Raw genomic sequence first — 57401 nt, forward strand, 5'->3', positions numbered from 1 at the left:
GTTTTGCCAAAGCCTTTTTCAGGTGGTGGGAATTTCCTTGATTATAAGTTGGGTCCTTGCCGTTACCGTTACCCCTGTAGCCGGTGTGCGTTTTTTAAAAACTTCAGCAAAAGCAGAGATTCCCTACGATACAAAACTTTATAGGATGTATAGAAGATTTCTCAAGGCGTGTATTCGTAAGAGAAAGGTAACAATATTGGTCATGGTTTGTTTGCTTGGTTCTGCTCTCATAGGCTTTACGTTTGTGGATCAATCTTTTTTCCCAAGCTCCACGAGCCCTCTTTTTACAGTGGAATTTTGGCGTCCTCGAGGTGCTTATATAGAAGAGACCCAGAGAGGGGTAGAAAAAGTTGAAGCTTTTGTTTTGAAACAGCCAGAGACAGTTTCTGTAGCAAGCTACGTGGGACAGGGAGCCCTTCGTTTTATTCTCACCTATACGCCAAGTGATTCTTCTGATAGTTATGGACACTTGATAGTGGAAGCTAAGGGTTTGAAATCAGCAGAGTCTTTACGTCGTAAACTGGAAAATTTCATGAATATAGAAATGCCAGATATCGACCCCAGGATTCGTTCCTTTAGTAAAGGAACAGGGGGAGGTGCAAAAATACAGGCGAGGTTTACAGGGGGCGATCCTCGTGTTTTACGACGTCTAGGAGAAGAAGCTTTTTATATGATGAGGAACGATCCCGATTCGATGAACATCCGGAGCGACTGGGGAGAAAGGGTCAAGGTTATTCGTCCCGTACTTGATGAGGTGCGAACCCGACAAACTGGTTTAACACGACAAGATGTAGCATTGGCCCTTGAGATGTCCTTTTCGGGTATACAAGCAGGCTTATACAGAGAGAGGGATAAACTCCTCCCTATTATAGCTAGATTGCCTAAAGCGGATAGGGCGAGACTGGGGGCACTTCCAGAAGTAGAAGTGTGGAGCCCCCTTATGAGAAAATATATAGCCTTAACTCAGATTACAAAAAGCATTGATACCATAGCTGAAGACCCCGTTATTTATAGGCGAAATCGTATGAGGACTTTCTCTGTAGAGTGTGATTCCCGTTCTGGGAAAACAGGTCTTTTATTTGCTCGTATAAAGCCCGAACTGGAAAATATTTCTCTTCCTTTAGGATATAGCCTCAGTTGGGGAGGCGAGTATGAAAGTTCTCAAAAAGCTCAAGGTGGACTTATGGGGATGATTCCTATTGCTTTTTTAGCCATGGTCGCTATATTAGTTGTCCTTTTTAACGGGTTTAAACAACCCATTATGATCCTTCTTTGTCTCCCCTTGTCCATTGTTGGTGTAACGGCGGGATTACTTCTTTTTCATAAATCTTTTGACTTTATGGCTCTCCTGGGATTCTTAAGCCTTGCTGGCATGCTCATAAAAAATGCCATTGTGCTTATTGATCAGATCGATCTCGAAATACGGGAAGGAAAAGAGGGCTTTTTAGCTATAGTGGATTCGGCTATGAGTCGTGCACGTCCTGTTCTTATGGCAGCTATGACCACGGTTTTAGGTATGATCCCTCTCTATTTTGATATCCTCTTTTCTGCTCTGGCAGTTACTATTATGTTTGGCTTGGCTTTTGCCACGGCTTTGACGTTAATTATCGTACCAGTTCTTTACTCTGTTTTTTTTAAAATCCCTGTTTTTAAAGACGAAAATGTTAGGTAGATCTGTCTTTCTGAACTTGACAAATATACCCATGTTCCGTATATTATTAATGAATACATTAAGTTTAGCGACTCGGTAGGGTATAGCTGTGGTAATAATGTTGTAATCAAAAAGAATTCTACTGAAAAGGTATACAGTTTTTATTATCTCAAACACAAAAATCATACAAGAGGAGGAATGACGATGACGAAGAGGTTAGAAGTATATAAGTGTGATTTATGTGGCAATGTTGTGGAAGTACTTCACGCCGGAGCAGGACAACTTGTTTGCTGCAATCAGCCTATGAAACTTCTAGAGGAACAAACAGCTGATGCTTCGACGGAGAAACATGTGCCAGTTATTGAAGGATCAAAAGTTAAGGTAGGAAGTGTTCCCCATCCTATGAAACCAGAGCATTACATTGAATGGATTGAAGTTATTTCAGGGGATAAAATTTACCGTCAATTCTTGAATCCAGGAGATGCTCCTGAAGCTGAATTTCATGAAATTACGCCAGAATTAAGCAGAGAATATTGCAATATACACGGACTATGGAAGGCAGGGAAATAAAGATGATATCGAAAAAAATGCAAGATGCTGTGAATGATCAGATCAATGCCGAGCTGTACTCTTCTTATCTTTATCTATCTATGGCAGCATATTTTGAGGAGAAAAATTTAAGGGGTATGGCTACGTGGATGACGATTCAGGCGTTAGAGGAAAAGGATCATGCAATGAAGTTTTATAACTATATAGTAGAACGCGGCGGGAGAGTTAAGCTACAGGCCATAGCGGAGCCTCCTTTTGAGTGGAAGTCATGCCTTGATGTTTTTAAGGCGGCTCTGGATCACGAGCGTTACGTAACTCGTCGTATTAATGACCTTACAGAGCTGGCTATGGAAGAAAAAGATCACGCAAGCCAGATCTTCCTTCAGTGGTTCGTTACAGAACAGGTAGAGGAGGAGGCAAACGCGGAAGAAATTATTAACAAACTTGAGTTCCTCTCTGAATCGAAGCACGGTGTCTATATGCTCGACAAAGAACTTGGGGCCAGAGTGTATCCTGCCGAGGAAGAGTAATCCGGAAGAATAATTTGAAAGAAAAAAGGGCTGGGCAGATACTGCTCATGCCCTTTTGTGTTAAATAGAGGGGGGCAATAAGCATGGCTGAAAGTATAGATCCGAGGGCGCTGTTTACGGTAAGCTACGGTGTGTATATTTTGAGCACAGAGTGGGAAGAGAAAAAGAACGGACAGATTATCAACGCTTTTATGCAACTGACAGGAGATCCAATTTGTGTTGCGGCATGTCTTCATAAAGACAATTACACTACGGAGTTGTTAGAGAAAAGTCGGCGTTTTTCCCTTTCAGTGCTGGAAGATGCTACTCCCCTTAAATTTATTGGAGTTTTCGGATTCCGTTGCGGCAGAGATTTTGATAAATTTAATGCCTGTTCATACACAATCAGTGAATCTGGACTCCCTGTTGTTACAGATTATGCTTTGGCCTCTATAGAAGGGGAGGTCCTTTCTGTAACAGATATTTTCACGCACAAACTATTTATTGCACAAGTGCGAGCGGCAACAGTGTTGAAAGAGGGGAAACCACTTTTGTACTCAGATTACCATACTATTAAAAAGGGGAAATCCCCTGAGAAAGCTCCTTCTGCTGTTTTTAACGTTATAAAATAATGTGTATATATTAAAGCTATTCCAAAGAATAGAGAGGAGGACATAATGATGGCTCCATTAGAAATTAAATCTGGAGTGTTTTGGGTAGGGGTGCTCGACTGGACGCTCCGGGATTTTCATGGTTATTCTACGGAGAAAGGATCCACGTATAATGCCTATGTTGTTAAAGGGAGCGAAAAAAACGTTCTTTTCGATACGGTCAAGACAACCCATTATGACGAATTTGTACAGCGACTTCGTGAAGTTATAGATCCTGAAAAAATTAATTACATTGTAGTGAGCCATGCGGAGATGGATCATTCGGGGAGTCTTCCTATGGTTGTGGATCTCGTAAAGCCAGAGAAAATTTTTCTTTCAAAACCCTGCAAGGAAGCTTTAGAAGAGCATTTTGGAGAGCAAGTGCGCCAATGGCCCCTGCAGATTGTCGGAACAGGAGACGAGGTTTCTTTAGGTGGGAAAACAATCTCTTTCTTAGAGGCACGGATGCTCCATTGGCCTGATAGCATGTTCTCTTACATAAAAGAAGATAGGCTTTTGATCTCTAATGACGGTTTTGGGCAGCACTATTCGTCGAGTGAGCGATTTGATGATGAAGCTGATTGGGGCGAACTGATGCATCAGACGGCGAAATATTACGCTAATATATTATTACCGTACTCGCCTATTATGATCAAAAAACTTGATGAAATAGCTGCTATGAATATAGAAATTGATATGATTGCACCAGATCATGGCGTTATCTGGAGAAAACATGTTCCGGAGGTAGTATCCGCATATCGACGATGGGCTGAAGGAATGTGCCAAGATAAGGCGGTAGTAGCTTATGACACTATGTGGCATAGTACGGAGACCATGGCGCGCCATGTTGCGGAAGGGCTTATGAGCCGGGGAGTATCAACAGAAGTTATGGATCTTCGAGTGAGTCATCATAGTGATGTAATAACTGAAATGTTGGAGGCAAGAGGAATAGCTTTAGGATCTCCCACCCTTAATACGGGATATTTACCTCGCATGGCAGATCTTGTCTGCTATGTGAAGGGACTTCGTCCTATAAAGAAGGTTGGGGCGGCTTTTGGTTCCTACGGTTGGGGCTGCGAATCGGTTAAGCTTTTAAATCAAGAACTGGAAGCTATGAAAGTTAAAATTGTCCATCCTGGCGTAAAGATTAGGTATGTTCCCAGGGAAGGGGAGCTACAGCCATGTTTCGAGATGGGAATAGCGATTGCTGGCGCTATATATGAAGCCAATACAAAGCAAAAGTAATAAATGTGCATTCTTTAGCAAGGGCAGATTTCCTAAAGAGTGCCGTTCAGTGTTGGAAGCTATTTATACTTCATATACGAAAGAGGAATTAATTCATCCAGATCCTGTAGAATTCCCCCGTCGTTATGAAAATTTGGCAGATCGCGAAGTAACAGCTCTTATTGCCTCCTCGTTGGCTTATGGCAGGGTGCAACAAATATTAAAGAGCGTAACAAAAGTGCTTGTACCTCTCGGGGATAGTCCAGCGGCTTTTCTTCGTGCTGCCAATAAGGAGCAGCTTACCTCTTTATACGGTTCTTTTAAACACCGTTTTACTACAGGGGAAGAATTAGTAACTTTTCTTAATGGCATTGGAAAACTATTGCGGTGTTACGAGCGCCTGGAATTTTGTTTGGAAGAAGCTCTTCTTGAAGGAAAGGATCCTTTACGTGGTATTATAAACTTTGCTGAAAAACTTAAGAGCGCAGCGGGGCATGGATCACTTCTCGCTTCGCCTGTTCAAGGCAGTGCATGTAAGCGTTTTTTCCTTTTTTTGAAATGGATGACGAGAAAAGACGAGGTGGATCCCGGCGGATGGCAGGTTCTCTCCCCTGCAGATCTCTTCGTTCCTGTAGATACCCATATGCATCGAATTGCTCTTTCGTTGGGACTCACTCGAAGAAAGCAGGCAGATTTCAAGACAGTTTTAGAGATTACAGATGCTTTCCGGACCATAGCTCCAGATGATCCTGTTCGTTATGATTTTGCCTTGACTCGCTTTGGGATCCGAGCAGAGCTCGATATTTCAGAACTTGTCGAGCTCTGCCAAGGATCGCCACTTAAGGAAGAGTAATTTCATCGCAGAAGTTTGTATGAAGCCATTTTTCAACATTGTAAGGTTCTACGTAGGGCAATAGGAGCATAAGCTTTGTGATGATGGCCTCTCGGGTCATGTCTTTCCCCGAAATGACTCCCATTTTAAGAGTCTTTCTCCCTACTTCATATACATTGAGATCTACTCCGCCGTAAACACATTGAGTGGTTATTACTACAGGTATCCCCAGGTCTTGAGAAAGTTTAAGCGGTGGAAGAAGGCTCTCTCCAAGATGTGGAACGCCACCCAAGCCCAATGCCTCTATGACAATGGCTTTAGGCTCCATGTTGACAATATACTCAAGGTACCTGGCACGAAACCCCGGGAAAAGAGTGAGGAGAAAAACCGATGTTTCAAGCTCAAATGTCTCATATTCTTTCTGATGAAATAATGGGGTAAGAAGGCTTGGGCGATGAGTTAAAATGGCCTCCCCTTTTTCTATATGGCCTAGATGAGGATAATTAATACTCGTAAAGGCAGTATAGTCGTGGCTTAGGATTTTTTGGGAACGAGGTCCGTGTATAAGCTGGCCGCCAAAAGCTATGGTAATCCCTCGTTGCCGTAGCCGTATCATCTCTGCTGCGAAGAGGAAGGACGAATAAATATTATCAATAGCATCTGTATTTGGCTGAGTAATGGGTTGCATGGAACCTGTTATTACTACGGGCTTGGTGAAATTAGCAATCATAAAAGAGAGAGCAGATGCTGTATATGCCATAGTGTCGGTGCCGTGAAGAATAATAAAAGCGTCATATCTTTTTTCTTGAGCAATGAGGAACATAGCGATACGTTTCCAGTCGAGGGGAGACATATTTGAACTGTCTTTAAATAAAAGGTCATGAACGTCTATCTCTCCTAACTGGGAGAGAGATGGGACATACTTCAATAAATCATGTCCTGTCATAGTGGGAGTAAGACCTTCTCTTCCTTCTCCTGAAGCAATAGTTCCTCCCGTAGAGACAACAAGAAAATGTAACAGATTTGACACCCCCTTCTTTTCTGAGATATGTGTAGCGTTATTGTAGAGAAGCGTTGTGAATTCCTCTCATAACATTTACTTTCCGCAAGATTATGGCTCCAGCTACGAAAGTTAAGGCTAAAATAGCGATCCCAATTCTGCTTGAATGAGTTATCTGCGTAATAAAACCAAATAAAAAGGGGCCGAGGACTCCAGCAAATTTGCTGGAAATATCGTAAAAACCAAAAAATTCGGCACTTTTGGAAGGGGGCAGCATGCGGGCATAAAGACTGCGGCTCATAGCTTGCGTTCCACCTTGTACAGTTCCCACTGCAAAGGCGAGGAGCCAAAAATGCCATGGCGTAGCAAGAAAAATAGCTCCCACAGATATGAGCGTATATCCGAAAAGTCCAACGAGAATAGCCTCCTTGCTTCCTATGCGAGATGCGAGTCTTCCAAAAAAAATGGAGAAAGGCACGCCAACAAATTGGGTTAAAAGAAGAGCGCCTACGAGATGGATCATGGAAATTCCTACTTGAGCCCCATAAATAGCAGCCATGTGTATCATTGTTCCAATGCCATCATTATAGAGCCAGAACGCTATCAAGAATCTAAAAAGATCAGGGTATTTCCGAATCCCTACAAATGTTTTTCCCAGCCGCAGAATAGCCTCTTTTGCCATGTTTTGGGAGTAAGAAATAGTATGGTGCCTTGTGAGCGGTTCTGGTACGTGAAGAAAAAGAGGAAGGGTAAAAAGAGCCCACCATATGGCTACTGACAAGAAAGAAAGTCGCGGGCCGAAAGTACCGGGCCAAATGTAGATCATAACAATATTGAGTGCCAGTAAAATGCCACCACCCAAGTACCCTAAAGCATATCCTAGAGACGAAACCATATCAATGTAATGATGAGGAATGAGGTGGGGAAGGAGTGCATCATAAAAGATGATGGCGGAGGAAAAACCTATCGTTCCAATTGCCATGAAGACAAGAGTGAGGAACCAATCACCATAATCTGTAAAAAACAGAGCACAGGAGGCGAGAATGCCAAGGAGGGTAAAAAAAAGAAGCATTTTCTTTTTCATTTGGCCAATATCCCCTAAAGCTCCGAGAAAGGGAGCTGCAAGGGCACTGCAAAGAAGGGCGATGGCTGATGTATACCCCCAATAAATAGTGGGCAGGTTTCCAGAGAGAAATGGCGTGGCGATTTCTTTGAAATAGACAGGAAGAATTGCGGCCATAATGGTAGTCGCGAAAGCTGAGTTTCCTACATCATAAAGGCACCATGAAAGGACGCGACGATCTTTGAGAATATGAAGACTGTTATTTATCACAAGTTCACCTCTTTGCCATCGAATTTATATTAATATGATAGTACCATAGTGACTGATACCCGTGGGTATATATTCGCAATGATATAATGTCGATCAAGAATAAAGATTTTAAACAAACCGTGGAGGATATGATGACGTATTTTCGTCCAGACTGGGATTCTTATTTTATGATGATTGCTGCTGTAGCTGCAACGCGAGGGACTTGTCTGCGTCGTAAAGTAGGAGCTGTGATTGTAAAAGATCTTCAGATTATAAGTACTGGCTATAATGGGGCTCCTAAAGGTGTTCCTCACTGTTCTGAGGTGGGATGTCTTCGTGAGCAGCTCGGCATTCCTTCGGGAGAGCGCCATGAGATCTGCCGTGGCTCTCATGCAGAGATTAATGCTATTGCTCAGGCGGCGGCAGTAGGAACGAGTACGGATGGGGCCGTGCTTTACTGTACTCACGAACCTTGCTCTTTTTGTACAAAAGCAATAATTAATGCTGGCATCAAGCGAATCGTGTTTGTCTACCCCTATCCCGATGCTTTAGCGGTGCAATTACGATCCGAGGCTTCAATGGAAGTATGCCAGCTCTCTGAAGATGTTTTCCAGGAGATGGATGTCGCTCTTAAGGCTTTTTTGCGACAGAGAGCTTAGGAGTGACTTATGTAAATATGAAAAAGAGAATATGGGGAGGTATGCATTGTGTCTGTAAGTCGTGAAGAGGCCATGAATGTGTTGCGAGAATATAATAAGGATGAAAGCCATATCAAACACGCCTTAGCTGTTGAAGCTGCAATGCGACATTTTGCGAGAAAGGCAGACAATGATATGGAAAAATGGGGGGTCGTTGGGCTGCTCCATGATATAGATTGGGAAAGAACTCAGGATACACCGGAAAGGCATACCCACGAAGGAGCTCTTTGGCTTGAAGCAAAAGGGTACCCAGAAGATATTGTGAGAGCGGTGAAGGCACATGGCTGGGGAATGGTATCAGATGTGAAACCTGTATCTCTTATGGAAAAAACCTTATACGCTGTTGATGAGCTCACTGGCCTTGTTATAGCGGCAGCTCTCGTTCGCCCATCTAAATCTTTGCAAGACCTCACCGTGAAATCAGTGAAGAAAAAATGGAAGGACAAGGCTTTTGCTCGAGGCGTGAATCGGGATGTTATTCTCAAAGGTGCTGAAATGCTGGATGTAGCTATAGATGAGCTTATTGACGGAGTGATCCGTGCGTTGCAACCTATAGAAGAGGAACTTGGGTTGGGCTCCCTAGAGGTGTAAAAGTCGTATAGAGAGTTCAGCTACTTCACCGATTGCCAAAAAGGGTCATTTCGCTATGATAAAAAAATGAGATATATTGACCTTGGAGGGACTATATTATGTCTATACGTGTGGTTTTAGCGGACGATCATCCGCTCACTCGGGCCGGGCTCTCTGCTTATCTTCAACAGGAAAAATCCATAGAGCTAGTGGGAGAGGCAAAAGATGGCATAGAAGCTTGGGAGCTTATCTCTCAGCTTAAACCCGATGTAGCGCTTCTCGATATACGAATGCCTGGAGAGGACGGAGTTTCTATAGCTCGCCGTATTAAGGAAGAAAAACTTCCAGTATTTTCTATCATGCTTACATCCTATGATGCACATCAGTATGTAGTAGCCTCACTTCGAGCTGGGGCTAGAGGGTTCGTGTTAAAAACGGCTACTCCCCAGGAATTAATACGAGCTATACAAACAGTGGTACAGGGAGGATTGTACCTTGATTCCGAAGTAGCTACAGTTGTAGGGGATAGAGAGTTAGTACCTGAATCCCTATCTTCCCGAGAACGAGAGGTGTTAGTCCTCGCCTCGAAAGGCCTTTCAAGTAAAGAGGTGGCTTCTGAACTTTTTATTAGCGAGCGGACGGTACAAACTCACCTGGCTTCAATTTACGATAAGCTAGGAGCGAGGAATAAGACGGAAGCTTTACTTCTTGCTTTGAAGTACGGAGTTGTAACCCTCGAGGAATTGCTGGAATGAGGCGTCATCTGCTTCTTCTCCTTATTTTGGCTGTTACCCTCCCCACGCTGGCCGTGCTGGTGGTTTCCAGCGTGGCCATGATACATCAGGAATGGGCTATGGAGGCTGTTACTCGGTCCTATGTAGAGGATTTGGCAGAAAATGTAGCGTCGTGGCTGAATTTAGATTCTCCTTTTTGGGGGGGAGGGGGAATGTATCCTTCTATTTTCAGACAGCTTAAAGTCTTTTCATGGGGTCCTTCTCTTCCTGGATGGATCGCAGTTATAACTCCTGACGGTAAAGTGCTCATGGCTTCTCCCGGAGTGAGTAATCTCGCAGCTATTTGGGATCCACGTATTCCTATCGGCCGTGCTGTGGAGGTGCGAGATCGGCAAGGAGATCGCTATACTATTGCTGTATACCCTATTGACGAAGGGAGCCGTTTGGTTATTGCGGCTGTGGCTTGGCGCCAGCTTATTGGACCGTTGCTTCGCTTCGGTCATATTTGGCCTGTGCTCATTGTTCTTATGACCCTTACAAGCCTTATCGCTGTCTGGGCAATGTGGCGGTGGCTTATTTTGCCTCTTCGTCGGATGATGATAGAGGTAGATTCCCTTGTATGGGGGAAAGAATTGCCTGAGCCAGATGATCCTCAAGCTGTTTTTGAACTGGGTCGTCTTCGCCGGGCCTTGTATAGATTGGCCAAGGCAGCTATTGAGCGAGACGATTTGAGGAACCGATATGTTCATGATATTGTCAGTGTCCAGGAAGACGAAAAGAAGAGGATTGCCAGAGAGATCCATGACGGACCTCTTCAGGATATTACAGCTATGATCCAACAAATGCGCCTTTTTGATATGAATCTATGCGGAGAGGTAGGACAGACTCATTTAAAATTGGCGGAAGAAGCAGCGCAAATGGCGGTACGTGAAATGAGAGAGATGTGTGACTCTCTTTCTCCACCATGGCTTGAGCTCGGCGGAGAACATGCCCTTACAGAACTAGCTGATCGGCTGGCTAGACATAACGGAATAGATGTAACTATCGATGTAGATGAAGATCTGAGCTTATCTTCTGAAATAGTTCTTGCTTTTTTCAGAATTTTTCAGGAAGCGGTCTCTAATGCAGTGCGTCACGGTCAGGCTACGTCTGTACATGGAGAGATCTTTCCCAGGGGATCTTTTATCCATTTTAACATCCAAGATAATGGCATAGGTTTTGAGTTGAACCAGACTTTTGAAGAACTCCTCTTAAAGGGGCATCGAGGCTTAGCGAACATGATGGAACGTATCACGACATTAAAGGGAGACTTTCATGTCGTTTCAGCACCCGGGCAGGGGACGTTGCTCCAATGCGTTGTTCCTTATAAGCGAGAAGAGATCCTTGATGAAACGAAAGGAGGCAGCCCCGAAAGGGACGAATAGAATGAGATTAAAGGTTCTAGGTGCTGCAGGAGAAGTTACTGGTTCTAACTATTTGATCGAATGTGGGAAAAGCCGAATTCTAGTAGATTGTGGAATGTATCAGGGTAGGGGAGAGGATACGAAGAACAGAAGTGAATTTGACTTTGTGCCATCAAGTATCGACGCTGTTCTTCTTACCCATGCTCATATTGATCACTCTGGACGCGTACCCCTCCTTGTCCAAAGAGGGTTTAAAGGAAAAATATGGGCTACTCTTCCTACTGTAGAACTGGTGAATGTCTTATGGCAAGATTCTGTAAGGCTTATGAAGGAAGAAGCAGAATGGAAGACGAGGAAAAATGCCAGAAAAGGTCTTCCACCTGTAGAACCTCTCTATACTCAGGAGTATGCAGAAAGAGCTTCCCAATTGCTCTCTCCTGCTACATACGATGATAAGATAGAAGTGGCTCCTCATATTTCCGTGAGATTTAGAGATGCCGGACATATCCTTGGCAGCGCTATTCTCGAAATATGGTTGCAAGAGGATGGAGATGAGGTAAAGATTGTTTTTAGCGGCGATCTCGGACCGCAAGAGACGGTTATGGAGAGAAATCCTGCCATTATTTCTCGGGCAGATTATGTAGTCATAGAATCGACCTACGGAGATCGGCTCCACCGCTCTAACGATGAGACACGAGCTGAATTTCGTAGTGTTATCAAAGAGGCTTTAAGATCTAGGGCAAAAGTGATGATACCCACTTTTGTTGTTGATCGAGCACAACGTATTCTTTTTGAGCTGATGCTCCTTCAAAAAGAGGGGATTCTTCGAGATGGTGTTCCTATATTTTTCGATTCTCCTATGGGAGTGAAAGCGACTGAAATTTATAATCACCACTTAAGTCTTCTGTCGCGAGAAATACAAGGACATGTAAAAGAAGGGGATGACCCCTTCTCGCCAAAACATCTTCAATATGTAGAGAGCGTCGAAGATTCTCGTCAAATTAACGACATAAAACATGCGATAGTAATGGCAGGTAGCGGCATGTGCAATGGTGGCCGTATAGTTCATCATTTAAAACACGGCATTTGGGATCCTCATAATCAAGTGGTTTTTGTAGGGTATCAAGCACGCGGAACAATCGGACGTCGACTTGTTGATGGGGAAAAAACATTGCGTATTGCAGGAGAAGAATTGAACGTAAAAGCAAAACTTCATACGATCAATGGTTTTTCCGCTCATGGAGATAAAAACGACCTTCTTGCATGGGCAGGAAATTTTGAGAACCGCCCTGTTTTCTTTATTACCCATGGAGAGCCGAAATCTTCTATGGCTCTCGTAGGAGCTCTTAAGGAAAGAGGCCTGCAAGCCATGGCGCCAGTAGTGGGAGAAGAGTTCGAGCTTACGCCACTTAAGGGCATAGAGACATCCATCTCAATTCCGGCAGCTGTCCCGCGCATAAAGAGTCTGGATCAGATGAATGATCTTCTCACCGATATAGTAGAGCTGGCAGCTTCTATTCGGGCAAAATCAGAGGAAGTGAAGGAACCGGAACCTCTTTTGCCTCTCCTTCAGTCTACGATTGTTTTGTTAGAAACAGCTGAACAGAAAACTGGCATATTTGAGGAGAAAGAAGTATAAAATATTATCCCCTTTCTGGTCATGTTGCTCTTTTAAGTCTATGATAGAAAGGTTGATTTCCATAGCTGGGAGGGAGAAAAATGAGAAAAGGACTTTATTTTTGGGGTGCTTTCATTTCGTGTTTTGTCATTATCGGGCTTGCTATTCTATTTATAGGAAGGCAACCTGAACAGCGCACTGTTTCTGCACCCATCCCAACGCCTGAAGCGTCTACACCTTATGTATACGTAGAAGGAGAGGGGAAGGTTTTTTCTTTTCCTATTCCCAGCGATCTTATGGAAGAAGCAGAGCAGGCTCGGCCTTTCCTGCAAGTAACTCAATCCGTGTCTCCGTTTCTTTCCTACTCTCGCCAGGGAGCGTGTCTTGTTGCGTGGCGAGACAATCAGCCCCACCTTTACGCTGCGGCTCTTTTTAATCTTACAACAACTCAGAGTCTGGAAAAAGGAGCAATTCCCGAAGAATGGTCTTCTTTGAAAGATGCTATTTCTTTGGTTCGAGATGAAAAAGGTACGACTCGCTTAGATTGGGGAAAAGATATGCCTTCTCTTTATGTTGTTGTAGATGGTGGTTTATCCCTTTTTTCCACATCGCTAGAAGATTTGGGTCATATGAAAATTATTCTAAAAAATGAAGAAGAGAAGTTTAAAACCGATTGGAAAGTGAGCCGTGACTGGAAAAACCACTTCCGTTTTTATGATGGAGGCCTGCTTTCTCAGCTTCTTTCTTTGGACGGTTTTGATGTTACCCTCGTCCCGTGTGCTTTAGACGCGTCATGGGTAGAAAATAGCGAGCGGGGAGAGTTTAAATGGAAAATTTCTGGAATTGAAGCTCTGATCCCATCTCAAATTTTGGGAAGTCTTTCCACTTCTCGATGGGATTATCGAATGATTATTCCTGAGCCTCTTGTTTTTGCCGCAGGGATTAATCTTCCTAACATGGAGGGGCTCCCTATAGAAGAAGAGATCTTAAGTGAAATATCAGCAGATTTCCCTCTAACACAGCAAGAACTATTCTCCTTGCTGAAAGGTCCAGTTTCTTTAACTGTAGGGGGAAACAGCAAAATCCTCTTTTTCACCCTCCCTGGTTTTCTTGTCCAATTCCCAGAGCGAGGTGCGGTAGGGCAAAAATTAGCAGAAGCATTTTGGGATCAGGAATGGAGAATGCTTGTTCCCTCTGTTCATCCTCTTGAAGGATTCCCCGCAGGGGGAACTACAGACATTCCCTTTACTATTGTAGGAGTGGCAAATGATAATTTGGCAGCCTTTGGTGTGATCCAGAAAAATGATGTTAAGGAAGGGAGAAAGGCAAGTATTGTAATCCCTTCCCTCAAAGGGACTTCTGAAGCTTTTGCGTGGTTATATGGCGACGGTCAACGTTTGGCAGAAGCTTTGGAAATGATAGCAAGGGCTTCCGCTTTAGCGGGGAAAATGGGAAGTGAAGTAGGGCATAGTGCTGAAGAGCTTGCTCAGATTGCTGCAAACCTTCGAAAAGTAGGTGAAATATCTATAGTTATGCCAAATATTCACGAGGGGCATGTACGATGGTCGTTCCCCGCGAAGAGCGAAACGCTTGAGAACGACTCAAATATATAAAGGAAGTATAGGAGGAAAAGTGCAATGGAAAATGCTTTCCACGTTCTTCAGGAACGGGGTCTAATCGAATGGAGCAGTCATCCAGAAGAATTGGAAGACTTGTTTAATAGTAAAGAGATGCTCACGGCATATGTGGGTTTCGATCCTACGGCAGACAGTCTTCACGTAGGCCATTTGATCCCTATTATGACATTGAGCTGGCTTCAACGCTTAGGCCATCGCCCGATCTGTCTTGCTGGTGGTGGGACAGGTATGATTGGAGATCCTTCAGGAAAAAGCAAGGAACGTAATCTCCTTTCTCCCGATATGGTGAGAAAAAACATAGAGGGTGTACGGAAACAACTCGAACATTTTATGAATTTTGATTGTGGCGAGAATTCGGCAATTATCGTAAATAACTACGATTGGCTGCAGCATATAACTGTCCTTGATTTCCTGCGAGACGTGGGAAAATATTTTTCTGTTAATTATATGATTAACAAAGAACATGTGAAATCAAGATTGGCGGACCCAGAAAAAAGTATCTCCTACACAGAGTTTTCTTATACACTTCTGCAAGCTTACGATTTTATGCATCTTCTAAAGACCTACAAGTGTCGTGTGCAAATGGGCGGGAACGATCAGCAGGGGAATATCGTTTCAGGTATTGATTTAATTCGAAAATGTACAGGAGACCAGGTTTTTGGTTGGACGAACCCCTTACTATTGAATTCCTCGGGAACCAAGTTTGGTAAAACAGAGGGCGGTGCGGTATGGCTTGACCCGAAGCGAACGTCCCCATACCGTTTCTACCAGTTCTGGATCAATACCGAGGACGAAATGGTAGATCGTCTGTTACGGTTCTTTACTTTCCTTCCTCTAGAAGAGATTCATGACATCATGAAGAAGCATGAACAGTCACCAGAGCAGCGGGAGGCTCAGAAAAGGCTAGCATGGGAAGTAACCTCTCTTGTCCACGGCACTCACGCAGCAGAAACTGTTCGTCAAGCCAGTGAGATTCTCTTTGGTGGAGATGTGTCCCACGATGAAATGACGGGAGAGCTTATGGAGATGCTGGCAGGAGAAGTTCCTAGCAGCATGATAACGGAAAGGTTGCCACTTTCTCTTGTTGATGTTTTGGCTTCTTCTGGAGCATGTCAAAGCAAGGGAGAAGTTAGACGTCTTATTCGAGGTGGAGGAGTCTACCTTAATGGAGAACGAGTTTCTGACGAAAACACCGTAATAGATGAGGAGCATCTTATAGCAGAGCGTTTTGTTTTTGTGAGACTTGGCAAGAAGCGATTCCATCTTCTGGAAGTGAAACATTAGCTTCGGCGGTGTTGCGTGTGAACATGTGTGGGGACTCTCTTGTTTGGCTTCTTACAAGCTCTCTGCCTGTTTGGGAATTGGCAGTCATTGGTTCCCTTGTGAGAGAGCTTCGGGGGCGTTTACCTTACTTCAGGTTCTTTGCTCTTAAAAATGACCAATGGTTAGATTTCTCAACGCCAGAATTATGGTCCTCTCTCTCATGGAGAGATAAAGCGTTGCTGTTTGCGACGAAGGGAAGGATTTGGCATGTATGGGGGACACCACCTCCCTGGTGGCATCTTATTGGTGTTCACGCCAAAACGATTCAGAGCACGAGCGGATTGAAGGCCTCTTACCGGGGTCTTCCCCAAAAAAGTTTTTTTATACCACCTGCTTTTGAATCAAAAATTTCATGGGCTTTAGCTGAAGAGGGTTTTAAATGTAGCGGGGCGCCGGCTCTTTTCATAGCCGGCGTCCCTAATGAAGCAACTGGCTATTGGTTATCTATCCTCTTGAACCAAACTATGCCCATTTTTAAAGTGCCATTTCCCAAACAGCAAGAGTGGCCTGGAAAAACTCTTTCTCACTCTTCATATATATTGCCGCTTATGGGTCAGAGAGGGGGAGTGTTGTTGCTTTTGTCAGATCACCCCTCTTTGGCTTTGCTGGCAGCACAAGCTTCTATTCTCGGTGTTCCCGTTTTGAGCCCCCCTTCTGCCTTTCTCGACCGACTTTTAGGCTCTGAAGGGTATGTGAGGGTTCAGAAATCTTCTGACGGCCCTCTTTTGTTTGAAGAATTTCTTTTCTCTTCTTTCTCTTCTCAAGGGAAAAATACGGCTGTAAAAGCCCGAAATTGCCTGCTTAACGTGTGGACGCCTCAAGAGAGTGTGGACGCCCTTCTTAAAATTTACTCTCAACTGGATGGTGCATTGAAGTGAGCTCTGGTTCTATTTTGTTAAAAATATTTCAAAAGTGCGCTGCCCCAGGCTGGCGTGCCACAGCGATGGCCAAACTAGTTCATCGTCTCTTGTGTTCTATTGCCCCTCGAAAGGCAGTAGCACTTTCTAATATGGGAAATTCCTCTTTCCCGTCATCAGAAAGCTGGCGTAATGAAACTCTTTCAGGTGTGTACAATCATATAGCCTGGATGCTTTCGGAGTATCTTGTATTGGTAGATAACCCCCGTCAGGCTCTTGATTGGGTTGTAGATATAGAAGGAGAAAGTATCCTCCAAGACTTGTTCATGCGGCAAAAAGGAGCGGTCATTCTTACAGCTCATTTGGGAAACTGGGAGTTGTTGGCTGCATGGCTTTGTCAGCGAGGATACCCTCTCTATGCGGTGGTACGAGATCCCGATGATAGTGATATTGCAGATTTAATTGAAGAATACCGCTCTCGCGTAGGACTTCGAACCCTTAAAAAGAGATTCATAATGAAAGAGGCTGTGAGATTAGTGCAATCGGGGGCTTTTCTTGGTCTTCTTGCCGATCAGGATGGCGGTCCTTCCGGCATTTCTTCAACGTTCTTAGGGAAAAAATGCTCTACTGTCAACGGACCGGCTGCTATTTCTCTTATGGCTGACGTTCCCATTGTGCCTGTTATTTCTTATCGCATTGCTCCCTTTCACCATCAAATCATTGTCTCTCCTCCGCTGCTTCTTCCAGAGGAAGGGAAGCGTAAAGAAAGAATAGAAGCTATTACCCTTACTGCCGATACCGTCATAGAGAAGATGGTATATCGCCATCCGGAGCAGTGGCTCTGGCTCCATCGACGTTGGCACACCTCTTTACCTTGATAAGATTATTCCCTCGTGGTATGCTTTTTAGAGAAAGGAGGGGGTAATAGTGATCTATGAGCTGATGTCTTCGGGCAACATCGTCAGGCTTCCGGATACGATGACAGTGCCTGGTCTTCCAAAAACTGATGCTCCACGGGTCGTTCTCCTCCTGCCATATAATAGGATCCTTATTGGATCTTCCTCTATCCTTAACGATGAAAAATGGGTATGGGGCAAATTAGGGGATGTGGAGATGACTGAGGTCTTTTTGTACCAAAATAAACCCCTTTCTCTGGCTGTAGAGAGCCTTCATACTATTTTTCTTAGTGCGGAGATAGTGTCCGAGCTTCGGAGGAGCTTGTTAGGGCAGATGGAACCTCCTGGCGAGCATGTACCAGCGATACTCATTCTTAAAGGGTTGCTTCGTAACGACATGGTCGATCTTTTAACAGAAGAAACCTTGCAAGATGAACATTTTATTCTAGAACTTATAGAAAGAGACCAATCTGTCAAACAGGCCTATTGGGGTGTTCGTTTCGCTTTAGCTCGAAATGATTATTCCTCAGTAGCGCGAATTAAGACATGGCTTAAGAGTGCTGGAGGTGCTTTTAGCGATCAGAGTCATCAACCCCAGATCTGGTTTTCTCTTACAGATTTGCCGGGAGGAAAGGATATGGCTGAGCTTGAAACACTCTCTTTCACTCTTGATGATCTACAGCGCATGACGTCTCAACGTTCTCGCCCGGTAGTTCTCTTTAGTCGAACTGGATACCTTATTTTATCGGAACAATCTTTGGATAAAACTGAAACCATCTTCCGTGTGTGGCTTTATCTGCCCTTGCCTTTGTGGAATGAGCTGAGGGAAAAAGGAAAGTTGTCAATACGGGAGATTATATCTGCGTCGTGGGGGTATTTAGAAGCTCGGGAAGCGATGAGGGAAATGGAGTATTATGGCAGAAAAAGACAGGCTACTACGTATCCGAACTAAACAAAATAGGGGAAGGAATTGCAATGTTCCTTCCCCTATTTTATCTCTTATCGGACTTGCCAGCGTTTCTCCAAAAACTGGAGACCCAGGCTTGTAAAGCTGGTGAGGAAAAGGTAGATAAGACCTACCATTATAAATGTCTCAAAAGATGCATACGTAACGCTTCGAACTTGTTGCCCTACCATGGTCAAATCGGCGATGGCCAATGTAGATAGAAGTGACGATTCTTTTATAAGTGTTACGAATTCATTCCCGAAAGCTGGAAGCATATTCCGTATGGCTTGAGGCAGAATAATATAGCGCATAGTCCCCAGATAAGAAAGACCTAATACTTTTGCTGCTTCCCATTGTCCCTTGGGGACTGCCTCTATCCCACCTCGAACAATTTCTCCAACATATCCTGCAGAGTTGATGGAGAGTCCAATAATCCCGGCAGCAAAAGCGGGTAAATTAATGCCAAGGGAGGGTAATCCAAAATAGATGAGGAAAAGCTGAATTAAAAGGGGTGTTCCTCGTATTACATAAATATAGGCTGCTGCTAAAGATTTTAAGGGTGTGAAGGGTACAACCCGTAAAGCTCCTACAAACACGCCTATAATGGCTCCAAAGATCACAGCTAACATAGAAGCTTTTACCGTGATGGATGCCCCCGTCAAAAACATGTGCCAATATGGAGTAATAGCCGTAAAATCCAGGGTCATTAACATTCGCCTCCCCGTTCAGGTATTTCTTCTCCGAAATGGGCAAGCATGCGCTGTAAAAATGCTTGCGTCCTTGGGTGAGAAGGCCTCGTCATAATATCACTGGGGGTTCCCTCTTCCACTATATTCCCATCAGCCATGAAGACAATTTTATCAGAGACCTCTTTGGCAAATGTCATTTCATGGGTAATAATCATCATAGTCATTCCTGTCTCGGCGAGCTGTGCTATAACATCAAGCACTTCGCCTACAAGCTCAGGGTCAAGAGCACTGGTAGGTTCATCAAAAAGCATAATTTTAGGCTGCATAGCCAGAGCCCTAGCTATGGCTACCCGTTGTTGTTGCCCTCCAGAAAGCTGTGCAGGTTTGGCTTGAACTTTATCTCCGAGCCCTACTCGTTCCAGAAGACGAACAGCCAGTTCCTCTGCATCGCTTTTTTTCATCCCCTTGATTTGAATAGGACATAGTGTAATATTATCAAGAACTGAAAGGTGGGGAAAGAGGTTAAACTGCTGGAAGATCATTCCCACAAGACTCGCTAATTCTTTATTCGAGTGTTTCCCTCCGTCGACACGTTGCCCATAAAGGTAAATCTCTCCTTCATTGATATCTTCGAGACGACAAATACACCGGGCCAACGTACTCTTCCCTGAGCCGCTCGGGCCGATGACAGATACGACCTCTCCTTCACTAACAGACATGGAGACTCCTTGCAACACATGAAGGTCTCCGAAGGATTTATGTAAATTTTTTACTTCTATTGCAGTTTGCAATAATCTTCACCTCCTGTTTAACGCGGGCATTATAACTCAACTTTAGGTTACTAGCAAACGTTTTTCTGAAAAAAAATTGAAAAACATGTACTCAAGAATGAATAAAGGCATAAAAAATGGGGCCTCAAGGCCCCTCCTGTTTGTAAAAACACGAAAAAACAAGCTATGAACTATGAATCGTATCGGCACCGATATAATTCATGATTAAGATCTACCATAGCGTTGGCAAAAGCATCTGTCTGTTCGTTACGCTGTTTTACATGTCCGCTCTTTATGGCTTTTTTCAGTTTTTTGCTATCCATTCTACGCACCTCCTGAAATAGCCCTTTCGAACCATCTATGATTTATTTTTTATTGGTTCGAACCATTAGCTAGAACATTCTAGCATGGAGAAAAGAAAAAGCAAAGTATTAGAATATACTCGAAAGGAGGTTTTATATCTTATGGAGATACGAGAATTGACAGCGCAGAGTTGCTTTATCCCAGGGCGAGTGAATATAGGGTTATGGAAAGATGGGAATGGCGGTTGTTTCCTTATAGATAGTGGGGGGGATGAGACATCTGGGCGAAGATTATTTAAATTATTGCAAGAGCATAATTTGACGCTCCATGGAATTATTAATACTCACTCCAATGCTGACCACATAGGAGGGAATGCTTATCTCCAGAAAAAAACTTCTTGCGCTATTATAACAAGCTCTCTTGAAAATGTTTTGACACAAAATCCTTATCTCGAACCTTTTCTTTTATGGGGAGCGTACCCATTTAATGCTATTCGAGGAAAATTCCTTGAAGCAGAGCCGTCGAAGGTCACTCATGTTATTCACCCTGGTGAAATGGTTCCTGGCACAGAGCTTGAGGTTGTGGGGCTTCCAGGTCATTTTCTCAATATGGTAGGATTAAAGTCGAGAGACGGAGTTTTTTATGTAGCCGATAGCGTCTTTTCCCAAGAGATTGTAGAGAAATATCGTTTTATAGTCTCTATGGACGTAGAAGGGGTTCTTCGAACGCTAGATATGCTTCAGATGTCAGAAGCTAATTGGTTTGTACCAAGCCATGCCAAGCCGGTTCAAAATATTACCTCTTTGGTGGAAGCCAATCGAAAGGGCGTTAAATATTTAAGTGAGGCTGTATTGAATCTTTGTAAAACTCCTCATTCCAGAGAGGAGATTCTTGCAGCATTGGCCAGAGAATGGGGCATAGAAATGGATTCTATTCAATATGTGCTGAACAGCGCTACTATTGCTGCCTATTTATCTTTTCTTGAGAGAAAGGGATGTATCGTTCCTTATATAAACGAAGGCTATTTATTGTGGAAAGAGAAAGTTTAAAAAAGGAAAGGGCATGAAAAATGCCCTTTCCTTTTTCAAATTAGTACGTCCACTGAAAATCGGAAACTCCTACTGCTATCATGCGTTTTTTCATGTCTTGCGTAATAAAGTCCAGATCTTCTTTTGTCTTGCCCTCGCATCTTGTCACTAACACGGGCTGGGTGTTAGAAGCCCTTACCAAACCCCATCCCTGAGGATATAAAATTCGTACTCCATCGATAGTGATAGCTTTGTACTCTTTAAGAGCTTCCTCTTTAATTTTTTCGATGACTTGAAATTTCTTATTATCGGGACAGTCTACTCTAATCTCTGCAGTACTGTAATAAATGGGATAATCTACAAGCATGTCAGACAGAGTTCGGCGATCATTTGAGAGGATGCGCAGGAGGCGGCCAGCTGCGTAGAAAGAGTCATCAAAGCCATAAAACTCGTCGGCAAAGAACATATGTCCAGACAACTCGCCTGCGAAAAGAGCTCCTATCTCTTTCATTTTCGCCTTAATAAGGGAATGCCCAGCTTTATAATAAAGAGGTTTTCCTCCTAAGCGACGGATCTCGTCTTCAAGGGCTTGGGAGCATTTTACTTCTATGATAGCATCAGCTCCTGGATGTTTAGGCAAGATTTCTCTCCAGTATAAGGCCATGAGTGTGTCTCCCCATACTACAGAACCCTTCTCATCGACAACTCCTATTCGGTCGGAATCCCCATCAAAGGCGAAACCTACATCGGCTTTTTCTCGTTTTACTGTCTCAATGAGGGAGACGAGATTTTCACGTTTCAGAGGATCTGGGTGGTGGTTGGGAAAGTTCCCATCAGGTTGGCAGAACAGAGGGACAACACGGCAGCCTAACCCTTCTAAAAATTTTTGGATAAAGAGCCCTGCTGTTCCATTCCCAGCATCAGCAACTACTTTGAGTTTTCGTGGCCCCAATTTTATTTTCGACAAGAGCATCTGGATATAGCCAGACCAAATATCTTCTCTTTTTACAGAGCCCAATGTTTGCCCAGGTACCATATCATCTTTTTCAATCATATTTAAAATAGATTGAATCTGCTCTCCATACATAGTACTTTTCCCTAAAGCCAGTTTTAAGCCGTTCATGTCTTTAGGGTTATGACTTCCTGTGACCATAACTGCTCCATCAAAGTTAAAATGGAACTGGCTCCAATACAGAAGAGGCGTAGTTACCACCCCTAAATCTATTACGTTAACGCCGGCCCATATGACCCCGTCGATAATATTTTGTCGAATTCTTTCTGTTGAAAGTCTCACATCTCCTCCTATTGTTATAGTGGAGATTCCTTCTCTGCGAAGCAAGGTCCCATAGGCTTTCCCGATAGCTGTTACTACATATGCAGTGAGCTCTGTATCGGCTACGCCACGAATATCATATTCTCTAAATATATGTGACGGAACTTGCATCAGGTGTCATCACCTTCCTCTTTTATCATTTCATAATCATTATATAACAAAGCACCTTTTATAGTATTGAAGAGATATAATAGTTTGTTAAACAGAGAGGAGAGATCGGTTGTGGGCTGCTTTTTTATTGTTCTTCCCATCGTTACTATTATATCTATTGGTTGGTTCATTCGCCAACGAGGTTTTGTCAAAGAAGAAGCTTTTGTTGGAATGCACTTTATTCTTTACTGGATCGCCCTTCCATCTCTGCTTTTTCGGGTTACCTATGGGGCAGATGTAAAGGTACTGATGGGGGGAAACTTTGTGAAAGCTGTTTACGCGTCTTTGCTTCTTACTCCCTTATTAGCATGGAGTTTTGGGCGCTTTTTTTGTAAAGAGCGCGGGAAAGTGGCAGTGATCGCCATGACGTCCATTCGCTCCAACAATATTTTTATGGGGGTACCGGCGGTATCAGTTGCTATGGGGGAGAGTGGTCTTCAGGCCCTTTCTTTATATCTCGCTGTCGTTATGGCAGGATATCAACTAATCTCTGTGGGGTGGGGGCAAGTTGTGTTGTCGGGAAGTTTAAGTTTACATGCTCTTAAAGATACGTTTAAAAAACTTTTTACGAACCCCCTTATTATAGCCTGCATATCCGGGCTTTCCTGTGCTATCGTAGGGGCTCCTGCATTGCCTTTATGGCTTGACGAAGCCCTTAAGGTGTTGGGAAACGTGGGAAATGGTCTCGCTCTTTTGTCTCTCGGAGCTTCTCTTAATTTTAATCGAACGTTTGCGGCATTGAGAGATACATGGGAGGTCATCTTATTTAAACTTATTCTTTTTCCCCTTATTGTGATGGGGTTTATCTCTCTCTGGCCTGTAGAGAGTATATTGGCTAAAACAACGATCCTTGTTTCAGCCATGCCTATAGCGGTTAACTCTTTTGTTGTTGCCAAGGGGATGGGAATGGATCAAGTCTATACAGCTGAAGCTATAGCTGCAACCACGCTCTGTTCCATTATCACCATACCGCTCTGGGCCGCATTCCTTGGCGTTGTGTCTTGATTTTCTTTAAATGGTAGAGTAACATATTTTTAAAATAATAGACCTCCGAGCCCAAAAACCCAAAGAAAATTCCATGGTTCAGGGCCGTTAGGGTTTCCTCGGAAACGGGAAAGCCTTCCGTGTTTGAAAAGGAGGAACAAAAGCTCTTTTTATAGTATGTGAAAGAGGCTGTTTCTCCTTGTGAGCAATCGCCTCTTTTTTGTGTGATCTATTTCCCGTTCTATTCTGTAATAGATCAGCCGGGGGATCTGCACGGAGCAGATCCCCTCCCCCAACGTCCTTGTGCTTTTTATTAAAAAGGGTCGAAAGTACCAGTAAAATACAGGCCTTGCCGAAGCGAGCCTCTGATATGCCTATGTTAATATACACTTTGTCTGAGTACTTTATTTATCTGAAGTTGCAGAGGACAGGATAATAATATGCCACTTATTGTCACAAGCGACCATCTTAAGCCTGGAATGCGCCTAGCTAAGTCGGTATGGGCCTGCGAAGGACAGCAGTTATTGCTTAGTAAGGGAGTTATTCTTAACAATCAGCTTATCACCCGTCTTGTACGACGGGGAATAGAGGCATGTTTTGTCTATCTTCCCGGGGAAAATGCAGTGGAAGATGATTTTTTATGTCCTGTTGTTCCTGAACATTTGGAACGACAGGTTCGTGCTGATGTGGCACATATTGTAGAATGTGTAGCTCAGAACAGGTCTCTCCGCAACAGTTTATTTCAAAATCTCCAAGAAAGTGTCTCTAGCATTATTTCTGTTATTTTTGAAGACACCACTGCTTTCCATTATGGTTTAAAGAATATCAGCAAACATGACGAGTATACTTACGAGCATATGATCGGTGTAATGACGGTTTCATTGCTCATCGCAAAGGAAGGTGAAGATACAGGACTTTTTTCTTTTTCTTTTCAAGATAAAATTAATTTGGGCCTCGGCGCTCTTTTTCACGATATTGGAAAACTAATGTTACCTTCCTCTCTTCTGAATAAGAAAGGTCCCCTGAACGAAAAAGAGTGGGAGCTAATGAGCAAACATCCCTACGATGGCTTTAAGATAGTGCGGCAATTCCCATGTATGAACCCTATGGCTAGGGCCATCGTGTTAAATCACCATCAATATTGGAACGGCGAAGGTTATGGGCGAGAGGCGGCTGGCGGACTTGCCGGAGAAACCATTCCTCTTTTAGTACGTATCGTTTCAGTAGCTGATACATACGATGCTCTTGTAAGCGATCGTCCCTATCGCCGAGCATTTTTGCCAATAGAGGCTTTAAAAATTGTTCAAAACGAGTCTGGAGTCAAGTTTGATCCCTCTTTAGTAGAATTTCTCCCCCAAATAATTGATCCGTACCCTATAGGAAGTGTTTTGTTCCTTTCTGATTGGACCCTTGCCGCAGTTACATCCATCTCTTTGGGAGAACCCCAGGCCATGGTGCTTGCAACATTCCGCAAAGAAGACGCAAATAAAGTGGGGAATGTATTTCCCCTCCAAAAACATGGAGCCCATATCGTAATAGGTGCTCCTTCGCTAGATCACCTAGCCGAAAAATCAGCAGAGATACTAGCATCCCCAAGTAAAAATGATAGCCCTCTCCGCCATTTCCTAAGCAGTCTGTGTACTGCTTTCGTAGAAAAGCGAGCTGACCTCAATACCGTCCCTTGTTGGGAATCGTTAATAAAAAAAGGGTTTTTCCCCTCTTTGTTAGAAAGCCTTCGAGTTCAGGGAAGTTAAGAAGTGGACTCTTTCTTTTTTTCTTTGGAGCGTCTGAGGCGGAAGTCTAGCCACCACACACATACAGCGGTGGTAATAGGTATCGTAAGAAGTAATCCAATTGTACCAGCTACGCTTCGGACGAGTTCCTGTGCAATATAAGGATCGTTTATAAGAGCCAGTGGATCAGCTCCAGAACTTGTAATAAGAATAGTGAGAGGAAGAGCACTTCCCAAATAGGCAAGAATAAGAGTGTTAATCATGCTTCCCAATACCTCTCGCCCTACGCCAATGCCAGCCTGCCACAGTCGAGGCCCTGGAATTTTAGGATCATAGGAGAACATTTCGGCGAGGGTAGACGTGACTGAGACGGCAACATCAAGGACTGCCCCTATGGAGCCGATCATAACAGCAGACAGAAGAAGCCCTTCCATTGAAAGATTAGGTATTGTTGAGGCAAGGAGGCTAGCACTATCGCTAGCAAGCCCAGAGAGTTCCCATAGAGTCACCATAGCCCACCCTACAGTGGAGGCGGCGATAGCTCCTCCAAGAGCTCCAAGAAAAGCTACGATCCAAAAAGCCGGCCTTCGTACCACCAATAGTACTGTAACGCTGGATACGGCTCCTATAGCCAGGATAGCGAAAGGTACGGGAGGTATTCCATTTGCTAAGGCAGGTATATACCAACCTAAAAGCACGGCTAGCGAGAGGAGTAAACCTGCCAAAGCCCGGACTCCTGCTTTTCCAGCCGAAGCGATGAGCCCAGCGCAAGCTAAAATGAGGAAAGCGACAACCCAAGGAACTCGATAGCGATCGCTGATGGAATATTGTATAGTATTATCTTCAAAACGATCAGAGACGAGAAGATATCTCCTTTTAGGATGGAGCTCCAGAGAAGAAGTGGACAGCTGCGTAATAAGAAGGTCTTTGCTTGTCCCTTTATCATCGCCATTTAAAAAGGTTACCGTTACATCTATATATTCCGTCAGCCACGGTGCTTCTTCTGGCGAGGTTTCCTGAGAGGGGGATTCCTGTTCTCCTCCGTTAAAGCCCAAAGGAGCTTCGGTACTTCGTATCGAACCAACGCGATCTATACGGACAATTACAGATTCTTCCGTGTTCCATGAATTTAAAACAATCTTATCGGCAGAAAAAGCCGTTATAATAGCAAAAAGAGGTACTAAAATGAAAGTAAGACAGTACATCCGCACATTGTGAGTCATTGTTCTTAACTCGTCCTTTCTTTCAAAAATTACCTATCTGTAGTATTGTCTTTCATTTCCTCTTTTTGGTCCAGTGACACAGGAGGTTCTTCTAGAGCGATTCCATCGAGAAGAGTTTTATAGACTCGTGCTACGTGGTTGCTCATACAACGACGAACTTTTTTTATATCTCTGGAGAGAATAGCTTGATAAATTTGGTTATGTTCCTTTAAAAAAAGTTCTTTATCATCAAGGAGAGAGTATATACGCTCGTGAGTTGCCATAATAAGATTAAAAGTTATTTTTACTATATTGACAAAAATAAAGTTGTGGGTTGCTTCAGCGAGGAGAAGGTGAAAATCATAGTCGCATTGAGCACGATGTTCCAGAGACTCTACATCTTTGCTGGTAAGGGTTAGAATTTTTCTAATTCGCGTAAGATCTGAAGGGTCAGCGTGTTTGGTCGCCTCTACTGCTATGGCAGGCTCTAGGATCATTCTCGCCTCTACCAATTCTAATATAGCTTCATCTTGTAGTGGCATGTGGGCGTGATTGGATTCCAAGCGTGACTTGCGAACAAAACGTCCTTTCCCAGGGATACATTCTATAAGCCCTACTAGCTCTAAAATGCGAAAGGCTTCCCGCAGGGAACTTCGACTTACGTCGAGCTTCTCTATAAGCTGTCGTTCCGGAGGTAAAGGGTCTCCCTGCTGGAGTTCCCCTTGTGCGATGAGGACTTTGAGCTTTTCTGCCACTTGCTCATAAATTTTTGTAGATTTTGTCTTCGACATATTTCTACTCTGCCCTCTCTTTAATTATAGGTCTCCGTAGGAGTTTTGACGGGACATTATAAGAATATAGTATCATTAGCATATTATATATACAAAAGTAAATGGCATTTGCTTTTTTGTAAAGGAAGAGGTGAGGTTTAATGCCATTCAATGTCCAGATCAAAGGGTATAAAAATTGCTCGTGTTCTAGTCCTGTAACAGGGAAGGATGTTCTTTCTATTGCAGATATAGACGGGGCTTCCCAAATAGTGGCTTGGAGAGTTAATAATTATCTAAGACCACTAGGATGGGTTGTTGATGATGACGCGGAAGTAGAATTTGTCGATACTTCCTCTTTTGAGGGAATGGAAGTTTATCGTAGATCTTTAAGTTTTTTACTTGTTTTAGCTGCGCAAAGAGTGTTTAAAAAAAATATTCTTATCAGACACTCTATTAGTGATGGATATTATTGGGAGATTTCGGATAGAGATGTTACGGAAGAAGATGTGGAACGGATAAGTAAAGCTCTTCGAGATCTTGTTAGCCGAGATGTTCCAATTTCCAGAGAGATCATTCCTCTTGATAAGGCTCGAAGAATTTTTGAGAGGCAGGGGAATTCTGAAAGTGCACGACTTTTTATGTGGGCAGCAGAAGATCCTGTGGAACTTTATAGATGTGAGGATAGCTACGGTTTTTATTATGCCCCGCTGGCCCCTTCTACGGGATATCTGAAGTTTTTTGAGCTCAAACATTTCCCACCAGGGATGGTATTGCAATTTCCTACAGTTTCTTATCCAGACAGTATCCCCCCTTTCCGAGCTTCAAAAAAACTTTCGGAAGTTTTTCTTGATTATGCGAAGTGGTTGGATGTTCTTGGCCTCAGCACTATGGATAGTTTTCACGCTAAAATTGCCCAAGGGAAAGGCTTGGAGCTCGTGCTTGTGTCTGAAGCCTTTCATGCTCAGCGGCTGAGCCGAATAGCTGAGGAAATATGGGGGAGAAAAGGCGTTAAGGTTATTGTCATCGCAGGGCCATCAGGGTCAGGGAAGACCACTGTAGCCAAACGTCTTAAGATTCAGCTGCAAGTGTGTGGTATGAATCCTACCGTTATTTCTTTGGATAATTACTTTGTAGACCGAGAGAGAACACCTCGGGATGAACATGGGAATTACGATTTTGAAGTGTTAGAGGCAATTGATTTGGATTTGTTGGAAAATCACCTTTCACTTCTTCTCAAAGGGAAAGAAGTGAAGATTCCGGAATTTGACTTCATTAAGGGAAAAAAATTCCCTGGTCCTACGTTGCATCTTAACGATAGAGATGTTCTGATTTTAGAGGGGATTCACGGCTTAAACGAAAAAGTAACGGAAGTGGTTCCAGAGGCTATGAAGTTTGGAATTTTTGTCTCTCCACTCACGGGCATCAATCTGGATCAACACAATAGAACAAGTACTACTGATAACCGTTTGTTGCGACGGATGATTAGAGATTTTCAAACGAGAGGGCATTCAGCAGAAAGAACTCTCGACCTTTGGCCTTCTGTAATTAGAGGTGCCCGAGAGTATATATTTCCCTATCAGAGTCGAGCCGATGCTATGTTCAATTCGTCCCTGCCGTATGAATTGGCGGTTCTCAAGGGATATGTATTGCCTCTCTTACATACAGTTTCCGAAAATTCTCCTATGTACGGAGAGGCCCGTCGGCTTCTTTCTATGTTGAAGTTTGTCCCTCACCTCCCTTCAGAATATGTTTCATCGAATTCTATTTTGAGAGAGTTCATAGGTGGCGGATGTTACGAAAAGTAGTACTTCATAAGGGGATGTGCCGATAGTGAAGGTTAAAATGGAAGATGTAGCGAAATTGGCAGGCGTCAATAAAGCTACAGTAAGCAGAGCTTTAAAAGGAGACTCTCGAATTTCTTCTGCTACGAGGGAAAAAGTTTGGGAGGCTGCCAGATCTCTTGGATATCAACCGGATGCAGTGGCGAGAGGCCTTTCCAGTAATCGAACAGGTCTTTTGGGGATTGTTTTTGAAGATCTGACAAGTCCTTGGACAGGCGAATTTCTTGGTGGTGTCGACCGCGTCGTTTCAAAACAGCATTATAGCCTGCTCGTAAAATGTTCGGGAAAAACAGAAGCCCAACGTCTATTGGTAGCCAGGGATTTAGCCTCTCGAAATGTAGATGGGATTATCTGGATTGGCCGTCCATTTTTTCCTATCGCTATAGACGGGCCTCTTGTGGTGGTAGATAGCGATCCTATAGACGTGGAAGGAATTCACGTTGTTGTTGATGTAAAGCGTGGAGCTGAAAAGATTTTAAAGATAGCTGAAGGAAAAAGGTGTGAAGTGGAGGAGGGAGAAAAGTCTTTCTTTAAGGGGTTGGCCCCCCTGTTGAAAGGTAACGAATCTCTTTCTGATTCGTCGTTGCCTTTTCGTATTATAAATTCTTTAAACCTGACAGCTATAAAAGGGTGCCAAAAGGATGTGCTTCTTTGTGGTTACCCTCATCTTGCCCGTTTACTCGGGTACTATTGTCTTGATTGGCCAGCTTTTGAGCTGGGAGCCGTAGCAGGGCGTCTCTCCCTCAACGTTATTCAGGGGAAAGGAGTTCGACCAGAAAAAATAGTGGTTGTTCCTCCTCTTTATAGCCCTGAAGGGGATGTTATTTCCCTTTAATACGATGTGTTCGGCAAGCTTTGCGTCTTTTTGTTTCTGCCTGAAGGGAAAACTAGAGTTGGATAGGAAAGATTACAAGAGGGTCTTGTACCGAACAATTAAATAGAGACTGCACAGGCTCAGCGCAATAAAGACACTGAACATGCCTGTTTTCAAAAAATCTTTGAAAGAAATAGGGTGTCCGAACCGCCCTGCTACGTCAGCTACTACAACGTTAGCAGCTGCCCCGAGAAAGCTTCCGTTGCCGCCAAAACAGGCTCCCATGGCCAGTGCCCAGAAAAGGGGTTCCGGCGATATGCCTACCTGTTTTGCCAGCTCATCGATAACGAAAACAAAGGTCGCAGTGAAACCGATGTTGTTTACAAAGGAACAGGTAAGGCCAGAGAACCATAGCACGGCCAGCATGGCACCCAAGGGATGTCCTTGGAGATGTTTTCCTAAAAATAGCGCCAGCTGAGAAATAACCCCGTTTTCTTTAAGAGCTCCAACAATAATAAAAAGCCCGGCAAAAAATACGAGCGTAGGCCACTCGATGTCTTTATGAATAATCTCATCTCCGTCCTCAGGAATGACAGCGAGAAGAGCGGCAGCTCCAGCAAGCGCCACAACGGCGGCTTCTATATGTAAAATTCCATGAGCGAAGAACCCGACCATAATACATCCCATAACGAACAATGCTTTTTTAAGCGTGGGAATATCTTTAATGGCAGCATTTTCATCGACTTTCAATATTTTTTCGTACTCTTCTTTGCGAATTTTAAAAGAGTTAGGATCTATAAGTACCAAAAGGGCAATGGTGAACACAAACACCACTATAGTAATAGGCGTCAGATTGATAATAAAATCTATAAAAGAAAAGTTTGCATGGGAACCGATAATAATGTTTGGGGGATCACCTATCAAAGTAGCGGTTCCTCCAATATTTGACGAAATAGCTTCTGCTATTAGTAAGGGGACTGGGTTAAAGTCCATAATATCGGCGAGAGACAAAATAATGGGGCTGACTAAAAGCACAGTAGTCACGTTGTCGAGTACTCCTGATAGTATTGCTGTTGTGGCTGTAATAGCAAAAACAGTGACGACCCAATTCCCTCCCGTCATTTTCAGACTTCGGATCGCTACATACTGAAATACTCCAGTTTTCGAAAGAACCCCCACAACAATCATCATCCCCATAAGAAGGCCGATGGTGTTAAAGTCGATAAAACGGACGGCTATTTCTGCGGGAAGAATCTGAAAAGACATCAGGAAGGCTGCTCCAAGAAGGGCGGCGACGCCTCGAGCTATTTTACCCATACCTATAGCTATCAATGTAAATGTAAATACACAAAGGGTTATCCAGCCTTGATATGCCATATCTATCGCCTCCAAAGAGACTTTAAACTATACAACGATTCGTGAATGTAGACAAGAGAGATGTTCGACTTGACGCTCATATACGTGAAGAGTATAAAGAAAGAGCTTGAAATCTGGTAGGGGAGGATTCATGAATGGTAGATGAGATGTGCTCTCATGAAGCGTGCGGTAAATCTTCTTGTGAAGGCTGCAGCGGATGCGCAAAAAAGAAAAAAAACGTTAAGCATGTAATAGCAGTTGGCAGCGGTAAGGGAGGAGTGGGAAAAAGTTCCATATCTTCTCTTTTGGCTGTAGCTCTTGCACAAAAAGGTTATTCAGTAGGAGTTTTGGATGCTGACATCACAGGGCCGTCGATCCCCAAACTTTTTGGCATAACGGATACTCCGCTTGGACGCCCTGAAGGTATAATTCCTCCAGCCTCTCCGGTTTTTGATGTACGAGTTATGTCCATCAATCTTCTTCTTGATGATCCCACAAAACCTGTTGTATGGCGAGGCCCAATAATAGGGAATGTCATCAAACAATTTTGGGAAGAAGTGGCATGGGACGATAGGGATTTTGTAATAGTGGATCTTCCTCCTGGAACTGCTGATGCTCCTCTTACAGTAATGCAGACTATAGATCTGGATGGATTCCTTGTTGTTACATCCCCTCAGGAACTTTCTGTAATGGTAGTGGAAAAAGCTCTCAATATGACCCAAATGATGGAAGTCCCCCTTTTGGGAGTAGTGGAGAACATGAGCTATCTTACATGCCCTGACTGCGGAAAGGTCCTGGATATTTTCGGACCCAGCCATGTGGAAGAAATAGGTGAAAAATATCAGATCCCAGTGATTGGCCGTTTCCCTCTTGATCCTGAACTCGGACAATTAGCTGATAGTGGGCGTATAGAAGAGTATAAAAACCATCTTTTACTGGAGACTCTTGCTGAAGGAGTGCTCGAAAGGCTCAAAACAGCAGTGCATTCTTAACGTTTCGCCAAGAGGGTCTTTAAAAAGACCCTCTTGGCGTTTTTATGCAAGATGAGCATAAAGAGATTGGACGAAGTCCTGACTTGTAATCTTTTCGTTTCCACTGAAAAAAGAAATTCCGAAATGTATATGCGCCTTATCGGCCATAACATGGTCGCTCCCGGCATCCTTGCCGTACCTCGATAGGCGTAAAGCGAGTTCTTTTGCGCCGTTCTGAGGTGTCTCTGGCATAAGAACAATAATCTCTTTTGCTCCCATACGCATACATAGATCGCATTCCCTCACGTTTTCTATAACGTATGTGCCGAAAGAATCTAAAAAATCTTTTTCGTTTTCTTCCATATCCATAACATTATTGCTTCCATAGTGGAAATCTAACTTAAATAAAGCTGCAGATAACCAGCGTCTATATCGTTGGGCCCTGTCCAGTTCTTCGGCTAAACGCCTCTCTCCAAAACTCTTTGTATAAAGCCCCGTAGCTGGATCTAGAATAGAAGAAATAGGATCTGAAGTAGAGGTTTGTTTATATTCAGTATTTTCTTCCGTGAGAAAAAAGAAGAAGAGGTCGTCTCCTCCCTGCTTTTGTTGAATATCCCAGCTTTTCCCCCCAAGAGCTACAGTATCGCTATTGAGAGGAAGTGTCTCTGAAATACTTTCTCCGATTACTTTCTTCGATGATTCTGGAGGCATGAGAGACAAAAAAGGATCATTTGCCGAGAGGACCGTCCCTTTGCTGTTTGCGATGAGAGAAGGAAGGGGAAGGCGGCTTATATCTGGAATAGAATGGCTTTCTTCAGTTGTTTTTGAAGACTGAACAGGTGCTGCAATAGGAGTTTGGCGATCCGATTGTGAAAACATGTATTGATTAAAAAACAAAAGGATTCCTACTGTAGCCATGGCTATTCCTACCCAGTTGAGGAAAGCTGGATTTCCGAAATGTTGTGTTAGGAAAAGTATCAGCGTTCCCTGAGCTATGAGATGGAGGGAGAAAAATCCCTTTTCAATCCTCCTTACAATAGAGACAGCATAGAGGAGGGTGAGAACAGAATACATCACAATAAATAAAGCCCAGAAAGGAGGGCTAATGATATGCTTCTCATCCCCACTCGCCAATAATGCAGAAAAGATAAGGATAGGGATAGATACGAAAGGGGGCAGAGTAGACCACGGCAGCATTTTATATCTCCAACGAGAAACCAGCAGGAGCCCAGTCTACGTTATTTAATGTCTCTCCAAGAATAAAAGCAGCCTTAAAGCCAGTACAATGACATGGCCTCCACAATTTTACTGAAAATCGGGTGGAAAGTTCGTGAGCAGAACGCTCTAAAAATTCCCTGCTTTGTCCTCGGAAATGCATCCCTCCCATAACAGTGTAAAACTCTCTGGTTTTACAGAGAGCGGCAGCCCGTTCCATAATATTGACAACCCCTGCATGGGCACACCCTAAAATGACGCTATAGCCGTTAATTCCGTGAAGGAGGAGAGAGAGGTCATCTTCCATAGAGTCCTCTTGAAAAAGATCGCCTTTTACTGCGATGAGGTCTGGTGTAGAAGGAACGAATTTTGAATCCCGAAGACGGCAAGGCACAGTGAAAGCCTGTACTCCCTCTATAATTTTTGAACACTCCTCTACTGGGTGAAAGTCAAGATTTTCTTTTCGAAGTAGCGATCCGGCCATAAATTTCTTTCCCCCAGTTACACTATATCGTGGCATATCGAAAAGGGGGGAGGCCCAAACAGGGAGATTTCCTTCCCGTCTGAGAATCTCTGGCAATCCCCATGTATGGTCGAAGTGTCCATGGCTTAATACAATCCCATCTACGTTCCCTATGGGAATTCCCATAGCATTTGCGTTAGGATAGAGAGCTTCTCCTCGCCCTGTATCGAAAAGTAACCGCCCCCTCGGAGTTTCTATAAACATACTTAATCCATGTTCTCCCAGGAGTTTAGAGCCACCACAATAATCATCTACTAAAACGGTAACATACATATTTATGTCACTCCTGTCTAATGTTCTAAGAACCAGATTTCTTTATCGGCTGGATAGGATATTTGATAAAGAACGGTTATCTTTTTTTGTTCTCCAGGTTTTAACGCTATTTTCCACGATAGAAGACCTTTAGCTTGATCTTTTTCAGTAGGGGCGGGATCTACAGTCCCTACCTCCACTGTTATCTTTTCTTGAGCTGAAACAGGAATCCGGTCTTTAACAACGATCTCTTCAGTTGTGGGAAGACCATTGGTGAGAGTGATCGTATATCCTTTTGCGACCCTCCCTTTCCCGACCCAATTGCTTCCCCCTTTAGAGATTACGTCTTCTCGTTTTGCCGTGATCGAAGGAGTTTGTCCAAATGCGGTAGTTATTTTTTCTCCTCTCGATACCGCGCGCATAAAGGTCTGCCCCGACGGCAGGTCATCAACAAAAAGGGAAGCCTGTCCGCCCAGAAGAGGTTCTTGAACTTCATCTGTAGTGACGATTATCCACCCTTGAGGTGAAAGAGATGGAATGCTCTCTATAGTAACAGAAACGGGAAAAGAGAGTGCCGCCACTTCAAGATTGACTGGAATATTGTCTCCATCGACGCGTCCTTGCGCTTTTAATACCTGATCGGTGAGGGTTTCTTCCATTGGAAATACCGAAGAAGTTCTATCGAAGGTGATGCGTTTTCCCATTGTCATATTAATGGCCTGTGAACGAAGTTCCTCTTCTCTGTAGTCCACCACGAGAGGAGGAAGTTCCGGTGTAGTTACGGTACTTATAGGTTGGGCTGTGTGAAGATATAGGGGGCCGTTCCATGGTATGCCTGTATTTTGACTGACCTTCCCTGTCATCTTTCCCGATAGAAGATGGTCTTTTGTTGAGAGATACAGATAATATTCCGGAGCCCACCATGCTCTATCTGTCCAGGCATCAACAAACAGCTCCCCTTCTCCTTCTGTTTCATAGGTGATCGCTATAATTTTCCCATCTGTTTGAGGCATTTTTTCTGCTAATTCTTTTTCTAAGTCGGCAATGGTTTGTTTTAGCTCTTCTATCCCTTTTTTTAATATCGCTTTTTCTGTCTCTTTAGCCCTTCGCATATCTTCTGCGGACTGCAAATATTTTTCCATATTATTAATGGTAAGGTCGGAAGGAGTTGTACTCTCCATAACAGTTGACCACTGCTCCAAGGCTGCTAATTGAGCCTCCATAGAGATGAGCTCTTCTTTTTTGTCTTTTATAAGTCCCTGCAGAACGTGGAATGCGGGAGGAACCCAGTCCGAACGAGTCTGCCGAGATATTTGGGCTCTTTTGAGGGTTATTCCCTTGCTGGGCACAAGTTGTATCTTGCTAGCATCGAAAGTGCCAGGAAGCACGATTGTATTATGCCCTAAGGAAGGGGCTTTTATGCGTACTTGAGCTCCGCTGGGATAAATATGGGCAGAATCGAACTCTATTTCGTCACCATAGAGCGGAGATGTCAGCATGAATGCCCCAATAAGGATCATTGCCCAAAGATAGAGAAATCTTTTCATAACAAAGAACCTCCTTCTCTAATTTGCGGTTGGCACCGCGGTATAATACGATTATAATCCATGCGCGCTATAGATACAGAATGAACGAACAGGAGGAATGTCCTCATGCTAAAGTGTGGAATAGTCGGGCTGCCTCTTTGCGGGAAAAGCACGATTTTTAACGTTATTACTCGAGCTGGAGCGGAGGTTAAGCCCTACGCCAGTGGAAAAACAGATCCGAACCGTGCCATGGTTCCAGTTCCAGATCTGCGGTTTGATCACCTTGTGCAGGTCTTTGAGCCGAAAAAACAGTCGCCAGCTACAGTGGAATTTGTAGACTTGGCGGGACTCTCTAAAAATGCCAGCAAAGGAGAGGGCCTTGGTAATGCCTTTCTTTCTTTTGTGGCGGAGTCCGATGCTCTGGTTCATGTTATTCGGGCCTTCGATAATCCCGATGTCCCTCACCCAGAGGAAACTATAGACCCTGCGCGAGATTGGCAGATTGTGGAAATGGAGCTTATTTATCGTGATTTGAGCGTTATCGATAACAGGCTCTCCCGTTTGGCAGCAAAAAAACGCCTGTTGCCAGAAGAAGAGGAAGAGAAAGAGGTTCTTGAAGGATGTCAATCGTGCCTCATGGATGAAAAACCCCTTCGAGAATATACTTTATCGGAGGAAGAGAAAAAACAGTTAAGTGGTTTTGCCTTTCTAACTCTTAAGCCTGAGATGATCGTTCTCAACCTCGATGAAACTCAGACAGGCCCTAATGTGCCGGGATATAAGGAGCTCTCCTCTATTGCCCAAGAGCGAGGATTAGGGCTGGTGGAAGTTTTTGGACGTATGGAAATGGATATGGCAGAACTTTCTTTAGAAGAACAAAATGAATTCATGGCAGATCTCGGTATTAAAGAAGCTGGGCGAGACAGGCTTATTCGTAAAGCTTACGGTCTGCTGGGCCTCATTTCCTTCTTCACAACAGGAAAAGATGAAGTAAAAGCATGGACACTGAAGAAAGATGCGACTGCCGTAGATGCTGCAGGGGCTATTCATACCGACCTAGCCAGGGGATTTATTCGGGCGCAGGTAGTCCACTACAAAGATTTTGTCGCTTGTGGAAATTCTATGGCGGTGTGTCGTGAAAAAGGTGTTTTACGATTGGAAGGGAAAGAATATAGAGTAGAAGATGGCGATATGATTGAAATTCGGTTCAATATTTAGCCTTTTTATAAGAATTCAATGTGTGTTAGAATAAAAAATTGAATTTGATTTGTAGAGAGGGGGATTTATGTTATGCCCATGCAGATAAGTCTTGACGAGCTTTTAAGTGTCTTATTGGCTCGAGTTGATAGTATGGCCATGAATGAAGAAAACCTTAAAAGCCGTTTCAATATTATGTTCAGAGTGCTTTATAAGAAAGGGCTTATTTCTGATGACGACATTATGGAGTCTATTCGTGACGAGCACCGTCTATTGAAAGAGCTTGGACTTATGAAAGAGGAACCTAGCGACGATATTGTAAATTCTATTGCTGAAGGTATTCTTCTCTGGATCAAGGGAGACGCAAAAAAACTTAAGGAACAGATAAAAGAATACGAACAGAAGATGAAAGAAATGGCCGCAGAAGAGGCAAAGAAGCCCAAAATTGATGTGGCCTCTCCAGCAGTGCTTCAGCAGCTTGATCAGCTTGGCGGTCCATCTCGTCAGGGTGGCGGACGTAAAATTATTATTTAGCAACGATAGAGGGAAAAACAAGAATTTCCCTTCATTCCTTTTATCTTAAAAACGAATCCCAGCTATTTTCTCAGTAGCTGGGATTCGTTATATAGATCGTATGGAGAACCTTTCCTGCGGAAAGGGCCCTTTATTTTGCCTCTTTAATAAGCTTATTAAGAGCCTGGATCAAAGGCTGTATTTTTGCACTCGATGCTCGACGATCGAGGGCCTGAGCCGCTGTTATAGTTTTCCCCCAATACACATGGTTGGCGTTGTCATCTACATTCACCGCTGCCCCTTCTAAAGACATGCCTGCAAAAAGTCCTTTTGCTATGGAGTAGCTATAAATAGAAGCTTTTAATTTAATATCTGTTCCGAGCTCTCCGCGCCGTCCAACTGGGCCTGCGGCTACGCCAATATCTCCCCCAAGCTTAAAATTGTTCCCCTTGAAACCTTCAAGTCCGCGCTCGTTGGTGATGACGAGGACCAGACCTATGGATTCAGCCCCTATCTGAAGTCCCCACGATGCTCCGGCGATAGTGGCAAAACTAGGGCCGTACCATCTTCCCGAAGCAGTATCTCTTCGAAGAACCAAGCCTTCACCATATTTCCCGCCAAAAACGAATCCTGCTTTAATAACGGAGGGGAAAATAGCCACCCCTTTTGCTTGTTCCAGTAGATCAGCCATAGTTCCTACATCAGATTGTTCCTGCATTTCATGAAGCAGTTTTACAGCTCCAGATATGCGCTGCTCTGGTGTTTTAGCCAAGGCCTGTTGCGGAGCACATATTCCACTCCATAGAAGGAACGCTAATGTGACTATAATTGAAATGCCGTATCGTGCATGTTTTTCCCGCAAATTCATCTTCATCTCTCCTTTCGACGTGAGCTATATATTATTGTATCTTAAGCTGATATAAACTATCGTGCAAGATGTTCCATAATTGACGGAGATCTACTTTTTCGCTTAAACTGTTTGAACAAAAGCTAACAGTATTTATTTGAAATTGGGAGGAGCCTATATGTCGTATTCAGAATCAGAAATAGAACGAATAGAGGAATTACTTGATAGAGCGTATCAAAGTGAGGATCTAGAGGAGATAGCTTCTTTCGCACGGCAAATTCTTGAGATGGATTCAGATAACCCAGAAGCTCTCATTCTGCTTGCAGATTCACTAGACTACTCAGAAGAGAAACTTGAGCTTCTGCAAAAAGCCCGCGGTCCGCTTCGGCAGGCAGTTGAAGAAGCTGGTCTTTTGGGGAGCGAGTCTCTTATGGACGAAGAAGAGGGCATTCTTTATATTGGTCTGCTTCAACGACTTGGCTTTGCTCTTCTATCTGAGGCTAGGACGGAAGAAGCTTTAGAAGTAGCACAAGACATAGTTTCTTACGATTCCGAAAACCTCACTCTAGGAAAAACTCTTGTATATCGTTGCCTTATAGATCTTCAACGTTTTGGAGAAGTTCTGGAACAAGCTATGGGCGATGATGAAGTGACTCCAGCCAGACAACATGCTGTTGCGATATCTACGTTTATGCTATCTGGTGCAAACCGTGCTTCTTACAAAGCATTATGGGATGCGTTTAAAGTTGGTCCTAACATCCCTTTTTATATCCTTGGCTATATTCCTGAGCCAGACCCGGAAGAGATGAGTGAGGAAGAAGAGGAAGATTTCAATTTCTCCATTCTTTTCGAGGATGCATGGACCCTGAGCAGAGAGCTTTTTAACTGGTTCTCCTCGGCGACCATTCTTTTTGGTCTTCTTACCGATCGTTTCCTTGAAGAGGATAAAGAGAGCTTTTTTGTCCTTCTCGGCTCTCTCAACATTCGTTCTTATTATGAAGATGCCCTTCAAAAAATTGGGCCCCATGATAGATATACAGACGCAGAAGTTCTTGATGAAGAGGTCCTTTCCGTTCTTCGTGCCGGAACTTTTCTTCCGCTGGACTAGACAGGGAGGAATTTTCGTTGTTGGAAGATTTTTCCCAACATCTTCTGGATATAGCCGAGAATAGTATGAACGCTGGAGCGTCCATAGTGGAGATACTATTGACAGAAGATCGTTGTGGGGGGTGGTTTTATTTCGAAGTTCGAGATAACGGGAAAGGCATGAGTGCGGATGTTTTGCAAATGGTGGCAGATCCTTTTTTCACGAGTCGCACAACGCGTCGGGTAGGATTTGGTCTCCCCTTTCTAAAACAGTTGGCAGAACTTTGTGAAGGAGAGATGGAGGTACAGTCAGAACCTGGAAAAGGGACCAGGGTCTGGGCTTCTTTTCGGTATGATCATATCGATCGTCCGCCGTTGGGGAATATTCCTGCCTCTCTGGTATCTCTTCTCGTTGCTCATCCAGAGGTTCGACTCATCTATCACCATCGTATTAACGAAGAAGAATTTACCTTTGATAGTAGTGAGTTGGCTCGAGTATTAGAGGATCCCGGGGAAGTTCAAAAACCAAAGATAGCTCGCTGGCTTCAGGAATATTTCAGCGAAAATCTGAAAGCCCTCAATCAAACGACGGAATAAGAGATCTTTTGAGGAGGGATTTTTGTATGGACTATAAAACGCCTTTTGAACTGGCTAAAACAGCATGTACTGCATCGCAGACAAAAGTATCATGGTCAATTTCTCAGATGCTTTTGCTCGGCATTCTCGCCGGAGCCTATATTGCTTTTGGTGGATGGCTTATGGTATCGGTTACATACGATGTTCCAGGAGGATTGGGGAAGTTCTTGGCAGGGGTAGTATTTAGTGTCGGTCTTATATTAGTGGTTATAGCTGGCGGAGAGCTTTTTACCGGTAACTGCATGATGCCCTTAGGCGCTCTGGTAGGATGTACTCCAATGAAAAATATCATGAGGGCGTGGTTTTGGGTGTATATAGCAAACCTTATAGGGGCCACTCTCGTTGCTTACTTGCTCTATTTTACAGCTCTCTGGAATGGTCCTATCGGAGCTAAAACCCTTTCCATTGCGGCGGGGAAGATGGGGCTTCCCTTTGGACAGGCCTTTGTTCGGGGTATTTTATGTAACTGGCTTGTAGTTCTTGCTGTATGGCTGAGTATGGCAGCTACAGATATTACAGGTAAAATATGGGCGATCTTTTTTCCCATAATGGCCTTTGTCGCATCTGGCTTTGAACACTCTGTAGCAAACATGTACTTTATGGCCATGGGGCTCCTATTAAAAAAATCTCCAGAAATGATCCAAATGGCGGGGCTTTCTGATGCACAGCTCCAATTTGTGAGTATCGGAGGATATATACATAATCTTGTTCCAGTTACTCTAGGCAATATTGTAGGGGGCGCCCTATTTGTGGCCACTTTCTATTATTGGATCTTTAAAAAGAAATTGAAAGAGGCAGACCTGTAGGCATCTGGCTTTGAGGTGAGAAGCGCCTATATTTATGCTATAATATGCATAGGAAAAGTAAAAACGACCCTGCGGTGTACGTGATCATGCACTTAGTCTTGAGCCAACACTCGATCTTAGTGGGGTCGGAAGTTCGAGCCGGCAAAGAAGACGGGAAACCGTCATCAAAGCTAAGGCACGACAGACCTCAAGATATTAGGACCGGGTCAAGACAACCATGACACGGCATTGCGGGGAGGTTGTGAGGGACGCAAGGTTTTTCTTGCGTCCCTTTTTTCTTATTGCTATAAAGATAAAGAGGCTAATGCCCTATGAGGAGGCTAAAGATCATGAATAAAATTCAACCTCCACATTGGCATCCTGTCCAATGTGCAGGATTTATTCTTGATTGGGATGGAGTCTTAGCAGATACAAAGCTTGATTTTTCAGAGATACGATCAAAATATTTTCAAGGTCGTCCAGTTCCTCTCCTTGAAGGGATGGCCATGTTTTCAGAGAAAGAAAAGAGCGAACTTTGGCATGATATTTACGAGCTGGAGATGAACGGAGCAGAACAGGCTACACCTGTTCAATATGCTATGGATTTTGTAGAATGGCTTAATCAAAAGAGTATCCCGTGGGTAGTTGTTTCTCGAAATTGCGGAGATTCCATTCGTCTGGCAGCAAAAAAAATCAACTTTCCTCTCCCCGATAAAGTTTTTTGCAGAGACGCAGGGCCTGTGAAGCCGGATCCGAAAGCCTTGTGGCTTGCAGCGAAAGAATTAAACTTGGAAGCTCAACAGTGTGCGATGGTCGGAGACTATGTTTACGATCTTGTCGGTGCTCGCAGAGCTGGAATGAGAGCCCTTTTAGTGCAGAGGCCACAAGCAGAGTGGCGACATTGGGCTGATGCCGTTTTTCCTACAATGAAAGATCTCTTGGAAGCCTTGCAATCTCCGTTGCCTCTCATTCCCTGGGAATATACATCGTTGGTGGAGCAAAAGGGAGAGAGATGGCTGATAAAAGCATGGCTCCTTTCACTTCAGATTCCTGACGATGCCCCTGATATCGGCTCTCTATGCGAGGAAGCTGCCCGTCTTGGCGCAGGTTCTCTCGTGATTTCTCCATCCGTTAGCTTATCTCCTGCCCAGTGGAAAAATTGGCCGGGTCTTTCGCCTGTCTATCTTGGCATGGAGCAGGGGGCTGTTATTCGGGAGGTTCTCAAAAAGAGGTTCCCCCTCATCTCTATCCGCGAAGGGACAGATGGTGTCCTTCTTTCTGGTGTGCCTCATCTCGTGGAAAGGGAGATGGAGGCACTCTTAAAATGATGAAGAACACTTTATGGGAACGGCCACTTGCTGATCGCATGCGCCCTGTTACACTCGATGATTTTATAGGGCAAGAGCATCTTCTTGGACCGGGGATGCCCTTGCGGCAGCTTTTAGAAAAGGGGAACGTGCCAAGTTGTATCTTGTACGGGCCTCCTGGTGTGGGAAAAACAACTCTTGTTCGTCTTATGGCTACAGTTACCGGAAGAAGCCTTCTCGAGATCAACGCTGTTTCTGCTAAAGTTTCGGAACTTCGTGATCTCGTAGAAGAAGCTGGTAATTTAAAGGCCTTGGGGGGATTTGCCGCTATTGCTTTTGTAGATGAAATTTATCATTTTAATAAGAGCCAGCAGAATACCCTTCTTCCCTCTGTGGAGAAGGGAGATATTATTCTTGTAGGAACTACGACAGAAAACCCATGGTTTGAGATCAATAAAACATTGCTTTCCCGTCTCATTGTTTTTCAATTGAACCCCTTAACAGAAGAGAGTTTGGTACACATCCTTTCTCGTTCTTTCTCTGATAAAGAGAAGGGGTTGGGAATGTTAAACCTCACCGCTACAGAAGAAGTTTTCCATGTTCTAGCTCGCCTTGCGGGAGGGGACGCCCGCCAGGCGTTGACTCGTCTTGAAATATTGGCGACTTCTGCGGCTGCTGCCGGTTCTCAAAAGCTGACTCTCGACCATATTGAGCGCCTCGTTCCATCGGCATCCATTCGTTTTGATGCAAAGGCAGACGATCACTATGCTATTATCTCGGCTCTCATTAAAAGTATGCGAGGCTCTGACCCTGATGCAGCCGTCTATTGGCTGTCCCGCCTCTTAGAGGGAGGAGAGGACCTTCGTTTCATTTGTCGCCGCCTTCTGATTTTTGCTGCGGAGGATGTTGGATTAGCTGATCCTCAGGCATTGCAAGTAGCTGCTGCGGCTTCCTATGCTTCAGATATGACAGGAATGCCTGAGGCACGTATCATTCTTTCAGAAGCGGTTTTGTATCTTGCTTCCGCCCCAAAGAGCAACAGCGCATATATGGCTGTGGATAACGCCATGCAGTCCATTCGAAAAGGGAATCTTCAAGAAGTGCCTGAACACCTTAAACCTGGTGGGAAGGGATATATCTATCCTCACAGTGACCCGCGACATTGGGTTCCCCAGAAATATGTATTAAAGCCCCAACGTTTCTATTTTCCAGGTACTCTTGGTAAGGAACGAAGTATTTTAGAAAGGTTGAAACGTTTCTGGAGGCGTTTCTCCTCAGACAAAGAAGAATAGTTAGGGGCCGCCTGTATATAAATCGGCCCCTTCTATTATCAATATCAGGTTGTTTAAATACTATTCGCCGGTGAAATCTCCAGGATTTTGCTTTAGGAAGGAAAGAAGACTGACTTTCGTGTCTTCAATATGATGAGCCATTTCTTCTTTTGCTTTCTCACAGTTGTGTGCCAGCACGGCATCAATAATAGCAAGGTGCCCTTTTAAGAAGAGGCTCATGACTGTGGGTTCAGATCGCATAGAGTAGGGACGACATAAGTTGATGAGATCTACTATGTTGTTAAGGGTTTTATGAAGATAAATATTCCCACTTGCTTCATAAAGAAAAAGGTGGAAACGCCGATCTTCAGAAAGATATTCTTCGTGGGGAGTGGCGCTTGTCATTCCGCCAAAAATCTCTCTAAAAAGTTTAAGTTCTTTCTTAGGTGGATTCTGACAGACATTTTCAATAGCTATTACTTCCAGAGCTTGTCGCAGCACGTAAAGATCCGCCGCATCCTTAAGGGAGGGGAGCGTTACATAGGCACCTCTACGGGGGGTTAAAGTAATAAGCCCTGTCTGGCTTAGCTGTCGTATGGCCTCGCGGACAGGAGTCCGCGAAACAGCCAACTGCTCCGCTAGCTCGATTTCAGATAACTTTGCCCCAGGTTTAAAAGCTCCGCTAACAATGGCTTCTTTTAATTTTTCGTAGACAATCTGCCTCAACCCCTGGTTGGTAGCCGGGGTTAGTGGTTGTTGGTTCATATTCACAATCCTCCTCAAAAGCGAGCACTTTGCACCCATTATACAACTTAAAGGGATTCTTCATTCCTTATTGCGTGGTCATACCATAAAGAAAGGGCATATATAGCATCAGAGAGACGGTTGATATACGTATAGCCTTCTAGAGGAAGTTCTTTTGTACGATATAGCTTAAGAGCCACGCGTTCTGCTCTTCTTGCCACAGTCCGCGCTACATGTAAAGCGGCACCTGTTTTAGAATCGCCGGGGCGTATGAAACGAAATTTTTGACCTGTTATGGTTCCCACCTTTTCCACTATTTCCTCTAGAGCGTTTACATCCGGGCAAGAGAGTCCAGGATAGAGGGAAATATACCCCATCAAAAGCCCTAATTGCTCTTCCATCCAATATAAAGTATCATAAATTTCCTTAAGCTCACAAAAAGCCCTCGCCATGCCGACATGGGCCTGGCATTCATCAAGAGTGCCGTATACTTCCACTCTCAAATCATCTTTAGGGACTCGCTTACCGTTCCCCAAACTTGTTTCTCCAAAATCCCCACTTTTTGTAGTGATCCACACCTTCGACATAAGCCACATTCCCCCCCTTCTTTTCATATTATGAACACATTATACACAACATCGTGAAAGGTGTAACTCAAAATTGTTTGCTGAACGCTATGCTTTTTGCTACATTCTTTTTTTTCCTTCTATTGACCGCTTCTTTGAACTCATTTATTGTAAGATAAGAAAAATTGCTGGAGGGACTATCCTTATGTTTGGCTTGCACCGCAATTTGCCATCGAACCAATCAATGTTTTTCCAATCATCTCTTTTTAAAGATATGTGGATTTTGACACTGGGAAATTCAATAGGCCAGATAGCTTTGCTCGCAGTGATGCCTTTTGCATCCAGGCTTTATTCCCCTTCAGATTATGGTGCGTTAGCCCTCTATACGTCGGTGCTGCTTACTGGCGTAAGTCTTGCGGGGCTGGCGTATCATCAGGCCATCCCTATCCCCTCTAAAGATGGCGATGGCACTGCGCTTCTGATACTAAGCCTTTTCATTGAAATTCTTCTGATCGGTACGGTAAGTGGTGTTGTTTGGATAGGAACACGTTTTGTTCCACCTCTTGCCTTTCTGGGGACCTTCCCCATAAGCTTTTGGCTTTTTCCCCTCGGAATTCTCTGGGCAGGTATTTATAAAATACTCATAAGCTGGTGTACTCGAGCAGGGCGTTTCACAGAACTCGCCCTATCAAAAGGGATTCAGGGAATAGGGAGTGCTTTTGTAACAGTGGCCATGGGAATGGCTGGTTTTCGTCCCCTCGGGCTTATTGCAGGGTATATAGTGAGCCAGAGCTTGGGAGTCGTGTATATTCTTCAAAAAACCATTTCCTTTCGTCAGGTTCGAGCAGCTTCCCCTTTGCGTCTTCTGCATGTGGCAAAAAAGTATCGCCGATTTCCTCTCTACAACACGTGGTCAGATCTTATGAACACCTTAAGTAGTCAGTTAACACCTATTATTCTCGCTTCTCTCTATGACCCTCGCACCACCGGTTTTTTTGCGCTTTCTTTTCAGGTTATCAACCTTCCTATGCAGTTTATTGGCATGGCTATTCAACAAGTGTTCTTTCAAAAAGCCAGTCAGGCTTACTACCATAACTCCCTTGATGAACTGACACGATCAACTTTCGCTCTCTTGGTTAGGATAGGTTTTTTGCCTTTCCTTTATCTCACCTTAGTGGGGCCAGAGCTTTTTGCGTTCTTATTTGGAGAGCGATGGCATATGGCAGGTATTTATACACAATGGATGTCTCCCTGGCTTTTTACAGTTTTCTGTGTGGCTCCTCTCTATTCCATCCTTTATATTCTGGAAAGACAAAAGCAAAATACTCTCTTTCAAGCCTTTATCCTTCTATCTCGTGTTGGAGCACTCTACTTTGGAGCATGGTGTGGGGGGGCGTTATGGTCCATTGCCCTTTTTGGAGGCGTAGGCCTCGTTTTGTGGATTTTTCTTTTAACATGGATCATGTGCCTGAGTGGCAATATTCCAACAGCGGCAGCAGAAATACTCTTTCGTGAAGCAAAAAGGTGCGCACCTGTAGTTGTAGCCCTTCTTATAGTCAAATTTTCATTTCAATCTTACGGCGTCATAACTCTTCTTTCGTTACTCTGCGTGGCGGCCTTTGCATTTCATAGTTTCGAAAGAAAAGAACACTCCTTAAAAACGTAGCGGCATACATGCTTTAGATAGGGTACGTTTGACTCTGAAACCTCGAAGGGGGATAAGGGGTTATAGTTTCCTCACTGGTAATGCGATATTCTCGATAATTATTGAAATTGTCTATCGCATCATTTGACTATAATAATTTGAACTGGTTTTTGTGAAAAAATAGAATACCATCATCTCTAAGTTTTGAAAGTTCTGCTGACATGGCGCTGCGTTCGACGGAAAGATAGTCTGCAAGTTCCTGACGGTTAAATGGAATCGAAAAACGGCTGCTCCCCGATTTCTTCGCTTCAGCCGAAAGATAGGCCAAAAGCTTTTCACGGGTGGTACGTTTCGAGGTGATTTCGATTTTTTGAGTCAAAAATATATTTTTCATTGATACGATATCCAGCATGTTTTGAATAAGCTTGCCATGAAAGCCGCATGCCTTGCCGCACGGGGAAGCAAGTTTGTGACAGCCGATAAAGAGAAGCTCGCTTCCTGTTGTCGCGATTACACTCACTGGAAGCGTGTTTATTTTCGCACAGGCAAAGGATTCCCCAAACAGACCCCCTGTGTCAATTTTTGCAAGAATACTTCTGTTCCCATAATAGTCATCTTGAATGATCTGAACTTGCCCCGACAAAACGATACCGAATTGCTCGATGCTCTCTCCACTGAAAAATACAGTTTGGCCTTTTTCGTAATGATTTGACTTTGCAGATAGACACGACAAAAGACGAAGCAGATCTGATTCGTCTATGTCTCTGAATAAATTTGCTGTTTTTAGTACATCCAAATATTTCTCCATAAAATCCTCTTTTGTTGGAATTCCAACAGACTTATTATTTTAATAATAGTAAACTTGAAATGTAAAGTCAATAATAAAGATAAACAACTCACTCAAAGAAAAGATGGGCAAAATATTCTCTGTTGCGGAGGGTGGGAGAACGCCGTTGAAAAGGCACCCGCTCCAAAAAGTTGAGAAGGGGAAAATACTGTGAATGTAAGGAGGAATCAAAATGGGTATGTTTTGTTATCAGTGTCAGGAAACAGCAAAAAATACCGGTTGTACAATTAAAGGTATATGTGGGAAGAATGAAGAAGTTGCAAAACTTCAGGATCTTCTTATTTACACACTCAAAGGAATTTCAGATATTGTTATAAAAGGAAAAGTCGATATAAGTGAAATTGATGTGACTAACTATGAGGTTCTCAGTAGTTTATTTATGACCATCACAAATGCGAATTTTGATGATGTTTCAATTGAAAAACAGATTACAAAAGTGCTCACTCTTAGAGATGCACTTAAAAAGTCTTCTTCTGTTAGTAATTTACATGATGCTGCAAGCTTTACTGTTAATTCAAGAGAGTCTATGCTTAAAAAAGCTAATTTCGTTAACGTATTGGCCACAGAGAATGAGGATATTCGTTCTTTGCGAGAAATGATAACGTATGGTCTTAAGGGTATGGCAGCTTACGCTGAGCATGCAAAAAATATAGGCAAAGAGGATCTTGGTATTAATCATTTTATTTACGAGGCACTCGCAGCGACCTTAGACGATTCTCTTACAGCAGATGATTTGGTAGATCTGACACTTAAAACTGGTGAATATGGCGTGAAGGTTATGGCTCTTCTTGATGAGGCGAATACTACCAGATTCGGAAATCCAGAAATCACAAAAGTTAATATTGGTGTTAGAAAGAACCCTGCTATACTCATTTCCGGACATGATTTGACTGATTTAGAACAGTTATTGGAACAGACCAAGGGAACTGGTGTTGATGTATATACACATGGAGAGATGTTACCTGCTCATTACTATCCAGCTTTTAAAAAATACGATAATTTTGCGGGCAACTATGGCAATGCCTGGTGGAAGCAAATTGATGAATTTGGCCCCTTCCATGGCCCTATCCTGTTTACCACTAACTGCATTGTTCCGCCCAGAAGTGAAGAGATCAGACGTAGAATTTTTACTACAGGGTCTACAGGTTTCCCTGGTTGCAAACATATTAAGCCCGATGAAAATGGGAAAAAGGACTTCTCTGAAATTATCGCACTTGCTAAAACACTTCCCGCACCTGAAGAAATAGAGACGGGGAATATTGTTGGCGGCTTTGCTCATAATCAGGTAATTGCTCTAGCAGATAAAATTGTTGATGCTGTTAAATCCGGGGCGATTAAAAGGTTCTTTGTCATGGCCGGTTGCGATGGGCGCATGAAATCAAGGGAGTATTACACAGAATTTGCCAAAAAGCTACCGGAGGATACCGTCATTCTCACTGCTGGCTGTGCAAAATATCGGTATAATAAACTGGATCTTGGCGATATTGGCGGGATTCCGAGAGTGCTTGATGCCGGGCAATGTAACGACTCTTATTCATTGGCGGTTATTGCTCTGAAGTTCAAGGATGTGTTTGGCCTTGATGACATCAACAAACTTCCAATCGCCTATAATATTGCCTGGTACGAACAGAAGGCTGTCATTGTGCTTCTTGCGTTATTGTATTTGGGCGTGAGAAATATTCACCTTGGTCCTACGCTGCCAGGGTTTTTATCACCTAATGTGGCAAAAGTTTTAGTTGAAAAATTTGGAATTGCGGGCATAGGAACAGTTGACGATGATATAAAACTGTTCATGAATGCTTAATGTAAGAAGGGGGTTAACATATGAAAGCAACTATAGATAAAGAAGGTTGTATTTCCTGCGGATTATGCGCATCGATTTGCCCACAGGTATTTCGTATGGGTGAAGATGGTCGCGCCGAGGTTTATGTAGACCCTATTCCTGAATCTGTGGAAGATGCGGCAATGGAAGCACGAGATAATTGCCCTGTCTCTGTTATTACTATAAAATGAACAACTTGCGCCCTTCTGAAAGTCAGGAGGGCGCTTCTTCAGTAGATGGGGCGGTCCATCTACATGGAAATACGTTAAATCGCTGGACATCATCCCCTTTCTGTGATAAAAATATTGGCGTTGCCGGAGTGGCGGAATGGTAGACGCAGCGGATTCAAAATCCGCCGGGCCTTGGGTCTGTGGGAGTTCGAGTCTCCCCTCCGGCACCATATAAGAAAGAGTAAGGGACTTCAATGCTTTGATGTGTTTGAAGTCCTTTTTTTATTGTGGCTAAAATGGTAGAAGTTTGCCAAAGGTAAAGATAAAGCCCTTCGAAGAACATTCTGCGGAATATTGTTGAGGGGGAAGAGTCTATGGATTATAGTGTCGATCGATTCACTCTCTTGAGCCGAGATTTTGAGCCAGCATATCTTTCTCTTTTGTATAGTGGAGAATTAAAGCGACGAGCGGAACGGGCTCTAGCTGATCTCGAAAGTTGTACCCTTTGTCCCCGTTGTTGTGAAGCGAACCGCCTGGCAGGCGAGACAGGAATATGTAAAACAGGACTACTTGCACGAGTTTCAAGCCACTTTGCACATTTTGGAGAAGAGGATTGTTTACGTGGGCAAAATGGGAGTGGCACGATTTTTTTTGCTTTCTGCAATTTAAATTGTGTTTTTTGTCAGAACTATGAAATATCTCATTTGGGAAATGGTGTTGAAATTACTCCAGAACAGCTTGCTGCCTTTATGTTAGAGTTGCAACTTGCTGACTGCCACAATATAAATGTAGTAACTCCATCTCATGTGGTTCCACAGATTATTGCAGCGGTGTCAATTGCTGCTGAAAAAGGGCTTCGCCTGCCAATCGTTTACAATACTTCAGCCTATGATTCACTCTATAGCCTGCGACTTCTTGATGGGATCATTGATATTTATATGCCAGACTTCAAAATATGGAGCGCCGCTCAGGCTTTTCGTTATCTCACGGCTGCTGATTATCCAGAAGTTGCGTGCGAGGCAATTATGGAAATGAATCGCCAAGTGGGAGATTTGAAGCTCGACGAACATGGTTTGGCGAAACGAGGTCTCCTTGTGCGCCATTTAGTTATGCCTGGAGAAGTTGCTGGCAGTGAGGCTATTCTCCGTTTCCTTGCAGAGAAAGTTTCTCCCTATACCTATGTTAATGTAATGTCTCAGTATCATCCCGCGGGAGAGGTATCGTCCGATACTTTTCAAGAGATAAACCGTTGCCCAACTCATGCTGAATATCTCAAAGTTATCCACATTGCCCATAATCTTAAACTACGGCTTGATGTTTGCCATCAAATGTAACTATTGCCTAATAGACTCAATTTTTTCAGGCTACGTGTGCCTTCTTTATTCTTCAGGAATAAATTTCAAAGCAGCTGAGTTTATGCAATATCGCATTCCAGTAGGTTCAGGCCCGTCTGGAAAAAGATGTCCTAAGTGAGCGTCACAGCGGGCGCAAAGAACTTCTGTTCGTTCCTTTCCGAAAGAGAAATCTTGTCTTGCTGTTATAGGAGCATCTTTTACGGTTGCCCAGAAGCTTGGCCAACCTGAGCCCGAATCAAATTTTTCTTCTGAAGAAAAAAGCCAAGCTCCACAACAAGCACAAACATACGTTCCTTTTTCGTGTGAGTTCCAATATGCTCCTGAGAAAGGAGGTTCTGTCCCCTTTTTTCTGGTGATAGCGTATTGTTCCGGCGTGAGGATGGCTTCCCACTCATCATCGCTCTTTTCCTCTCTTTTTATGGTTGCGGCATACGTTTGTGTTGCCATGAAAAATATAATCGATCCAACGAGCAATGACAGCAACGTACATCTCATAATGTCACCCTCTTTTTTCTCTACCATACTCTTTCATTATAAGTATAGATATCTCTCAGTATAACGAAAAGATGAGAGTAAAAATAGTTTTTAAATTTTAACATGGTGCAAAAGCAAATTAGGAACGTTATTATTATATTGTTCAACGAAAATAAATATTATATAATAATTTAAACTGTTATGCATGGAGGTGGTGTTTTGAGAGGCAAATTCAGGTTTAATGATGATTATGTTTACAAAATGCCGGTACATTTTGGAGGATATCCTTTTTATCCGGTGAGAACAGAGTATGGAGATATGACGAGTATCAGTGTGAAGTATGAAACAGAACAAGAGGCTTTACTACAACTTATTCCGGAGGACTTTGAGCTTCGACAGCCTTTGGTAAGTGTTCAATTTGCAAACTGTCGTGATGTAGATTGGATGGCAGGTGGGGAATATCGCCTCATACAAGTTACAGCACCTGTTCGATATTTGGGTAATTCAGAAGGGCTTGTTGGTGAATATGTGTTTGTAATTTGGGAAAATCACGCCTGCGCCATTATTGGGGGGCGCGAAGAGGACGGTATGCCTAAAGTTTTTGCTGATATTTCTGCCGAACATCATGTTGGTAGCCATTGGTACACGAGTGCAAGCTATGAAAATAATAATTTCCTCAAGGTTGATTTTCTAAGAAAAAGCGAACTTTGCGAAAAGGATGTTAATGAAATAAACAAAGATTACAAAACAAATTACTTTGGATGGCGTTATTTGCCCAATCTTGGCAAAGGTGGCGCTACGTTGAGTCACGCAACTCTTTATCCACAAGAGATGATGGCGAAGCGGGTTTGGGCGTGTGAAGGCGGAATTCAATGGACAAAACTCACTCAGGAGCAGCATCCGCTACAGTTCAAGATTATCAGTACTCTTGCAGATTTGCCAATATTAAAACATGTTAGCGTGGCAATGGCAAAAGGTACTGCTAGGCTCAACGTTGGCGATTCAAGAATTTTGCCGTAGAGGATAAATGGGGTGTGATATGAGTGGATATTTTGAAAATAAAGTAGCAGTGGTAACAGGAGCTGCTTCTGGCATAGGCTTGGGAATAGCAGAGCATTTGCTTGCAAGGGGCGCTATGGCAGTCTTTATGGGGGATGTAAACGAGACAAATCTTGAAAGGGAATCTAGACGGTTGGGTCTCGCATATCAAGGAAAAGTTTTTCCTCAACTTGTAGATGTTACAAATCTCGAGCATGTTACGAAACTTATTAGCGCAGCAAAAGCCTTTGATGGACACCTTGATTTCGTATTCAACAATGCAGGAATGGGGATGACACTTCCTACAGAGAAGATAACCTTCGATATTTGGAGATTTATTATTGACTTAAATTTAATGGGTGTTGTTTACGGAACATATGCTGCGATACCTCTTATGCGAGAGCAGGGGTTCGGACACATTATAAACGCGGGGTCCATAACAGGGCGAATTCCTGTCCCTTATCAAGCGGTATATGCTGCAAGTAAAAGCGCCGTTATCTCTATGACCGAGAGCCTACAATATGAGCTGGAAGCTGATGGTCTGCAATTTAGTGTATTTTGTCCTGGCAATGTTCGTACGCCAATATTTGGGGAATTAACACCGCCCCCAGATTCTATCAGTGTAGATGATGCAGTTGACTATATTTTTGAGGAAATGGAGAATAAGTCTCTTGTAATTATTTTCCCTCAAATTATGCGCGATGTAGATGCTCTTTATAGGGGGAACAGAGAAGAATTTGACAAGACCATTCGCAAACTGGCACGTGAGCGTCGTGAAAACTATCGTACAAAGGGGACTTATTTTTAGGGTGGTTAGTTGGTACCCTCTGCCCTTATCTTATCGATAAGAGACAATATATGTAATAAATATAAAAGGATGCATCCATTTGCAGTAAGGATCACGCCAATAATTTGTCCTGGAATCAGGTGGGAAACAAACATCGATACACCAAAAAGAATAGCCACTAGATTCATCGCTAGTTGAGTTACATAAAGTTTCACCAGAATTCGAGGCGTAGGGAGATGTGGATTCCTTCCTTTTTTGAAGAGGGGAAGACATGTTTTCCCTAATGTTGTGATGCCACCAATTATGTTAAGGGCTCCGATGAGCACTGTTAATGGCGAGACTAAAATTTCAGGAATAATGCAGGATATAATTCCGAGTGCAGCAAATATAAAGCCGAATAAAATCATGAGCCATGAACGGAAGAATGGCCCGATTGGTGTATTTCCGAATGCTAGCATTTGTACTGCAAAAATAACCATCAGAAGTCCAAGTTGTGCACTTCCGGAAAAAGGAAGCAACCCCCAATTTACCGGAATCAGCAGTATTCCAAGAAGCTGCATAAAAATAGCTGTCACTAAAATCATAGCTTTATCTGAAGAAAGATCTATATCCCCCTCACGTGATTTTTCTGCTTCTGGATACATGCGATATATTCGTCGAAGAGTTTCTGCAAGATAGACAATTGCTACCCCATAAATCAGAATGGTTACGGCTGTTATAGACGTTGAAAATAGGCTGTGATCCCAAATAAGCATTCCAATCAACATGGATAATAGATACACTGCTCCGCACCCGAAAATGAGGTGGTGGAAACTTCTTCCATATTGTAACCATGATCGGAGTTTTTCTTTGGAAAAGACCATTTGTATAAGAAGCAAAACCCCCCCCGGGCCAAAGCAGAGGGACAACAGTATGCGGGGAATTGGGTTGAAGATATCAGGAATAAAGCATGTGACAATACCTATTGATGCAATTACTACGCCGATAATAAGTAAAAGCTTTGATTGGCGCATTTCTCGAAAAGGTGTTTTCCCAAGGGTGATCATCTGTAAAGCAAAAATGAACAGCAGCAATCCATACAAGCCATTTTCATAGTAAGGGAGTATTCCCGCAGATACTGGGAAAAGCAATGTACCAGTAATCAACATTATCATCCCGATAATGAATAAAATTATTACATCAAGAGAAACATCTGCCTTATTAAGCATACTGTATTTGGCCATATCATGAGACCTCTCTAGATATCGTTTTCGCAGCACTTCCTAGATTATGTTTTCTAATGTTTTACGTGCTTCAAAATATCCCTTTTCAATGAGGGCTTCTGTTTGTCCTGTATCGATCATATTGAAAGCAAAAAGATCTGGTTTAATGAGGATATCGGCTTCTTCAGTCTGTAACTTTGTGGCTGTTTTCAATGCAATATCGAAAGATCTCAGTAACACTTCAATAATATTCTCAGGTCTTTTTTCTCCGTGTTTAGCGTTAAGATCGACACCAATAATCAAATCAGCTCCCATCTCTTTTAGTGGAGTTATAGGGACATTTTCAACTATCCCGCCATCCACAAGAAGTTGATTATTTATCTCCACAGGCACGAAAACACCTGGAATGCATGTACTTGCCGTTACGGCAGTTGCCACATCCCCTTTTTTAAGCACAACTTTTTCTCCACTTGTAATGTCTGCTGCTACCATAGCTACGGGAATATGAGCCTCGTCGAAAGTAACGTTCCCAAGATTTTCAATAATGAGTTTACCTAGTTTTTTATTTGAAAGCAATCCAAATTGTGATAGGGATATTCCTGAGATATCAAGCCAATTCAAACCTCTTGCAATTTCCCTAATTTCTTCCCATCTCTTGCCAAAAGCAAAAAAAGCGGAGATGAACGCTCCAATACTTGTTCCAGCTATATAACTTACGGGGATGTTACATTCTTCAAATGCTTTTAATACTCCTATATGGGCAGCACCAAGAACAGCCCCACCTCCAAGGGCGAGTCCAATTTTTTTGTTCCCAATGAATGTTTTCATTGCATTTAATTTCTCCTCAATCTGTGAGTTCTTTAACTTTTACATCCTTTAGAACTATCATTGTTATGTATTTTCTTTTGTTCGTCAATTGTGTGAGAATCTATTTGGGATAAGATGTTAGGGAAAATGCCTGCGCCGGCCACAACAACTTCCATTTCAATGTCAAGTTCATAATTGATGTCAAGACTGCGATGTATTCCCAGCGCTGGAAGGATGTCCTCAAAATTACGGAGTGTCAATAGGAGGAATATTTTTTGTAAGACAGAGGTATTCCCAAATGTAATCTTTTTGTTTTATTATTATGTTTACGGTTTATTAAGATACAGTGTTTGGGCGGTAAGCAGGATCTGTGGGAAGTAAAATTATTTTATATGTGAGGAGGAGTTTCGAAATGGCCTATCAGTTTTTGAGTATTGCTCCTTGCGTGGTAGATGATATTAATAATTTCCTTTCCGACCCTCGAAACGATGCCGTGTCTGACTTGAGCAGGGTAGTTGCAAAGTATGGAACAGTAGACGAAATCAACAAAAAAGCGCATGAAGCGGGGAAAGTAGAAAACCATATGAAAAAGCTAGAGCGAATAAGATCTCCCTACATAAAAGATTTGGAATGGCTTCAGAATGCCAAAGATAGCGGAAGTTTTATTTCTCTTTCAGAATATCGTTCCCGAGTTGCCCCAGATCGCCCGATATGGGACTATGACGAAACAAAGGCCCCAACTTTAGAGATCAGTGCCCTCCAATATTTTCCGTGGCTCGTAGCAGAAGTTAAGCAGGCTATTGAAAAAGGGGAAGTTCTTCCTGGACGGTTTATTCGCGAGAGAAAAATGAAGGAACAAGAAGCTGAAAACGAAGATTTGCCCGCAGTGCGGGCTGCTATAAAAATTTTAGGTGCAAGTTGCGTAGAAACTCTTGATACGAAAGGGACTGATGGTTCTAACATCCACCTTGGAGGCCCGAGCACTATTACGGGATATTTTGGTGGAATCGGGCAACCTAACAGCCATCCCTTACGGTGGATTGATGAATTCCTTTATTACTATGTAAATTACGGTGTTGATGAAGTTCTTAATATTAATCCAGGGACGGTTTTTTTGGGGTACCTTCTTTATCGCTTAGGGGTGAATATTAAGTTTAAAATCTCAGTTTTTATGGGGAACGATAATCCGTATGCCGTTTTATGGACATTGCTTGCTGCTCGGCTTTTTGCACGGGAGGATGGATCTACGCCTCTGGCTGGATTTAATCTGTCTAACTCTATTGATGCCGAACATCTTGCCCAAGCAGCAGCTATTCGCAAGGAGCTTAAACTAGAAAACCAAGTCCGTATAGAACATCATATTACGGAAACATGGAAGAGTATTGTTCAGCAGCCTTATAACCGAAGAGATGACTTGTTAGAACTCGTAAAAACGATACCTAATATTTCAGCGAAACATGAAGGTGGAAATCCAGAGGATGAGCAGCAACTTGCCCATCCCTCGGATATTCTTGATTATTTTAGAGATAAAAAGGAAATAGAGGCTTCTGGAGATTGGGACGCCCTTTCTCGTAATTATCTTTTGAAACATAAGGCTGTAAATAGCACTGCCGAAGCTCTTACTAAGGCTGGATTTTCTTTTATTGCGGCAGGAGTGCACCGTCTTTAACCAGCTTTGTTACAATAACAAAATTTGCGTTTCTTTCAATAACTTTACTGCCCTGTCTGTTATTTTGTTTTTTGCACGTGGTGTTCCTATGAGCAGGGGAGAAGAAGGGGTGTGAAGTTGTATGTTTTTGTAAACAGTCTCATCGCTTGTGTTGGCATAACAATAGAGGCAGCCGTGAGAGCAGCTATTGTATGCTCCTATATCGATGCTTTCCATGCACCCACATTCGGGGCGCTGATTTTTGTCGTTTGTCCCTTTGAGAGGGTATCCTGTAATTTTTTCTATAGTTCTCTTATCAATGCATGAAGCATGTTGTATGCCATACTGACTCAAGGGGATTTTTTCGGAACATGTCTCAAGCGAAATATTCCATTCTTTTGCAATTTCAGAGAAACCGTAAGCAATTTTATGCATATTTTGAATGCCGATCTCTCCTACTATTTCTTGTGCTCTTCGTTTTATTTTGGCATATAGATCTACGTAACTAAAAATACATTTGGACGTATAGCCAGAAAGCAGCTTGCTCAGTTTGTAAAATGAGCGAAGATGATGTTCAATGAAAAGGTTGTTATTGATGATAACAGGGTCATAGCGCCAGATAACCCTTTCTTTCCCGATTGTATCGCTTAACTTTTTAAATCCTTTTATAATTTCTTTTTTGTCGCCTACTCTTTTTTCGATGCTGTTATCATAAGGATTGAGGGTGAAGAGAAAATAATATCTGAACCCCATGCGATTTATAGCGTCAAGATGGCTTATCAGAG

At 43.3% G+C, this 57401-nt stretch carries 58 protein-coding genes, 1 tRNA gene and 1 riboswitch (1 of these 60 running past the window's edge); of the genes, 38 read left to right on the forward strand and 21 right to left on the reverse strand.

The window, feature by feature from the left end:
• From B4J50_RS06455 to B4J50_RS06480, 6 genes are all read left to right on the forward strand, one after another.
• Positions 1-1672: efflux RND transporter permease subunit (locus B4J50_RS06455; RefSeq protein WP_286954017.1), on the forward strand; the 1672-nt coding region annotated here is incomplete at its 5' end.
• A 183-nt stretch (positions 1673-1855) separates the two neighbouring features.
• Positions 1856-2221, forward strand: a complete 366-nt coding sequence (locus B4J50_RS06460) for a desulfoferrodoxin (protein ID WP_013047808.1) — start codon at positions 1856-1858, stop codon at positions 2219-2221.
• Between the two features lie 2 nt (positions 2222-2223).
• A complete protein-coding gene (locus tag B4J50_RS06465) occupies positions 2224-2730 on the forward strand; it encodes a ferritin (RefSeq protein WP_286846109.1) in 507 nt (168 codons plus the stop codon).
• Between the two features lie 83 nt (positions 2731-2813).
• Entirely contained in the window at positions 2814-3341 is a 528-nt protein-coding gene (locus B4J50_RS06470; protein WP_286846106.1) for a flavin reductase family protein, read from the forward strand.
• Between the two features lie 45 nt (positions 3342-3386).
• Positions 3387-4604, forward strand: coding sequence for an FprA family A-type flavoprotein (locus B4J50_RS06475; protein ID WP_286954019.1), 1218 nt, complete (start codon positions 3387-3389; stop codon positions 4602-4604).
• Positions 4605-4653: 49 nt separating this feature from the next.
• Positions 4654-5436, forward strand: a complete 783-nt coding sequence (locus B4J50_RS06480; protein ID WP_286846102.1) for a TIGR02757 family protein — start codon at positions 4654-4656, stop codon at positions 5434-5436.
• Here the strand turns inward: B4J50_RS06480 and B4J50_RS06485 are convergent.
• Together B4J50_RS06485 and B4J50_RS06490 are read right to left on the reverse strand one after the other, a co-directional pair.
• Positions 5423-6445, reverse strand: a complete 1023-nt coding sequence (locus tag B4J50_RS06485; protein WP_286846099.1) for an asparaginase — start codon at positions 6443-6445, stop codon at positions 5423-5425. The two genes, B4J50_RS06480 and B4J50_RS06485, sit on opposite strands and share 14 nt — an antisense overlap.
• 28 nt (positions 6446-6473) lie before the next feature.
• Entirely contained in the window at positions 6474-7748 is a 1275-nt protein-coding gene (locus tag B4J50_RS06490) for an MFS transporter (RefSeq protein ID WP_286846097.1), read from the reverse strand.
• Positions 7749-7879: 131 nt separating this feature from the next.
• Between B4J50_RS06490 and B4J50_RS06495 the strand changes: the two genes are divergently transcribed.
• The 10 genes from B4J50_RS06495 to B4J50_RS06540 all read left to right on the forward strand — a co-directional run bounded on the left by B4J50_RS06495 (position 7880) and on the right by B4J50_RS06540 (position 18415).
• Positions 7880-8386, forward strand: a complete 507-nt coding sequence (locus B4J50_RS06495; RefSeq protein WP_024822791.1) for a deoxycytidylate deaminase — start codon at positions 7880-7882, stop codon at positions 8384-8386.
• A 48-nt stretch (positions 8387-8434) separates the two neighbouring features.
• Entirely contained in the window at positions 8435-9016 is a 582-nt protein-coding gene (locus B4J50_RS06500) for an HDIG domain-containing metalloprotein (protein WP_286846095.1), read from the forward strand.
• Positions 9017-9114: 98 nt separating this feature from the next.
• Positions 9115-9750: a response regulator transcription factor gene (locus B4J50_RS06505; protein WP_286954021.1), complete on the forward strand. Its 636-nt coding sequence runs from the start codon at positions 9115-9117 to the stop codon at positions 9748-9750.
• Positions 9747-11153 carry a sensor histidine kinase gene (locus tag B4J50_RS06510; RefSeq protein WP_024822788.1) on the forward strand — a complete coding sequence of 469 codons (1407 nt, stop codon included), beginning with the start codon at positions 9747-9749 and terminating at the stop codon, positions 11151-11153. The genes B4J50_RS06505 and B4J50_RS06510 overlap by 4 nt, the downstream gene beginning before the upstream one ends.
• Position 11154: 1 nt before the next feature.
• Entirely contained in the window at positions 11155-12771 is a 1617-nt protein-coding gene (locus B4J50_RS06515; protein ID WP_024822787.1) for an MBL fold metallo-hydrolase RNA specificity domain-containing protein, read from the forward strand.
• A gap of 80 nt (positions 12772-12851) precedes the next feature.
• Positions 12852-14363, forward strand: a complete 1512-nt coding sequence (locus B4J50_RS06520) for a hypothetical protein (RefSeq protein WP_024822786.1) — start codon at positions 12852-12854, stop codon at positions 14361-14363.
• A 24-nt stretch (positions 14364-14387) separates the two neighbouring features.
• Complete coding sequence (tyrS, locus tag B4J50_RS06525; protein ID WP_024822785.1) at positions 14388-15671, forward strand: tyrosine--tRNA ligase; 1284 nt, start codon at positions 14388-14390, stop codon at positions 15669-15671.
• A gap of 17 nt (positions 15672-15688) precedes the next feature.
• Positions 15689-16588 (forward strand): hypothetical protein, encoded by a 900-nt coding sequence (locus B4J50_RS06530; protein WP_286846089.1) that lies wholly within the window; start codon positions 15689-15691, stop codon positions 16586-16588.
• A gap of 65 nt (positions 16589-16653) precedes the next feature.
• Positions 16654-17445, forward strand: coding sequence for a lysophospholipid acyltransferase family protein (locus B4J50_RS06535; protein WP_286846088.1), 792 nt, complete (start codon positions 16654-16656; stop codon positions 17443-17445).
• Positions 17446-17494: 49 nt separating this feature from the next.
• On the forward strand, positions 17495-18415 hold the full coding sequence (locus B4J50_RS06540; RefSeq protein WP_024822782.1) for a hypothetical protein: 921 nt from the start codon (positions 17495-17497) through the stop codon (positions 18413-18415).
• A 47-nt stretch (positions 18416-18462) separates the two neighbouring features.
• Here the strand turns inward: B4J50_RS06540 and B4J50_RS06545 are convergent, their stop codons facing one another.
• The 3 genes from B4J50_RS06545 to B4J50_RS06555 form a co-directional block, all read right to left on the reverse strand.
• The gene (locus B4J50_RS06545; RefSeq protein WP_024822781.1) at positions 18463-19116 is read right to left on the reverse strand and encodes an amino acid ABC transporter permease; all 654 of its coding nucleotides are present in this window, start codon (positions 19114-19116) and stop codon (positions 18463-18465) included.
• Positions 19116-19889, reverse strand: a complete 774-nt coding sequence (locus B4J50_RS06550) for an amino acid ABC transporter ATP-binding protein (protein WP_024822780.1) — start codon at positions 19887-19889, stop codon at positions 19116-19118. Before B4J50_RS06550 ends, B4J50_RS06545 begins: the two co-directional genes overlap by 1 nt.
• Before the next feature lie 170 nt (positions 19890-20059).
• Entirely contained in the window at positions 20060-20191 is a 132-nt protein-coding gene (locus tag B4J50_RS06555; protein ID WP_274532069.1) for a hypothetical protein, read from the reverse strand.
• A gap of 141 nt (positions 20192-20332) precedes the next feature.
• Here B4J50_RS06555 and B4J50_RS06560 point away from each other — a divergent pair, with 141 nt between their 5' ends.
• Positions 20333-21220: an MBL fold metallo-hydrolase gene (locus B4J50_RS06560; RefSeq protein ID WP_286846085.1), complete on the forward strand. Its 888-nt coding sequence runs from the start codon at positions 20333-20335 to the stop codon at positions 21218-21220.
• A gap of 40 nt (positions 21221-21260) precedes the next feature.
• Here the strand turns inward: B4J50_RS06560 and B4J50_RS06565 are convergent, their stop codons facing one another.
• On the reverse strand, positions 21261-22643 hold the full coding sequence (locus B4J50_RS06565) for a phosphomannomutase/phosphoglucomutase (RefSeq protein WP_034326885.1): 1383 nt from the start codon (positions 22641-22643) through the stop codon (positions 21261-21263).
• A 111-nt stretch (positions 22644-22754) separates the two neighbouring features.
• Here B4J50_RS06565 and B4J50_RS06570 point away from each other — a divergent pair, with 111 nt between their 5' ends.
• Positions 22755-23687, forward strand: coding sequence for an AEC family transporter (locus B4J50_RS06570; protein ID WP_024822777.1), 933 nt, complete (start codon positions 22755-22757; stop codon positions 23685-23687).
• A 31-nt stretch (positions 23688-23718) separates the two neighbouring features.
• Positions 23719-23837, forward strand: a riboswitch (molybdenum cofactor riboswitch).
• 269 nt (positions 23838-24106) lie between these two features.
• Positions 24107-25420, forward strand: coding sequence for an HD-GYP domain-containing protein (locus B4J50_RS06575; RefSeq protein WP_286954025.1), 1314 nt, complete (start codon positions 24107-24109; stop codon positions 25418-25420).
• Here B4J50_RS06575 and B4J50_RS06580 read toward each other — a convergent pair.
• Together B4J50_RS06580 and B4J50_RS06585 are read right to left on the reverse strand one after the other, a co-directional pair.
• Positions 25417-26604, reverse strand: a complete 1188-nt coding sequence (locus tag B4J50_RS06580; RefSeq protein WP_286846081.1) for a YibE/F family protein — start codon at positions 26602-26604, stop codon at positions 25417-25419. The genes B4J50_RS06575 and B4J50_RS06580 overlap by 4 nt on opposite strands.
• Before the next feature lie 47 nt (positions 26605-26651).
• The gene (locus B4J50_RS06585) at positions 26652-27392 is read right to left on the reverse strand and encodes a FadR/GntR family transcriptional regulator (RefSeq protein WP_024822772.1); all 741 of its coding nucleotides are present in this window, start codon (positions 27390-27392) and stop codon (positions 26652-26654) included.
• Between the two features lie 140 nt (positions 27393-27532).
• Here B4J50_RS06585 and B4J50_RS06590 point away from each other — a divergent pair, with 140 nt between their 5' ends.
• Both B4J50_RS06590 and B4J50_RS06595 read left to right on the forward strand, forming a co-directional pair.
• Positions 27533-29176 carry a nucleoside kinase gene (locus tag B4J50_RS06590; protein WP_286846078.1) on the forward strand — a complete coding sequence of 548 codons (1644 nt, stop codon included), beginning with the start codon at positions 27533-27535 and terminating at the stop codon, positions 29174-29176.
• Between the two features lie 25 nt (positions 29177-29201).
• Entirely contained in the window at positions 29202-30047 is an 846-nt protein-coding gene (locus B4J50_RS06595) for a LacI family DNA-binding transcriptional regulator (RefSeq protein ID WP_286846076.1), read from the forward strand.
• Between the two features lie 72 nt (positions 30048-30119).
• On the opposite strand, the gene B4J50_RS06600 is transcribed toward B4J50_RS06595, so the two are convergent.
• Positions 30120-31403 (reverse strand): SLC13 family permease, encoded by a 1284-nt coding sequence (locus tag B4J50_RS06600; RefSeq protein ID WP_024822769.1) that lies wholly within the window; start codon positions 31401-31403, stop codon positions 30120-30122.
• Positions 31404-31537: 134 nt separating this feature from the next.
• Between B4J50_RS06600 and B4J50_RS06605 the strand changes: the two genes are divergently transcribed.
• Positions 31538-32374, forward strand: a complete 837-nt coding sequence (locus B4J50_RS06605) for an Mrp/NBP35 family ATP-binding protein (protein ID WP_024822768.1) — start codon at positions 31538-31540, stop codon at positions 32372-32374.
• A gap of 42 nt (positions 32375-32416) precedes the next feature.
• Here the strand turns inward: B4J50_RS06605 and B4J50_RS06610 are convergent, their stop codons facing one another.
• From B4J50_RS06610 to B4J50_RS06620, 3 genes are read right to left on the reverse strand one after another with little or no spacing between them, the layout of a single operon-like run.
• Complete coding sequence (locus tag B4J50_RS06610; RefSeq protein ID WP_286846072.1) at positions 32417-33550, reverse strand: diguanylate cyclase; 1134 nt, start codon at positions 33548-33550, stop codon at positions 32417-32419.
• Position 33551: 1 nt separating this feature from the next.
• Entirely contained in the window at positions 33552-34364 is an 813-nt protein-coding gene (locus tag B4J50_RS06615) for an MBL fold metallo-hydrolase (RefSeq protein ID WP_024822766.1), read from the reverse strand.
• Positions 34365-34381: 17 nt separating this feature from the next.
• A complete protein-coding gene (locus B4J50_RS06620) occupies positions 34382-35890 on the reverse strand; it encodes a DUF4139 domain-containing protein (RefSeq protein ID WP_286846069.1) in 1509 nt (502 codons plus the stop codon).
• Between the two features lie 105 nt (positions 35891-35995).
• On the opposite strand from B4J50_RS06620, the gene ychF reads away from it, so the two are divergent.
• Both ychF and B4J50_RS06630 read left to right on the forward strand, forming a co-directional pair.
• The gene (gene ychF, locus B4J50_RS06625; protein WP_024822764.1) at positions 35996-37087 is read left to right on the forward strand and encodes a redox-regulated ATPase YchF; all 1092 of its coding nucleotides are present in this window, start codon (positions 35996-35998) and stop codon (positions 37085-37087) included.
• A 72-nt stretch (positions 37088-37159) separates the two neighbouring features.
• A complete protein-coding gene (locus tag B4J50_RS06630; protein WP_024822763.1) occupies positions 37160-37600 on the forward strand; it encodes a hypothetical protein in 441 nt (146 codons plus the stop codon).
• 130 nt (positions 37601-37730) lie between these two features.
• Here B4J50_RS06630 and B4J50_RS06635 read toward each other — a convergent pair whose 3' ends face one another.
• A complete protein-coding gene (locus tag B4J50_RS06635; protein WP_024822762.1) occupies positions 37731-38447 on the reverse strand; it encodes a lipid-binding SYLF domain-containing protein in 717 nt (238 codons plus the stop codon).
• 157 nt (positions 38448-38604) lie between these two features.
• Here B4J50_RS06635 and B4J50_RS06640 point away from each other — a divergent pair, with 157 nt between their 5' ends.
• The 5 genes from B4J50_RS06640 to B4J50_RS06660 all read left to right on the forward strand — a co-directional run bounded on the left by B4J50_RS06640 (position 38605) and on the right by B4J50_RS06660 (position 43532).
• The gene (locus tag B4J50_RS06640; RefSeq protein ID WP_024822761.1) at positions 38605-39534 is read left to right on the forward strand and encodes a hypothetical protein; all 930 of its coding nucleotides are present in this window, start codon (positions 38605-38607) and stop codon (positions 39532-39534) included.
• Positions 39535-39551: 17 nt separating this feature from the next.
• Complete coding sequence (locus B4J50_RS06645; RefSeq protein WP_024822760.1) at positions 39552-40109, forward strand: ATP-binding protein; 558 nt, start codon at positions 39552-39554, stop codon at positions 40107-40109.
• A gap of 26 nt (positions 40110-40135) precedes the next feature.
• Positions 40136-40954, forward strand: a complete 819-nt coding sequence (locus B4J50_RS06650) for a formate/nitrite transporter family protein (RefSeq protein ID WP_024822759.1) — start codon at positions 40136-40138, stop codon at positions 40952-40954.
• 329 nt (positions 40955-41283) lie between these two features.
• Positions 41284-42261 (forward strand): HAD family hydrolase, encoded by a 978-nt coding sequence (locus B4J50_RS06655; RefSeq protein WP_024822758.1) that lies wholly within the window; start codon positions 41284-41286, stop codon positions 42259-42261.
• Positions 42258-43532, forward strand: a complete 1275-nt coding sequence (locus B4J50_RS06660) for a replication-associated recombination protein A (protein WP_286846062.1) — start codon at positions 42258-42260, stop codon at positions 43530-43532. The genes B4J50_RS06655 and B4J50_RS06660 overlap by 4 nt, the downstream gene beginning before the upstream one ends.
• A 60-nt stretch (positions 43533-43592) precedes the next feature.
• Here the strand turns inward: B4J50_RS06660 and B4J50_RS06665 are convergent, their stop codons facing one another.
• Positions 43593-44276, reverse strand: coding sequence for a GntR family transcriptional regulator (locus tag B4J50_RS06665; RefSeq protein WP_024822756.1), 684 nt, complete (start codon positions 44274-44276; stop codon positions 43593-43595).
• Positions 44277-44323: 47 nt separating this feature from the next.
• Positions 44324-44842 carry a cob(I)yrinic acid a,c-diamide adenosyltransferase gene (locus tag B4J50_RS06670; protein ID WP_024822755.1) on the reverse strand — a complete coding sequence of 173 codons (519 nt, stop codon included), beginning with the start codon at positions 44840-44842 and terminating at the stop codon, positions 44324-44326.
• Between the two features lie 184 nt (positions 44843-45026).
• Here B4J50_RS06670 and B4J50_RS06675 point away from each other — a divergent pair, with 184 nt between their 5' ends.
• The gene (locus B4J50_RS06675; RefSeq protein WP_286846059.1) at positions 45027-46487 is read left to right on the forward strand and encodes a lipopolysaccharide biosynthesis protein; all 1461 of its coding nucleotides are present in this window, start codon (positions 45027-45029) and stop codon (positions 46485-46487) included.
• Positions 46488-46614: 127 nt separating this feature from the next.
• Here B4J50_RS06675 and B4J50_RS06680 read toward each other — a convergent pair whose 3' ends face one another.
• Positions 46615-47274, reverse strand: a complete 660-nt coding sequence (locus tag B4J50_RS06680; protein ID WP_024822753.1) for a Crp/Fnr family transcriptional regulator — start codon at positions 47272-47274, stop codon at positions 46615-46617.
• Positions 47275-47485: 211 nt separating this feature from the next.
• Between B4J50_RS06680 and hcp the strand changes: the two genes are divergently transcribed.
• The 5 genes from hcp to B4J50_RS06705 all read left to right on the forward strand — a co-directional run bounded on the left by hcp (position 47486) and on the right by B4J50_RS06705 (position 50639).
• Positions 47486-49117: a hydroxylamine reductase gene (gene hcp, locus B4J50_RS06685; protein ID WP_024822752.1), complete on the forward strand. Its 1632-nt coding sequence runs from the start codon at positions 47486-47488 to the stop codon at positions 49115-49117.
• A gap of 20 nt (positions 49118-49137) precedes the next feature.
• Positions 49138-49326 carry a ferredoxin gene (locus B4J50_RS06690; RefSeq protein ID WP_024822751.1) on the forward strand — a complete coding sequence of 63 codons (189 nt, stop codon included), beginning with the start codon at positions 49138-49140 and terminating at the stop codon, positions 49324-49326.
• On the forward strand, positions 49323-49469 hold the full coding sequence (locus B4J50_RS06695; protein ID WP_286846056.1) for a hypothetical protein: 147 nt from the start codon (positions 49323-49325) through the stop codon (positions 49467-49469). Before B4J50_RS06690 ends, B4J50_RS06695 begins: the two co-directional genes overlap by 4 nt.
• Positions 49449-49535 (forward strand) — tRNA-Leu (locus tag B4J50_RS06700). Before B4J50_RS06695 ends, B4J50_RS06700 begins: the two co-directional genes overlap by 21 nt.
• A 144-nt stretch (positions 49536-49679) precedes the next feature.
• The gene (locus B4J50_RS06705) at positions 49680-50639 is read left to right on the forward strand and encodes a radical SAM protein (protein ID WP_286846054.1); all 960 of its coding nucleotides are present in this window, start codon (positions 49680-49682) and stop codon (positions 50637-50639) included.
• Between the two features lie 45 nt (positions 50640-50684).
• Here B4J50_RS06705 and msrB read toward each other — a convergent pair whose 3' ends face one another.
• A complete protein-coding gene (gene msrB, locus B4J50_RS06710) occupies positions 50685-51107 on the reverse strand; it encodes a peptide-methionine (R)-S-oxide reductase MsrB (protein ID WP_414630716.1) in 423 nt (140 codons plus the stop codon).
• Positions 51108-51353: 246 nt separating this feature from the next.
• Here msrB and B4J50_RS06715 point away from each other — a divergent pair, with 246 nt between their 5' ends.
• Both B4J50_RS06715 and B4J50_RS06720 read left to right on the forward strand, forming a co-directional pair.
• Positions 51354-52154, forward strand: a complete 801-nt coding sequence (locus B4J50_RS06715) for an acetoacetate decarboxylase family protein (RefSeq protein WP_024822748.1) — start codon at positions 51354-51356, stop codon at positions 52152-52154.
• 19 nt (positions 52155-52173) lie between these two features.
• Positions 52174-52980: an SDR family NAD(P)-dependent oxidoreductase gene (locus tag B4J50_RS06720; protein ID WP_286846051.1), complete on the forward strand. Its 807-nt coding sequence runs from the start codon at positions 52174-52176 to the stop codon at positions 52978-52980.
• Positions 52981-52985: 5 nt separating this feature from the next.
• Here the strand turns inward: B4J50_RS06720 and B4J50_RS06725 are convergent, their stop codons facing one another.
• From B4J50_RS06725 to B4J50_RS06735, 3 genes are read right to left on the reverse strand one after another with little or no spacing between them, the layout of a single operon-like run.
• Complete coding sequence (locus B4J50_RS06725; protein ID WP_286846049.1) at positions 52986-54182, reverse strand: hypothetical protein; 1197 nt, start codon at positions 54180-54182, stop codon at positions 52986-52988.
• A 39-nt stretch (positions 54183-54221) separates the two neighbouring features.
• Positions 54222-54989, reverse strand: coding sequence for a patatin-like phospholipase family protein (locus tag B4J50_RS06730; protein WP_024822745.1), 768 nt, complete (start codon positions 54987-54989; stop codon positions 54222-54224).
• A 32-nt stretch (positions 54990-55021) separates the two neighbouring features.
• The gene (locus tag B4J50_RS06735; protein ID WP_286846047.1) at positions 55022-55228 is read right to left on the reverse strand and encodes a hypothetical protein; all 207 of its coding nucleotides are present in this window, start codon (positions 55226-55228) and stop codon (positions 55022-55024) included.
• Positions 55229-55380: 152 nt separating this feature from the next.
• Here B4J50_RS06735 and B4J50_RS06740 point away from each other — a divergent pair, with 152 nt between their 5' ends.
• A complete protein-coding gene (locus B4J50_RS06740) occupies positions 55381-56637 on the forward strand; it encodes a hypothetical protein (RefSeq protein WP_286846045.1) in 1257 nt (418 codons plus the stop codon).
• A 9-nt stretch (positions 56638-56646) separates the two neighbouring features.
• Here B4J50_RS06740 and B4J50_RS06745 read toward each other — a convergent pair whose 3' ends face one another.
• A protein-coding gene (locus B4J50_RS06745; RefSeq protein WP_024822743.1) for a DUF1848 domain-containing protein crosses the window boundary here: on the reverse strand, positions 56647-57401 show its 3' portion. It continues 181 nt past the right edge of the window; the window shows 755 of its 936 coding nt (coding positions 182-936); the start codon falls outside the window, past its right edge — the gene reads right to left on this strand; its stop codon occupies positions 56647-56649.

It is taken from the genome of Aminobacterium sp. UBA4908, from assembly GCF_002398115.1.
GTDB classification, from domain to species: domain Bacteria; phylum Synergistota; class Synergistia; order Synergistales; family Aminobacteriaceae; genus Aminobacterium; species Aminobacterium mobile.

Excerpts from the sequence above, each read along its gene's own strand:
- B4J50_RS06510 (WP_024822788.1), top strand. The coding sequence starts at position 9,747 with ATGAGGCGTCATCTGCTTCTTCTCCTTATTTTGGCTGTTACCCTCCCC.
- B4J50_RS06650 (WP_024822759.1), top strand. The coding sequence starts at position 40,136 with ATGGACTATAAAACGCCTTTTGAACTGGCTAAAACAGCATGTACTGCA.
- B4J50_RS06600 (WP_024822769.1), bottom strand. The coding sequence starts at position 31,403 with ATGGCATATCAAGGCTGGATAACCCTTTGTGTATTTACATTTACATTG.
- B4J50_RS06590 (WP_286846078.1), top strand. The coding sequence starts at position 27,533 with ATGCCATTCAATGTCCAGATCAAAGGGTATAAAAATTGCTCGTGTTCT.
- msrB (WP_414630716.1), bottom strand. The coding sequence starts at position 51,107 with ATGGCAACACAAACGTATGCCGCAACCATAAAAAGAGAGGAAAAGAGC.
- tyrS (WP_024822785.1), top strand. The coding sequence starts at position 14,388 with ATGGAAAATGCTTTCCACGTTCTTCAGGAACGGGGTCTAATCGAATGG.
- hcp (WP_024822752.1), top strand. The coding sequence starts at position 47,486 with ATGGGTATGTTTTGTTATCAGTGTCAGGAAACAGCAAAAAATACCGGT.
- B4J50_RS06655 (WP_024822758.1), top strand. The coding sequence starts at position 41,284 with ATGAATAAAATTCAACCTCCACATTGGCATCCTGTCCAATGTGCAGGA.
- B4J50_RS06730 (WP_024822745.1), bottom strand. The coding sequence starts at position 54,989 with ATGAAAACATTCATTGGGAACAAAAAAATTGGACTCGCCCTTGGAGGT.
- B4J50_RS06495 (WP_024822791.1), top strand. The coding sequence starts at position 7,880 with ATGACGTATTTTCGTCCAGACTGGGATTCTTATTTTATGATGATTGCT.
- B4J50_RS06585 (WP_024822772.1), bottom strand. The coding sequence starts at position 27,392 with ATGTCGAAGACAAAATCTACAAAAATTTATGAGCAAGTGGCAGAAAAG.
- B4J50_RS06470 (WP_286846106.1), top strand. The coding sequence starts at position 2,814 with ATGGCTGAAAGTATAGATCCGAGGGCGCTGTTTACGGTAAGCTACGGT.
- B4J50_RS06505 (WP_286954021.1), top strand. The coding sequence starts at position 9,115 with ATGTCTATACGTGTGGTTTTAGCGGACGATCATCCGCTCACTCGGGCC.
- B4J50_RS06635 (WP_024822762.1), bottom strand. The coding sequence starts at position 38,447 with ATGAATTTGCGGGAAAAACATGCACGATACGGCATTTCAATTATAGTC.
- B4J50_RS06660 (WP_286846062.1), top strand. The coding sequence starts at position 42,258 with ATGATGAAGAACACTTTATGGGAACGGCCACTTGCTGATCGCATGCGC.
- B4J50_RS06615 (WP_024822766.1), bottom strand. The coding sequence starts at position 34,364 with ATGTATGTTACCGTTTTAGTAGATGATTATTGTGGTGGCTCTAAACTC.
- B4J50_RS06665 (WP_024822756.1), bottom strand. The coding sequence starts at position 44,276 with ATGAACCAACAACCACTAACCCCGGCTACCAACCAGGGGTTGAGGCAG.
- B4J50_RS06705 (WP_286846054.1), top strand. The coding sequence starts at position 49,680 with ATGGATTATAGTGTCGATCGATTCACTCTCTTGAGCCGAGATTTTGAG.
- B4J50_RS06610 (WP_286846072.1), bottom strand. The coding sequence starts at position 33,550 with ATGCTGCCGTGGTCTACTCTGCCCCCTTTCGTATCTATCCCTATCCTT.
- B4J50_RS06535 (WP_286846088.1), top strand. The coding sequence starts at position 16,654 with ATGGCCAAACTAGTTCATCGTCTCTTGTGTTCTATTGCCCCTCGAAAG.
- B4J50_RS06740 (WP_286846045.1), top strand. The coding sequence starts at position 55,381 with ATGGCCTATCAGTTTTTGAGTATTGCTCCTTGCGTGGTAGATGATATT.
- B4J50_RS06690 (WP_024822751.1), top strand. The coding sequence starts at position 49,138 with ATGAAAGCAACTATAGATAAAGAAGGTTGTATTTCCTGCGGATTATGC.
- ychF (WP_024822764.1), top strand. The coding sequence starts at position 35,996 with ATGCTAAAGTGTGGAATAGTCGGGCTGCCTCTTTGCGGGAAAAGCACG.
- B4J50_RS06680 (WP_024822753.1), bottom strand. The coding sequence starts at position 47,274 with ATGGAGAAATATTTGGATGTACTAAAAACAGCAAATTTATTCAGAGAC.
- B4J50_RS06545 (WP_024822781.1), bottom strand. The coding sequence starts at position 19,116 with ATGACCCTGGATTTTACGGCTATTACTCCATATTGGCACATGTTTTTG.
- B4J50_RS06605 (WP_024822768.1), top strand. The coding sequence starts at position 31,538 with ATGGTAGATGAGATGTGCTCTCATGAAGCGTGCGGTAAATCTTCTTGT.
- B4J50_RS06725 (WP_286846049.1), bottom strand. The coding sequence starts at position 54,182 with ATGGCCAAATACAGTATGCTTAATAAGGCAGATGTTTCTCTTGATGTA.
- B4J50_RS06630 (WP_024822763.1), top strand. The coding sequence starts at position 37,160 with ATGCCCATGCAGATAAGTCTTGACGAGCTTTTAAGTGTCTTATTGGCT.
- B4J50_RS06460 (WP_013047808.1), top strand. The coding sequence starts at position 1,856 with ATGACGAAGAGGTTAGAAGTATATAAGTGTGATTTATGTGGCAATGTT.
- B4J50_RS06475 (WP_286954019.1), top strand. The coding sequence starts at position 3,387 with ATGATGGCTCCATTAGAAATTAAATCTGGAGTGTTTTGGGTAGGGGTG.
- B4J50_RS06675 (WP_286846059.1), top strand. The coding sequence starts at position 45,027 with ATGTTTGGCTTGCACCGCAATTTGCCATCGAACCAATCAATGTTTTTC.
- B4J50_RS06695 (WP_286846056.1), top strand. The coding sequence starts at position 49,323 with ATGAACAACTTGCGCCCTTCTGAAAGTCAGGAGGGCGCTTCTTCAGTA.
- B4J50_RS06520 (WP_024822786.1), top strand. The coding sequence starts at position 12,852 with ATGAGAAAAGGACTTTATTTTTGGGGTGCTTTCATTTCGTGTTTTGTC.
- B4J50_RS06565 (WP_034326885.1), bottom strand. The coding sequence starts at position 22,643 with ATGCAAGTTCCGTCACATATATTTAGAGAATATGATATTCGTGGCGTA.
- B4J50_RS06720 (WP_286846051.1), top strand. The coding sequence starts at position 52,174 with ATGAGTGGATATTTTGAAAATAAAGTAGCAGTGGTAACAGGAGCTGCT.
- B4J50_RS06560 (WP_286846085.1), top strand. The coding sequence starts at position 20,333 with ATGGAGATACGAGAATTGACAGCGCAGAGTTGCTTTATCCCAGGGCGA.
- B4J50_RS06465 (WP_286846109.1), top strand. The coding sequence starts at position 2,224 with ATGATATCGAAAAAAATGCAAGATGCTGTGAATGATCAGATCAATGCC.
- B4J50_RS06555 (WP_274532069.1), bottom strand. The coding sequence starts at position 20,191 with ATGGATAGCAAAAAACTGAAAAAAGCCATAAAGAGCGGACATGTAAAA.
- B4J50_RS06670 (WP_024822755.1), bottom strand. The coding sequence starts at position 44,842 with ATGTCGAAGGTGTGGATCACTACAAAAAGTGGGGATTTTGGAGAAACA.
- B4J50_RS06580 (WP_286846081.1), bottom strand. The coding sequence starts at position 26,604 with ATGTACTGTCTTACTTTCATTTTAGTACCTCTTTTTGCTATTATAACG.
- B4J50_RS06515 (WP_024822787.1), top strand. The coding sequence starts at position 11,155 with ATGAGATTAAAGGTTCTAGGTGCTGCAGGAGAAGTTACTGGTTCTAAC.
- B4J50_RS06575 (WP_286954025.1), top strand. The coding sequence starts at position 24,107 with ATGCCACTTATTGTCACAAGCGACCATCTTAAGCCTGGAATGCGCCTA.
- B4J50_RS06640 (WP_024822761.1), top strand. The coding sequence starts at position 38,605 with ATGTCGTATTCAGAATCAGAAATAGAACGAATAGAGGAATTACTTGAT.
- B4J50_RS06620 (WP_286846069.1), bottom strand. The coding sequence starts at position 35,890 with ATGAAAAGATTTCTCTATCTTTGGGCAATGATCCTTATTGGGGCATTC.